The following is a 55395-nucleotide window of genomic DNA, read 5'->3' on the forward strand; positions in this document are numbered from 1 at the left end:
GTCCACGACGAAATGTTCCCGCTCGAAGAGGTCGCGAAGCTGGGCTATAACGTTTTCTATCATGGACAAAAGGGCCATTACGGCGTCGCGCTGCTAACAAAAGCCACGCCCATTTCCGTCAGACGCGGTTTCCCGGATGATGGCGAAGAGGCGCAACGCCGCATTATCATGGCGGAAATCCCCTCGCCGCTGGGTAATATCACCGTCATTAACGGCTATTTCCCGCAGGGGGAAAGCCGGGATCATCCGTTGAAGTTCCCCGCGAAAGCGCAGTTTTACCAGAACTTGCAAAACTATCTTGAAACGGAACTCAAGTGTGATAATCCGGTATTAATTATGGGCGACATGAATATCAGCCCGACCGATCTGGATATTGGCATCGGCGAAGAGAACCGCAAACGCTGGCTGCGTACCGGTAAATGCTCCTTCCTGCCGGAGGAGCGTGAATGGATGTCACGGTTACTGAAGTGGGGATTAGTGGACACGTTCCGTCAGGCGAATCCGCAAACGATGGATAAATTTTCGTGGTTTGATTACCGCTCAAAAGGTTTCGTGGATAATCGCGGACTGCGCATTGACCTCTTGCTGGCAAGCGCTCCGCTGGCGGAACGTTGCGCAGAAACCGGTATAGACTACGACATTCGCAGTATGGAAAAACCCTCCGACCATGCGCCGGTCTGGGCGACGTTTCGTGTTTGATTCCGCTTTCTGATTAACCGTAAGGCCGGGATAGCGCGACGCTTCCCGGCAGGAATAACGACCTTAACGACAATGATAAAAAAACTCGATGTTGTTGCCGCCATCATTGAACGCGACGGCAAAATACTGCTGGCCCAGCGCCCAGCTCATGCGGATCAAGCCGGTTTATGGGAGTTTGCCGGCGGTAAAGTCGAACCCGGCGAAACCCAGCCGCAGGCGCTTATCCGCGAGCTACGCGAAGAGTTAGGGATTGACGCCACGCCCGGCGTCTATATCGCCAGCCATCAACGCGACGTGTCTGGCCGACGAATTCATTTGCACGCCTGGCATGTGCCTGCGTTTAACGGTCTGATACGTGCGCTGGAACATCAGGCATTAGCCTGGTGTACGCCGGAAGAGGCGCTGGAGTACCCCCTCGCCCCGGCGGATATTCCGCTATTGCAGGCGTTTATGGCTTTACGCGACGCCAGACTAACGGATTCGTGCTGATGGTTTTTTCGTCACGCTGGCACTGGAGCAAGACGCCTTCCACTTTTATTACCGCGCCTTCGGAGTAATTCTGATCCTGGTAAACGCAGCACTGAATGCAGGGCTGGGACGACTGACCGCGCGTGCTGAAAACTTCCGGCGGGACATTCACCTGAATATCAGGACGACTGTTCTGGTTTGCCAGCCCGACCATTGGCATTATCGCCATCACGGCGACCACGAGGCTTCGGCGCATAGGATTTCCTTATTTTTCTAAGTATATTCTCAGTATAACGGTAAGCCGCCGTGAAAACTTTAATCCTCTTTTGTCATCGCTTTTAGTTATGACCCTCGCCCCGTTATGAATTTACTTAGCAGCGTCATTTTTTTCTTGCTTACCGTCACATTGCTGATGGTATAGTCGAAAACTGCAAATACATATTCTGATAAAACGCAAATACAACCACATTAATATATAAGAGGTTTTTATATCTATGGATCAGACATGTTCTCTGGAATCGTTCCTCAACCATGTACAAAAGCGCGACCCGCATCAAACCGAGTTCGCGCAAGCCGTCCGTGAAGTCATGACCACCCTGTGGCCGTTTCTTGAACAAAACCCTCGTTACCGCCACATGTCTTTACTGGAACGTTTGGTTGAACCAGAGCGCGTAATTCAGTTTCGCGTAGTGTGGCTGGACGACAAAAACCAGGTGCAGGTAAATCGCGCCTGGCGCGTGCAGTTCAACTCTGCTATCGGCCCCTATAAAGGCGGTATGCGCTTCCATCCTTCGGTAAACCTTTCCATCCTTAAGTTCCTCGGCTTTGAGCAAACCTTTAAAAATGCCCTCACCACGTTGCCGATGGGCGGCGGTAAAGGCGGCAGCGATTTCGATCCGAAAGGGAAAAGCGAAGGCGAAGTGATGCGTTTCTGCCAGGCGCTGATGACTGAACTGTATCGCCATTTAGGGCCGGATACCGATGTGCCTGCCGGGGATATCGGCGTGGGCGGGCGCGAAGTGGGCTTTATGGCGGGAATGATGCGCAAGCTTTCCAATAACAGCGCCTGCGTCTTCACCGGCAAAGGGCTTTCCTTCGGCGGCAGCCTGATTCGTCCGGAGGCGACGGGCTATGGCCTGGTCTACTTCACCGAAGCGATGCTTAAACGTCATGGTCTCGGTTTTGAAGGGATGCGCGTCGCCGTGTCCGGCTCCGGCAACGTAGCGCAATACGCCATTGAGAAAGCGATGGCCTTTGGCGCGCGCGTGGTTACCGCGTCGGATTCGAGCGGGACGGTGGTCGATGAAAGTGGCTTCACGCCAGAGAAGCTGGCGCGTCTGTGTGAAATTAAAGCCAGCCGTGACGGTCGCGTCGCTGACTACGCCCGTGAGTTTGGCTTAACCTATCTGGAAGGCCAGCAGCCCTGGAGCGTACCGGTGGATATCGCCCTGCCATGCGCGACGCAGAACGAACTGGACGTTGACGCCGCGCGCGTACTGATTGCCAATGGCGTAAAAGCCGTGGCGGAAGGGGCAAATATGCCAACCACGATTGAAGCGACCGATCTCTTCCTTGAAGCGGGCGTACTGTTTGCGCCGGGTAAAGCCGCCAACGCGGGCGGCGTGGCGACATCGGGGCTGGAAATGGCGCAGAACGCCGCGCGGTTGAGCTGGAAAGCCGAGAAAGTGGACGCCCGTCTGCATCACATTATGCTGGATATCCACCACGCCTGTGTCGAGTACGGCGGCGACAATAAGCATACCAACTACGTTCAGGGCGCCAACATCGCCGGTTTCGTGAAAGTCGCCGACGCCATGCTGGCGCAGGGCGTCATTTAATCCCGTCGTCAGGCCAGATGGCTTTGCGCTTATTCGGTCTGACGGCCTGTCTCCTCAGCAGGCGGGCTTTTTTTGCCCGCTCGCTTACGCGGCGCACTCTTTTTCTTTTCTCCACCGCCTGGCGCGACTATCCCTCTGAAACGCTTCACCGGCGTGCGCTTAGCCTGATCGATCAGCTGATATAACGTGCCGACCAGCGGTTGCATAAAATCCTGGTAACGGCACTGCTTTTCGCTGATTTGCGTCAAAACAGACTCCCAGTGCGCGGTCATATCTGGACGGGCCGCCATTTCCGGCAGCGAATGTATTAACGCTTTGCCAGCATCGGTAGAATGAATGTAGCGACCTTTTTTGGTCAGAAAGCTACGTTTGAACAGCAGCTCGATAATCCCCGCGCGCGTGGCTTCCGTCCCCAGCCCATCGGTCGCGCGCAGGATCTTTTTCAGATCTTTATCCTGCACGAAGCGGGCAATTCCGGTCATCGCGGAAAGCAATGTCGCATCAGTGAAATGACGCGGCGGCTGGGTTTGGCGTTCGACCACTTCCCCCTTTTCACACAGCAACTCATCACCTTTGGCGACAACCGGCAGCGGCGTACCGTCGTTTTCCTCGTCGCGCTCTTTACTGCCCAGTAACGTCCGCCAACCGGCCTCCGCCAGAAAACGCGCTTTGGCGACAAATTTCCCTTTGGCGATTTCCAGTTCAATAACGCATTTACGAAACACCGCGTCCGGGCAGAACTGCATCAGATACTGACGCGCAATCAGGGTGTACACTTTCGCTTCGTTTTCCGTCAGATGGACAGAAGAACTGCGCGCCGTCGGGATAATCGCGTGGTGCGCATCCACTTTTTTGTCATCCCAGCAGCGATTGCGCGTATCAGGGTTAACCACAGGCTGCGGCAGTAAATCCGGGGCGTGGACGCTAATCGCGTTCATGACCGCCTGCCGTCCGGCAAAGTGCTCTTCCGGCAGATAACGGCAGTCGGAACGCGGATAGGTAATCAGTTTGTGGGTTTCATATAGCTTCTGACAAATATCAAGCACGTTTTGCGCGCTCAGGCCAAAGCGTTTAGCGGCTTCAATCTGTAGCGTCGAGAGCGAAAACGGCAGCGGCGCGGATTCTGATTCCCGTTTATCATTATAACTGGTTACCAGCGCGGGCTGACCGTTGATTCGGTTCACTACATGCTCCGCCAGCGGACGATGCAGCAAGCGCCCCTCTTCATCCTGATAAGGTTCGCACGCCTCGCTCGGCTGCCAGATAGCGGTAAAACGCTCGTCGGCAGGCGTAACGATGTGCGCCTTTACTTCAAAGAAGTCTTTGGCGACGAAGTTCTCAATCTCTTCGTCTCTCCGCACCACCAGCCCCAGTACCGGCGTCTGCACGCGTCCCACGGATAACACGCCCTGATAGCCGGCATTACGGCCCAGGATCGTGTAAGCACGGGTCATATTAATGCCATACAGCCAGTCCGCTCGCGCTCGCGCCAGCGCCGAGACGCACAGCGGCACGAAGTCGCTGTTCGCCCGCAGCCTGTCAATAGCACGCTCGACCGCCTGCGGGTTAAGGTCGTTTATCAGACAACGCCGCACCTGCTGGCGCTTTTCGGCAGGAAGTTGGAGATAATCCAGCACTTCATCAACCAGAAGCTGTCCTTCGCGATCCGGGTCGCCGGCGTGAATAATTTCACCGGCTTGATGCAAAAAGCGCTTAATCACATTGAGCTGTTTGGTGACGGAAGGACGAGGCTGAAGCTGCCATTTTTCCGGCACGATAGGCAAGTCAGCCAGATTCCAGCGCGCATAACGGCTGTCATACGCATCCGGCTGCGCCTGTTCCAGCAAATGACCAATACACCAGGTGACGACCTGCCCGTTTCCGCACTCAATAAAACCATCGCCTTTACGGTGCGGTTTTGGCAGCACATCCGCAATGGCGCGCCCCAGACTCGGTTTTTCGGCAATAAACAACCGCATCAGGTTAACGAATCTCAACCATAGCGCGACCGCCGCGGGCCTCGACCAGTTCGCCAATCGCGGTCAGATCGATACCAAATTCCGCCGCGGTGGCTTTAACATCGTCTTCGGCGTCCGGCGTTACCGCCAACAACAGACCGCCTGACGTTTGCGGATCGCACAGCAGGCTACGAACTTCACGCGACATGTCGCCCATCAGATGACCATAGCTGGCGAAGTTGCGCTCTGTGCCGCCCGGTACGGCGCCCAGAGCAATATACTCTTCCACGCCCGGCAGTTTAGGGATGTCCTGATAGCAAAGCAGCGCCTGCACGCCTGCGCCCTGGCACATCTCGCTCAGGTGCCCCAGCAGGCCAAAACCGGTAACGTCAGTCATGGCTTTTACGCCATCGATATTGGCAAACGCCGCGCCAGCAACGTTCATCCGACACATGACTTCCGTCGCCAGCCCCTGATGTTCAGGTTTAAGCAGCGATTTTTTCTCGGCGGTGGTCAACACGCCAATCCCCAACGGTTTGGTCAGAAAGAGTTTGCATCCCGCCTGCGCGGTACTGTTTTTCTTCACCCGTTCGGTCGGCACTACGCCTGTGACCGCGAGACCAAAGATCGGCTCCGGGGCGTCAATAGAGTGTCCACCCGCCAGCGCGATACCGGCCTGACGGCAGGCAAAGCGCCCCCCCTCGGTCACTTCACGCGCAATATCGGGCGACAGGGTATTAATCGGCCAGCCAAGGATCGCGATCGCCATAATCGGTTTGCCGCCCATCGCAAAAATATCGCTGATGGCGTTTGTTGCCGCAATGCGGCCAAAATCAAACGGGTTATCGACTATCGGCATAAAGAAGTCGGTGGTGCTGATGATACTGGTGCCATTACCCAGATCGTAAACCGCTGCATCATCGCGGGTTTCATTACCCACCAACAGATTCGGGTCGACGAACTTCGCCTGCTCGCTATGCAGGATAGTCTCCAGCACTTTAGGGGAAATTTTACAACCGCAACCAGCGCCGTGGCTGTATTGCGTTAAACGAATGGCTTGCTCGCTCATGGACATCTCCTGTCATTGCATTCGCGCTATGGTAGCGCTCATTCCCTGATGTGGTAAGTATCACTGTCTGAATTACCGCGCCTTTGCTCAGAATCCAGACAGTTTTATCCCTCAGCGTCAGAAATAACGCACAAACGGCGTGGGGTCGGGGGTACTGATCGTCGTTGACGCTTTGAGCTGCGGCGTGCCGAGATAGAGAAAACCAACAATTTTATCCTGAGGACGGCACTCAAAGGCTTCCCGCACGATAGCGCTCTCCGTTAATGCGCCGCTACGCCAGATACCATTAAACCCTTGCGCAATCGCCGCCATTTGCATCGCCATCACCGCGCATCCGGCAGACATCTCCTGTTCCCACACCGGAACCTTATGGTTTTCTTCGCATTTCGCCACCACGGTAATGATCAGCGGTGCGCGAAACGGCGCATTACGCGCTTTTTCGATCGCTTTCTCATCGCCCCCGGCAGCGACAGCGCCTTGTTCAAGCACGGCGCTGAAGCGGTCGCGCCCCTCTCCTTCAATCACAAAAAAACGCCACGGCTGTAGAGATTTATGATCGGGAACACGCATTCCCGCCCGCAGAATGTTCTGTAATTGCTCTCCGACAGGCGCCGGTTCTGCGAGACGAGAGGCGCTACGACGGTTGACCAGCAGTTCTAGTGCATCCATTTGATTAACTCCAGCAATGATATTTATTCACAAAATTAACACGGGAGCGGATTTTGTTACAGCGCAGGCAGTGATTCCTGCTGACAACTGCCTGATGGGTCATTACGATAGCCACATCTTAATGCTTTATCCTCACCAAGGTACAAGCGTTGTTACTCAGATAGGGAGAATACATGCGAACCCTGTGGCGATTTATTGCCGGATTTTTTAAATGGACGTGGCGAGTGTTGAACTTCGTCCGTGAAATGGTACTCAACCTGTTCTTTATTTTTCTGGTCCTGGTGGGCGTTGGGATCTGGATGCAGATCGGTAACGGCAGCAACAGTGAGCAAACCGCGCGCGGCGCTCTGCTGCTGGATATTTCCGGCGTCATTGTGGATAAACCCTCCACCAATCACCGTCTGGGCGCGCTGGGTCGCCAGTTATTTGGCGCCAGCTCCGACCGTCTGCAGGAAAACTCCCTGTTTGACATCGTCAACGCTATTCGTCAGGCGAAAGATGACCGTAACATCACGGGTATCGTTCTGGATCTGAAAAACTTCACCGGCGCCGATCAGCCATCAATGCGCTATATCGGTAAAGCGCTGCGCGAATTCCGCGACAGCGGCAAACCGGTTTTCGCCGTGGGTGAAAACTACAGCCAGGGTCAGTATTACCTCGCCAGTTTCGCCAATAAAATTTGGCTTTCCCCACAGGGTCAGGTAGATCTTCACGGCTTCGCTACGAATGGCCTGTACTACAAAACGCTGCTGGATAAACTGAAAGTCTCTACCCACGTTTTCCGGGTCGGCACCTATAAATCCGCCGTCGAGCCGTTTATCCGCGACGATATGTCGCCCGCCGCCCGCGAGGCCGACAGCCGCTGGATAGGCGAACTGTGGCAGAACTACCTGCATACCGTTTCTGCCAATCGCCAGATTTCGCCGCAACAACTGTTCCCCGGCGCGCAGGCTATTATCGACGGGTTAACCAGCGTGGGCGGCGACACCGCCAAATATGCGCTCGACCATAAACTGGTGGACGCCCTCGCCTCCAGCGCAGATGTTGAAAAAGCGCTGACGAAGCAGTTTGGCTGGAGCAAAACCGAAAATAACTATCGCGCGATCAGCTATTACGATTATTCGCTGAAAACGCCTGCGGATACCGGCGGTACTATTGCGGTTATTTTCGCCAATGGCGCGATTATGGATGGCGAAGAAACGCCAGGGAATGTCGGCGGCGACACTACGGCATCGCAGATCCGCGACGCACGCCTTGATCCTAAAGTGAAAGCGATTGTGCTGCGCGTCAATAGTCCAGGCGGTAGCGTCAACGCCTCCGAAGTTATCCGCGCCGAACTGGCGGCGGCAAGAGCGGCTGGCAAACCGGTGGTGGTCTCAATGGGCGGTATGGCGGCCTCCGGCGGTTACTGGATCTCTACGCCGGCAAACTATATCGTGGCCAGCCCCAGCACGCTGACGGGTTCAATTGGCATCTTCGGCGTCATCAATACGGTAGAAAACAGCCTGTCGTCGATTGGCGTACACAGCGACGGCGTTTCCACCTCGCCGCTGGCGGATATTTCGATGACCAAAGCGCTGTCACCGGAAGTGCAGCAGATGATGCAACTCAGTATTGAGTACGGCTACAAACGCTTTATCACACTGGTGGCAGACGCGCGTAAGCGTACGCCGGAGCAGATTGATAAAATCGCACAAGGCCATGTCTGGACCGGAGAAGACGCGAAAGCCAATGGTCTGGTGGACAGTCTCGGCGACTTTGACGACGCCGTCGCCAAAGCGGCGGAGCTGGCGAAACTGAAACAGTGGCATCTTGATTACTATCAGGACGAACCGACGGTCCTTGATATGGTTATGGACAGTATGACCGGATCAGTACGCGCCATGCTGCCGGAGGCCATTCAGGCGATGCTCCCGGCGCCGCTCGTTTCCGCCGCCAACACGGTGAAGGCCGAGGGGGATAAACTGGCGGCATTTAACGATCCGCAAAACCGTTATGCGTTCTGTTTGACTTGCGCGAACGTTCGCTAATGCTTCATCAATAGCCATACCGGATGGCGGCGTCTGCTCATAGCCGCCATCCGATAATCATTAATACGTCCTTCGCGACACGACTGAACATTATCATGCAAAAGAAATCAATTTACGTTGCCTATACCGGCGGTACTATCGGTATGCAGCGCTCAGATAAAGGGTATATCCCGGTGTCCGGGCACCTTCAGCGCCAGCTGGCGCTGATGCCGGAATTCCACCGCCCGGAGATGCCGGATTTTACCATCCATGAATATGCCCCGCTGATGGATTCATCAGATATGACGCCGGAAGACTGGCAGCATATCGCTGCAGATATCAAAGCGCACTACGATGAGTATGACGGTTTTGTTATTCTGCACGGCACCGACACGATGGCGTATACCGCATCGGCGCTCTCTTTCATGCTGGAAAATCTGGGTAAACCGGTTATTGTGACAGGGTCACAAATTCCGCTGGCTGAGCTGCGCTCCGACGGGCAAATTAATTTGCTGAATGCGCTTTATGTCGCCGCCAACTATCCTGTTAATGAAGTAACGCTGTTTTTTAATAATCGTCTGTTCCGCGGCAATCGCACGACCAAAGCCCATGCGGATGGTTTTGACGCTTTTGCCTCTCCTAATCTGCCGCCCTTGCTGGAAGCAGGAATTCACATTCGCCGTTTAAATACGCCACCCGCACCCTACGGTTCTGGTGAATTAATCGTTCACCCTATTACGCCGCAGCCGATAGGCGTAGTGACGATTTATCCGGGGATTTCCGCCGAGGTAGTACGTAACTTTCTGCGTCAGCCGGTAAAAGCGCTGATTCTACGCTCTTATGGCGTAGGCAACGCGCCGCAAAATAAAGCGTTTTTACAGGAGCTGAAAGAGGCCAGTTCGCGCGGCATCGTGGTGGTTAACCTGACGCAATGCATGTCAGGGCGAGTCAATATGGGCGGGTACGCTACCGGTAATGCGCTGGCGCACGCTGGCGTGATTGGCGGTGCCGATATGACCGTCGAAGCTACCTTAACCAAACTGCATTATTTGTTAAGCCAGGGTCTGGACACTCAGGCGATTCGTAGCGCGATGGCGCAAAACTTGCGTGGTGAATTGACGCCGGATGATTAAAAAATCCCGACGACAAGGAGAAGATAATGACAAACCGGGCCTTATTACTGGTCGACTTGCAAAATGATTTTTGCGCCGGCGGCGCGCTGGCTGTAGCGGAAGGCGACAGCACCATCGACATCGCCAACGCTCTTATTGACTGGTGCCAGCCCCGGCAGATTCCGGTGCTGGCCAGCCAGGACTGGCATCCCGCGCAGCATGGCAGCTTCGCCAGCCAGCATCAGGCGGAACCCTATAGTCAGGGAAAGCTGGACGGGCTGCCGCAAACGCTCTGGCCGGATCACTGCGTTCAACATACCGACGGCGCGGCGTTACATCCCCTGCTTAACCAACATGCGATTGACGCCTGCATCTATAAGGGTGAAAACCCGCTGATTGATAGCTACAGTGCGTTTTTTGACAACGAACATCGGCAGAAAACTACCCTTGATACCTGGCTTCGCGAGCATGACGTTACCGAGCTTATCGTGATGGGGTTGGCGACCGATTACTGCGTAAAATTTACGGTGCTGGATGCGCTAGAGTTGGGCTATGCCGTTAACGTTATCACCGATGGCTGTCGCGGCGTGAATATTCACCCGCAGGATAGCGCACACGCGTTTATGGAGATGGCGGCGGCAGGCGCGACGCTGTATACGCTGGCAGACTGGGAAGAGACGCAGGGCCAGGCTGTCGCCAGGTAGCGGAGCAGGTATCGTATCCGGTCACTACATCACGCAACGGTGAGACCATTGCATAGATCTTTGGGCCGGATACGTCACGTCAGCGTCGCTACCAGGCAAAGCTCAACGCAGGCTGGAGAGCGCTTCTAACGAAACAGATTAAAAAGCGCGGGCTGGCTGGCGCAATGTTCTGGGAATAGGCCGCCGATGACAATAATCTGTTAGCGAAACAGCTGGCGGACTCGCTGAACATTAAGCGTTAATGGGTAAAAATATGGCGGGCCTGTGCCTGACAGCAATGAGCAGGCCCGGTAAGCACAACGCATTGGCAATGAAACCGCCGGATGGCGACTACCTCTTATCTGGCTGCCGTTACTGCATTTTCAATGTCGCAATCGGCTTTGACGTAATACCGAAATCCGCTTTAAGCTGCTGCTTGCTTTTCATCACCATCTGACCGTGAGTATCGATCGTCATATGTTGCGCTTCGGTATTGTGCCGCGCCTGCCATAGCATCACCAGCTGCAGGCTGTTTTCTTTCTGTTCCGGCGTCAACGCCACGCCATCCGGCCATTTACCCAGCTCAACGGCGGTGGATAAACGTTGATACACTTCCGGCGTCATGCTGTTAATGATCTCATCAAGATTCATGATGTGTCCGCTCCTGTGGAATAATTTGCTGAATCGTTTTTTTCAGCCTTTCAGTTGATCGCCGTTTTTCTCGTCAGAAAAGGCCAGCGAGGCCGAATTAACGCAATAGCGCTCACCGGTTGGCTGCGGCCCGTCCGGGAAAACGTGTCCGAGATGCGCATCGCAGTTTCCGCAACGAATTTCGACACGCTGCATGCCATGAGAAAAATCGTCTATGTAACGAATCGCCTCTTCGCTGACAGGCTGGTAAAAGCTAGGCCAGCCGCAGCCTGAATCGTATTTGGTGTGGGAGTGAAAAAGCGGCGTATCACAGACCAGGCAGTGATAAACCCCATCGCGTTTATTATGTAGCAGGCGTCCGGTAAATGGCGGTTCTGTGCCACGATCCTGCGTCACATAGAATTGCATTTCGGACAATTTTTTCTTGAGTTCTTCTGCTGAAGGTTGGTTAGCCATTTGCTCACATCTCACTTTAAACGTGCTCACATTGCCTGACCGATTCTAACAAAACATTAACACCTCAGTACCAACTTTTGTTCTAAACTTGATCATTGCGAAATGGCGGCTCACGAATCGTGACTGATGTCACATTATTATCTCGGTTGCCCTTTAAAATTCGGGGCGGCGCCCCCATGTGGTTTCAAGCCGAAAGGAAGAGTGAGGCGAATCAGCCGCGCAAAGGTTGTGCAGAGGATTGATTTGTCGCAATGATTGACACGATTCCGCTTGACGCTGCGTAAGGTTTTTGTAATTTTACAGGCAACCTTTTATTCACTAACAAATAGCTGGTGGAATATATGACTATCAAAGTAGGTATCAACGGTTTTGGCCGTATCGGTCGCATTGTTTTCCGTGCTGCTCAGAAACGTTCTGACATCGAGATCGTTGCAATCAACGACCTGTTAGACGCAGAGTACATGGCATACATGCTGAAATATGACTCCACTCACGGCCGTTTCGACGGTACTGTTGAAGTGAAAGACGGTCATCTGATCGTTAACGGTAAAAAAATCCGTGTTACCGCTGAACGCGATCCGGCTAACCTGAAATGGGACGAAGTTGGTGTTGACGTAGTGGCTGAAGCTACCGGTATCTTCCTGACTGACGAAACCGCGCGTAAACACATCACCGCTGGCGCGAAAAAAGTGGTTCTGACGGGTCCGTCTAAAGACAACACCCCAATGTTTGTTAAAGGCGCTAACTTTGACAAATACGAAGGCCAGGACATCGTTTCCAACGCTTCCTGCACCACCAACTGCCTGGCGCCGCTGGCTAAAGTTATCAACGACAACTTCGGCATCATCGAAGGTCTGATGACTACTGTTCACGCGACTACCGCAACCCAGAAAACCGTTGACGGCCCGTCTCACAAAGACTGGCGCGGCGGCCGCGGCGCATCTCAGAACATCATCCCGTCCTCTACTGGCGCTGCTAAAGCGGTAGGTAAAGTACTGCCAGAACTGAATGGCAAACTGACCGGTATGGCGTTCCGCGTTCCTACTCCGAACGTATCCGTTGTTGACCTGACCGTTCGTCTGGAAAAAGCGGCTACCTACGAGCAGATCAAAGCTGCTGTTAAAGCTGCTGCCGAAGGCGAAATGAAAGGCGTTCTGGGTTACACCGAAGACGACGTTGTATCTACCGATTTCAACGGCGAAGTATGCACTTCCGTGTTCGATGCTAAAGCAGGCATCGCGCTGAACGACAACTTCGTGAAACTGGTCTCCTGGTACGATAACGAAACCGGTTACTCCAACAAAGTACTGGACCTGATTGCTCACATCTCCAAATAAGTTGAGATGACACAGTCATTGGTAAGAGCGACTCAGGTCGCTCTTTTTTTTGCTTAAAGATATACCCGTCATACTTCAAGTTGCAGGTGTGTTGGCTATGCTTTCTCACCCGAATCACTGACGGAAGTCGAACTTATCGGGATGAATCAGGGATGTCCATGTCCCTGGCCGGAGATTACCTACGGTTGTTCAAATTCGTTCCCGATGAATTTGTCGTTCACTTGCCGCGTTACTCGGCCTGCGGCCTCGCCTCTACGGGCCAGCGCAAGCACTGGTCAAGGCACAAGCGCCTTGTCATGCAACTCGAATTATTTAGGGTTAAGAGGATTGCGTAATGATTAATAAAATTTTTGCCCTCCCGGTTATCGAACAGCTTACCCCTGTCCTTTCCCGTCGTCAGCTTGATGACCTGGATCTGATCGTCGTTGACCATCCGCAGGTTAAAGCCTCTTTTGCATTACAGGGCGCGCACCTTCTCTCCTGGAAACCCGTTGGCGAGGAAGAGGTATTGTGGCTCAGTAATAATACGCCTTTCAAAACCGGCGTGGCGCTACGCGGCGGCGTACCGATCTGCTGGCCCTGGTTTGGACCTGCGGCTCAACAGGGTCTGCCGTCACACGGCTTTGCGCGTAATTTACCGTGGGCGCTAAAAGCGCATAATGAAGATGATAATGGCGTAATGCTGACATTTGAGCTGCAAAGCAGTGAGGCCACCCGGAAATACTGGCCGCACGATTTCACGCTGCTGGCACGTTTTAAAGTGGGCAAAACCTGTGAAATTGAACTGGAAGCGCATGGCGAGTTTGCAACCACATCCGCGCTCCACAGCTATTTTAACGTTGGCGACATCGCCAACGTTAAGGTCAGCGGACTCGGCGATCGGTTTATTGATAAAGTTAACGACGCTAAAGAAGGTGTCCTGACCGACGGTATACAAACCTTTCCGGACCGTACCGATCGCGTTTACCTCAATCCTGAAGCATGTAGCGTGATCCACGATGCGACATTAAACCGCACGATTGATGTGGTCCACCACCATCATCTTAACGTCGTAGGCTGGAACCCTGGCCCGGCGTTGTCCGTCAGCATGGGCGACATGCCGGATGACGGCTATAAAACGTTTGTCTGCGTTGAAACGGTTTACGCTACTGCGCCGCAACAAGCCACAGAAGAAAAGCCCTCTCGTCTGGCGCAGACTATCTGCGTCGCTAAACGCTAAAAGTGAATGGATAACGGCGTTGCTATAGGATCTGAAAGGCGTCAGCCGCCATCAGGCATGACCTGCCGGATGGCGGCGCTTACACATTTTATCCGGCGTCACACCATATCCAACGCGGTTTTCCCTTTTGGCGCAGGCCAGGCGTTGTCCAGTAAGGCAAGTTCGTTTGCTGACAAGGTAATCTCAAGCGCCGCCGCATTTTGCTTCACGTGTTCTGTACTTCCGGCTTTCGGGATCGCCATCACGCCCGGATGCGCAATCACCCACGTCAGTAAGATTTGCGCCGCCGTTGCGTTATGCGCTTGCGCAATTTCATTCACCACCGGATGATTCAGTAAACCGCTACGTAATCGGCCAGCCTGCGCCAGCGGGCTATAGGCCATCACTGGCATTCGCTGTTGTTGACACCACGGCAATAAATCATACTCAATACCGCGTGACGCCAGATGATAGAGCACCTGATTTGTCGCGCATTGCTGTCCCCCAGGGATGCGCCACAGCGCCTGCATATCGTCATAATCAAGATTAGAGACTCCCCAACGGCGAATTTTCCCCTGCGCGATTAGCCGCTCCATACCTTCTACGGTCTCTTCGAATGAAAAGTTTCCGGCCCAGTGCAATAGATAGAGATCGAGATAATCTGTTTTCAGACGACGCAGGCTTTCCTCACAGGCGGCAACTATCTTCTGGCCGCCAGCGTTCCACGGGTACACTTTTGACACCAGAAATGCCTCATCGCGTCGCCCTGCTAATGCCTCGCCCACGACCTTTTCCGCCCCGCCGTCGGCATACATTTCCGCCGTATCAATAAGGCGTAACCCCAAATCCAGCCCCGCGCGCAACGCCGAAACCTCGCGCTGACGTTGATCCGCGCGCATCACGTACGGCTGCGCCATCCCCGGTCAACAGCGCATTTATGCAAGCCGCCATGTTCGCGTTTCAGTTAGCACAAAGCCTGCATAACGCAGGCTTTGTCATGGTTTTTCCGGCAAATTCAATCAATCAGAATCTATAGGTCACGCCAGTAGAAAGGATACCGGTCCAGGATTTATCCACCATCGGGCTGTCGGTAATTTCATCCGACAGGCGGGTGTAGCGCGCAGTACCATATACGCTCCAGTTACCGGCGAAATTATAGTTAGCGCTAAGTTCAAGATACGGGTTCCAGCTATCGTTCGGGTTATAGCCGCGCAGGCCGCTACGCGAAGATTCTTTACGTGATACGCCGTAATAGTAATCGTTCTGGTTCTCGCTATTCCATTCAACCCCGATACCTGGCGTTAAGGTCAGCCCGCCATTGGTATACCGATACAGCCAGGCCAGATCCCAGACAATACCGTTACTGTTATCCAACGTATCCCCTGCCAGTGAGGTACGCAGGAATCCATACTGGGTGTGATGCGCGTAAGAAACGCCCGCCATCATAGTACTTTTACGCCTGTCCAGACGACGCAACTGATGGTCATCGCTGTCGCCCGGTTTGAAGTACATCGGGGACCAGTATGCCATGATTGACAACTTATCGGCATTGTCATTCCACAAGTAGTACCCGCCGCCCAGACCACGGAACCAGAAGTTTTCGCTTTCATAAGCGATGACCGGTATCGGATAAACATCGCTATCGTAATCTTTATAAGGGTGTTCAACCACACCAACGCCTGCGCCCAACGTCAGGTTGCTTTCAGCGTGCGCGACGCTGGCGGATGTTGCAATAAACACGCCAAGAGCCAGAAGTTTAAGTTTGGTCACAATCCATAATTCCTTATTCAAATGTTCTGCGGCAAAAGTGTAACCGCCAATACCTGTAAGCCCAACTATTTTACACAATGTAACCGTTTAATATCACCACCACCGATTATTTTCAGATGATCGGCTGATGATCGTTATGTGACCGGGAACGCTTTTTCTGATATCCACCAGCCTTTTCTACCTGATGAGTTATTGATATGTCATCGAAATCCACTGACGCGTACAGGCAAGTTTTGCAAATGCCATCTACGCTTAATGTTAAGAAGGTGTATCACCGGACACGTTGATCTTCTGACCAATAAAATGGCATGAGAGTTGCTTTTTTTTCCTTAGCAGAGACGGCGTTCAGTCTACCTCTTCCGGGAGCCTCTACTATTCATATGAACGGCTCTTAACATGTGCGAAAAAACGAAAGGATGGCATATCATGAATATATTCGATCACTATCGCCAGCGTTACGAAGCTGCCAAGGACGAAGAGTTCACACTGCAGGATTTTCTTACCATTTGTCGGCAAGATCGCAGTGCTTATGCCAACGCGGCAGAGCGGCTATTAATGGCTATCGGCGAGCCTAATATGGTCGACACTGCCCAGGAACCCCGACTTTCCCGACTCTTCTCCAACCGGGTTATTGCTCGCTATCCTGCGTTTGAAGAGTTTTACGGCATGGAAGACGCGATTGAACAGATTGTCTCTTATCTGAAACATGCGGCGCAAGGGCTGGAAGAGAAGAAGCAAATTCTCTATTTGCTGGGACCTGTGGGGGGTGGCAAATCATCGCTCGCTGAACGGCTGAAATCGCTAATGCAGCGCGTGCCAATTTATGTTTTAAGCGCCAACGGCGAGCGTAGTCCGGTCAACGATCATCCATTATGCCTGTTTAATCCGCAGGAAGACGCGCAGATTCTGGAAAAAGAGTACGGTATTCCGCGCCGCTATCTCGGTACGATTATGTCCCCGTGGGCGGCCAAACGCCTGCATGAGTTTGGCGGCGATATTACTAAATTCCGCGTGGTGAAAGTCTGGCCCTCCATTCTGGAGCAGATTGCCATCGCCAAAACGGAACCCGGCGATGAAAACAACCAGGATATTTCGGCGCTGGTCGGCAAGGTGGATATTCGTAAACTCGAACATCACGCCCAGAACGATCCGGATGCGTATGGTTACTCTGGCGCGCTGTGCCGCGCTAACCAGGGGATCATGGAGTTCGTCGAGATGTTTAAAGCGCCTATTAAGGTGCTGCACCCCTTGCTGACCGCAACTCAGGAAGGTAACTACAATGGCACGGAAGGTATTTCCGCCCTGCCCTTTAATGGCATCATACTTGCCCACTCAAACGAATCTGAATGGGTGACTTTCCGTAACAATAAAAATAACGAAGCGTTCCTCGACCGTGTCTATATTGTGAAGGTGCCTTATTGCCTGCGAATCTCCGAAGAGATCAAAATCTACGAGAAACTACTTAATCATAGCGAGCTGGCTCATGCGCCCTGCGCGCCGGGCACGTTGGAAACGCTTTCGCGCTTCTCGATTCTTTCCCGCCTGAAAGAGCCGGAAAATTCCAGTATTTACTCGAAAATGCGCGTTTATGACGGTGAAAGCCTGAAAGATACCGACCCCAAAGCTAAATCGTACCAGGAGTATCGCGACTATGCGGGTGTGGACGAAGGGATGAACGGTCTCTCCACCCGATTCGCCTTTAAGATCCTCTCCCGCGTATTCAACTTCGACCATGCGGAAGTGGCGGCAAACCCGGTACATCTGTTCTACGTTCTGGAACAACAAATCGAGCGCGAGCAGTTCCCGCAGGAGCAAGCTGAGCGTTATCTGGAGTTCCTGAAAGGCTACCTGATCCCGAAATACGCCGAATTTATCGGCAAGGAGATCCAGACGGCCTATCTCGAATCTTATTCTGAGTACGGGCAGAACATTTTTGATCGTTACGTGACTTATGCGGATTTCTGGATTCAGGATCAGGAGTATCGCGACCCAGATACCGGTCAACTGTTCGATCGCGAGTCGCTGAACGCCGAACTGGAAAAAATTGAAAAACCAGCGGGTATCAGTAACCCGAAAGATTTCCGTAATGAGATAGTAAACTTTGTCCTGCGCGCCAGAGCCAACAATAGCGGCCGTAATCCAAACTGGACCAGTTACGAGAAGCTGCGCACGGTGATTGAGAAAAAAATGTTCTCTAATACTGAAGAGCTGTTGCCGGTCATTTCTTTTAACGCCAAAACGTCGACTGACGAGCAGAAAAAGCATGACGACTTTGTCGATCGGATGATGGAGAAAGGGTATACCCGTAAGCAGGTTCGTTTGTTGTGCGAGTGGTACCTGCGCGTGCGTAAATCGTCGTGATGTTAATGCCCGGTGGCGCTTGCGCTTACCGGGCCTACAAAGTAATGTTCTGTAGACTGGATAAGCGTTAGCGCTATCCGGCCCTGACAGAACAGGCGCTCAGTTGGCAGTACGGGGGGCATATGACCTGGTTCATAGACCGACGTCTTAACGGCAAAAATAAAAGCACGGTGAATCGCCAGCGCTTTTTGCGCCGTTATAAAGCACAAATTAAGCAGTCAATTTCCGAAGCGATTAATAAACGCTCTGTGACCGATGTCGACAGCGGAGAGTCCGTCTCTATTCCAACCGATGATATTAGCGAACCGATGTTTCATCAGGGGCGCGGCGGTCTGCGCCATCGCGTCCATCCGGGTAACGATCACTTTATCCAGAATGATCGCATTGAGCGTCCGCAAGGCGGTGGCGGCGGCGGTTCCGGCAGCGGTCAAGGTCAGGCCAGCCAGGACGGCGAAGGCCAGGATGAGTTTGTTTTTCAGATTTCAAAAGATGAGTATCTGGATCTGCTCTTTGAAGATTTAGCGCTGCCTAATCTGAAGAAAAACCAGCATCGCCAGCTTAACGAGTATAAAACTCACCGCGCCGGTTTCACCTCAAACGGCGTGCCGGCCAATATCAGCGTGGTACGTTCGCTACAAAACTCTCTGGCGCGCCGTACAGCAATGACGGCAGGAAAACGCCGCGAACTGCACGCGCTGGAAACGGAACTGGAGACCATCAGCCACAGCGAACCAGCGCAACTGCTTGAAGAGGAACGGTTACGTCGGGAGATTGCCGAACTGCGGGCTAAAATCGAGCGAGTGCCGTTTATCGACACTTTTGATTTACGCTATAAAAATTATGAAAAACGGCCTGAGCCCTCCAGCCAGGCGGTGATGTTCTGTCTGATGGACGTCTCGGGTTCGATGGACCAGGCAACCAAAGATATGGCCAAGCGTTTTTACATTCTGCTCTATCTGTTTTTGAGCCGAACATATAAGAACGTAGAAGTGGTTTATATCCGCCACCATACCCAGGCGAAGGAAGTGGACGAACATGAGTTCTTTTATTCGCAAGAGACCGGGGGGACGATTGTCTCCAGCGCGCTTAAACTCATGGATGAAGTGGTTAAAGAGCGCTACGACCCGGGGCAGTGGAACATCTATGCGGCGCAAGCGTCAGACGGTGATAACTGGGCCGACGATTCACCGCTGTGTCATGAGATTCTGGCGAAAAAGCTGCTGCCGGTAGTGCGCTATTACAGCTATATCGAGATTACCCGCCGCGCCCACCAGACCTTATGGCGCGAGTATGAACATCTGCAGGCGACGTTCGATAACTTCGCCATGCAGCATATTCGCGATCAGGAGGATATTTATCCGGTATTCCGCGAATTGTTTCAGAAACAGAGCGCCAATCAAAGCGCATAACCATAAATCAGCCCGTAATGAGTCACGGGCTGATTTATCACTAACAAGGCAATTATACATACTACCACTACAATAGCCGTAAACCTGTATATCTCCTGACTGGATTAACCTTACATGCGCCGACTTATCACTGAAATACTATGGATTTATTAATGCCAGCAATACTCACCAAAAGGTGGCGGTAATTGCAGAGAATCAGGTTTTTGCAGCTTACAAAAAAGCCATGGACCCGAAAAATCAAAATCCCACGGGCTATCACTACCCGACGCTGCCATAGCAGACGACGTGAACCCCGCAGCCAGCAATGCAAAAAGAAAAATTGTTGCCATTTCTTTAAATCGTTTCATAGTGCCTCCGAACGGAAGTACATTATTATCCTTACCACTTCACACTCCTTTCAGGTAATAATAAAGGCTATTTTATTTTCGTTAGTGTTAAATCGATGCCGTTAATTAACAATTTACTTTTTGCGACAATAGTCACGACTGAAAATATCAACATCATATATTATTGAATTTATTAAATCGAGAATGATTTTTATTTCATAACATCAACACGTTTTATTTTTAAACAGTCTATTAGAGGAATTCTCATCGCTATGGTAAACTAACGCATCCGACTTTCAGGGCTGTAGTTCATCATGAATTTGCATCATAAAGCGCTCAGGCACTTTATCTCGGCAAGCGTCATCGTTTTGACATCGTCCTTCCTGATTTACGAACTTATTGCCAGCGACAGGGCAATGAATGCCTATATGCGTTATATCATGGAGAGAGCCGATTCGTCGTTTTTGTACGATAAGTACCAGAATCAGAGCATCGCCGCACATTTGATGCGAACTTTTGAAGCGCCGGGAGACCCCGTCACCGCAGAAAAACGCCGCGCGTTTTGCGGCGCCTTTGAGGCTATTAACGGTACGCACGGTGTCAACCTGACCCGGCATAATTATCCGGCGCTACATGGTACCCTGCAAACCGCCGCTACACAGTGTACCGATAATCTTGATGACGCCCTTTTACTGCCTGCATTTGATCAGGCGGTAAGCATCAACCGTTCGCAGGACGACCACAGTCACGGGCTGGGCACACTGGAGCTTAAATTCCGTTATTACGTTGATTTAAATAAACATTATGTCTATTTCTATGATTTAATCAACTCACGGCGCTTCGCCATGCATCGTTGGACTTTTTTACAAAAAGGCACAATGGGTATTAACAGAAAAGATATAGATAAACTTTTTACCGGCCGTACGGTTATTTCAAGTATTTACATGGATGATATTACCCAGGAAAACGTCATGAGCTTTTTAACGCCAGTCTATCTGGCGGGAACGTTAAAAGGTATCGTGATGGTGGATGTTAACCAGGATAATTTAAAAAATATTTTTTATACCCAGGACCGTCCGCTGGTTTGGCGTTATCTTAACGTAACACTAAAGGATATGGACTCCGGAAAAGAAATTATTATTAATCAAAGCAAAAATAATCTGTTTCAATATGTGAATTATAGCCATGATATCCCTGGTGGACTGCGCGTTTCGTTGTCCCTTGATTTAACCTATTTCCTTGTCTCCTCCTGGAAAGCGCTGGCCTTTTACTTACTGGCAACGGCGCTCCTGCTTAATATGGTACGGATGCACTTTCGGCTTTATCGCAACGTCACACGCGAAAATATTAGCGATGCCATGACCGGGCTTTACAACCGTAAAATATTAACACCGGAGCTGGAACAGCGACTGCAACGCCTGGTCAATGCCGGAACGCCGGTGACATTTGTCGCTATTGATTGCGATAGGTTAAAACTGATCAACGATACCCAGGGGCACCAGGAAGGCGACCGAATTATTACCCTGTTGGCGAAAGCGATTAAAACATCGATTCGTAAAAGCGATTACGCCATTCGCCTCGGCGGCGATGAGTTCTGTATTATTCTTGTTGATTACGCGGCGGATTTGGCTATCCATCTGCCGGAGCGTATTATTCGTAACCTGCAAATTATCGCACCGGATAAGACAGTCCATTTTTCTGCCGGGATTTATAATATGCAGCCCAATGATACGATTAATGATGCCTACCAGGCTTCCGATGCGCAGCTCTATCTGAACAAACAACAAAAACAACATCGTTCATCATAGTGCTTCGCAGTAAATGTTCATATTGCACCAGGAGTAAGAAATGGCCGAAATGACTGAAGTCGCAAAGGGTGTCGCTACACACCAACGTTTAGTGGCTTTATTAACCCAGGAGAACGCGCGCTATCGTGTGGTGAACCATGAAGCGGTAGGGAAATGCGAAGCGGTATCTGAAATACGCGGTACTGCGCTGGGCCAGGGCGCAAAAGCGCTGGTCTGTAAAGTCAAAGGCAACGGCGTCAACCAGCACGTTCTTGCTATTCTGGCGGCCGATCAGCAAGCCGACCTCTCTCAGCTTGCTTCACATCTGGGCGGCTTACGCGCTTCCCTTGCCAGCCCGGCGGAAGTCGATATGCTGACCGGCTGCGTTTTTGGCGCGATCCCGCCTTTCAGTTTTCACCCCGATCTGAAACTGGTCGCCGATCCGCTCCTGTTTGAGCGTTTCGATGAAATTGCCTTTAATGCCGGTCTGCTGGAAAAATCAGTCATTATGAATACACAGGACTATCTGCGCATCGCCCGACCAGAACTGGCAGTCTTCCGCCGCTTTCAGTCATCGCCAACGGCTTAGTCCTCTTCAAGGAGCAATATAGACACAACAATAATGATAAAAATGGCGAAAAACGACGCCGTTATCATCAGCGCTTCAAGAAACGGTGGATCGTACATAATTGTATCCTCAGGAAGACAACAATGACGGTTCACCGGTTAGCAATACGCGGCGTTGATGGCAATTTAATGACAACGCTGTTTTTCACGTAGAAATTGTCTTTCAGGCAGTTGCCTGAAATCCGCATCAATCGTTAAAAAGGCCTGTGCGCTTTGCCGTTTGGGCGTAAAGTAGTCAGGCTTACTTTTTGGCAAGGAAACCATAATGTTTGATGTCACTCTGCTGATCCTGCTCGGACTGGCAGCTCTGGGATTTATCAGCCACAACACCACTGTCGCCGTCTCAATTCTGGTGCTGATTATTGTCCGCGTAACCCCGTTGAATACCTTTTTTCCCTGGATTGAAAAACAGGGGCTCACCGTCGGGATTATCATTCTGACCATCGGCGTAATGGCCCCCATCGCCAGCGGAACCCTACCGCCCTCCACATTGATCCACTCTTTTGTGAACTGGAAATCGCTGGTCGCGATTGCCGTTGGCGTTTTCGTCTCCTGGCTGGGCGGTCGCGGCATTACGCTGATGGGAAACCAACCGCAGCTCGTCGCCGGGCTGCTGGTCGGTACGGTACTTGGCGTCGCGCTGTTTCGCGGCGTGCCGGTCGGCCCACTGATTGCGGCGGGGCTGGTCTCTTTAATTGTGGGGAAGCAGTAACTCGCCCGTCAGATACTGGCCTGGGGTCTGCCCCAGGCCTTTTTTAAACATCGTAATGAATGCCGTGGTGGAATCATAACCCAGCATTTGCGCCGTCTGTTGTACATTACGTCCCGCGATCAGCGCCTGTAGCGCCAGAATTAATTGTAATTGATGACGCCAGCGACGAAAGCTTAGTCCCGTCTCTTTGACGACCAGCCGGGCAAGGTTACGCTCGCTCATCGCGAATACGCTGGCCCACTGCCCTAACGTATTCCATCGCGCGGGCTCCTGCGCCATTGTCTCAACCATTTGGCGAATTTTCGGATGCCCCGATACCGGTAATTGCAATTGTTCCTGCGGCTGCTGCGGCAGTTCATCAAACAACACTTGAATAAGGCGCTGCGTTGGCATTTGCGCTCTTTCGGGATCGGTTCTGCGCGCCAGCGACAAAATCAACTCCCGGCATAACGGCGAAATTTTCAGCGTGCAGCAACGCTCCGGCATGACGACCGCCGCAGGTTCAATAAATAAAAAGCACAGCTCCGCCCCTGCGGTCACATGATTACTGTGCGGCAGCGAGCCGGGGAGCCAGACGGCATACTGGGGCGGCACCATCCACATCGCATTTTCCACCTCGCAGGTGATCGCGCCGTGCAGAGCGAGAATCAACTGTCCCTTGCGATGCTGATGGCGAGGGCTAAACAGTTCATCATCCCTGGCGCGAATACAAAAGGCCACAGCGGCATCGTGGTGAAGGTCGGGATCGTAACCGTCCAGTCTCAGGCCAATCATTATATTGTCCGATTTTAGCGATAAATTGTCATTTTAGCTTGATTCATCCAAACAGTAAAAACTGTTAAGGTATCGCCTCGCCTGACGAGATGAGAAAACGATGACGACAACCCTTTCTCCACGCGGCAAACAGGGCGCTTTACTGATTGCCGGTATTTTGATGATAGCCACTACGCTGCGCGTAACATTTACCGGCGCTGCGCCGTTGCTGGAGACAATCCGTTCGGATTACGGTCTTTCCACCGCCCAGACGGGCCTGCTAACAACCTTGCCGCTTCTGGCGTTTGCACTGGTTTCGCCGCTGGCGGCCGGTATTGCCCGCCGGTTTGGGATGGAACGCAGTCTGTTTGCCGCAATGCTGCTGATTTGCGCGGGTATTGCTCTCCGCTCCCTGCCCTCCGCTGCATTGTTGTTTGCCGGAACTGCCATTATTGGGTGCGGGATAGCGCTGGGTAATGTGCTGCTACCAGGATTGATTAAGCGCGATTTTTCACAACATGTCGCCAGGCTGACGGGCGCGTACTCATTGACGATGGGCGCCGCCGCTGCGTTGGGGTCTGCGCTGGTGGTTCCGCTGGCGTTGCACGGTTTTGGCTGGCGCGGCGCGCTGTTAATGCTGATGCTGTTTCCGCTGTTGGCGTTTCTTATCTGGTTGCCGCAGTGGCGCACTACTCGCACAGCTAACCTGAGTAGCTCCCGGGCATTACATGAACGCGGTATCTGGCGTTCGCCTTTAGCCTGGCAAGTTACGTTGTTTCTTGGACTTAACTCACTGATTTATTATGTGATTATCGGCTGGTTACCAACAATACTCATCAGCCACGGTTACAGCGAAGCACAGGCAGGATCGCTACATGGCCTGCTGCAACTGGCGACCGCGGCGCCTGGGTTAGCTATTCCGCTTATTTTGCATCGCTTTAACGATCAACGCTGGATTGCCGCGCTGGTCTCACTATTGTGCGCAGTGGGCGCGGCGGGGCTTTGGTTTGTGCCGGGCCAGGCGATCATCTGGACGCTACTGTTCGGCTTCGGTTCAGGCGCGACGATGATCCTCGGCCTGACGTTTATCGGCCTGCGCGCCAGTTCGGCGCATCAGGCGGCGGCGCTTTCCGGCATGGCGCAGTCGGTCGGGTATTTACTGGCGGCATGTGGGCCGCCCGTCATGGGAAAACTTCATGATGCCAGCGGTAGCTGGTATCTACCGCTATCAGGCGTGACGGTTCTGGCTATCATCATGGCGATTTTCGGCCTATACGCCGGACGCGATCGAGAGATAGCGTCATAAATAAACCTGATACCCACTTGAATGCCTGATGACGCTTCGTTTATCAGGCCTGATCCATTAAAATCATTACCGCTATCCGACAAAAGTACCGTAAGCGACACCATCACAGGAGGGAAAAATGCGAATCCAGTGTAAGCGCGTCTATTTCCCGGCGGAAAAAGACGATGGTTATCGGGTATTGGTTGACAGGCTATGGCCGCGAGGCATTAAAAAAACGGCGCTGGTCTATGATGAATGGAATAAGGCCATTACGCCCTCAACCGAATTGCGCAAAGCCTTTCATAGCGAACTGATTGATTTTAACCACTTCGCGCAGCAATACCGGGCAGAACTTGCGCAACAGCATCAAGAAGGCAAACGGCTGGCGGATATTGCCCGACACCAGCCGCTAACGTTGCTATACGCCGCTAAAGATACTCGCCAGAACCATGCCATTGTGCTGGCAGAGTGGCTACGAGAGCTGTGATTGTCGTGCCGCCGCCTGGCCTGGTTGTCTGTCCGGGGACAACGGCATCAAATGTTCTGCCCGCACCCAGGCAAAACCGTGCTGGCCATCGGCGGAGGCTACATCGCCCGTGACCAGCCACAGCGCCCGAGGCGCTTCTTTCGGCAGTAAGGTGACGTGTCCATTTACCGGGTTAATGAATTCATCTCCGGGTTGGCACAGGCAAAATAGCTCAACCGACTTACCAATATTCCGCCGTCCGGCGGTTGTCTTAGCGCCAATAACTATTGCCAACGCGCCCGGCTTTAACTGAAACATATTTTCTTGCGCCGCATGAAACTCATTATCAGATTGTTCTTAATCATATCCCGTCGGACCGCAGGTTGTCACTTTTTCGTATCAGGGTGCTCTCTGCGCCATAATGTCCACTCATCAATGATTTCGCCATTGGGCAATTTGCAATCGGAACGCACGCCTTGTGGGGTCTGCACCGGCATCAGCGTACCGCCTTGTTGCTCACAATAGACGGCTGCCGGATTAGGCATCCCAATGCGCGGCGGCCTGGGGGCGTTGGGTTGCGACGATGAACAAGCGCTCAGCAGCAATACGCCTGGCAACGCAATCCACGTAAATTTCATAACGACTCCTTAAAGCGATATTTTGTCCAGGATAACCTAGCGGGTACGCTATTTCCATACTTTCTGTCAGCGCTTTAGCGGGTGTTTATCCCGGGTTAAGTCAGTAATAGCCACGCCCTGTCACAAAGCAACCGACCTTTTGTCGCTGAGAAAACCCTGCTATTCTGGCGCCCCCTGAACAGTGAAGGTAATAGCATGAGAGTGGGTATCCTCTTCCCTGTCGTCATTTTCATTACGGCAATATTATTTTTGGCATGGTTTTTTATTGGCGGTTACGCCGCGCCGGGAGCATAACCATGAGGAAAACAACGATGGTGTTGATGGGCATCGCGCTAATTGCGGTGGCGGGTACCGAACTGGGCTGGTGGTAAATTCATTTTGAATAATAAAGGCTACCTGTCGTAGCCTTTATTATCTCTGAAAGTTCTGCGTTTAGCTTTTGATTTTTCTGTAGATTAACAGCACGACAATCGCGCCGATCACCGCGACTGCAAAGCTGCCGAAGTTGAAACCATCCACTTTGCCAAAGCCAAAGAACGTACTGATCCATCCTCCGACTACCGCACCAACGATCCCCAGAATGATCGTCATAAAGAATCCGCCGCCATCTTTACCTGGCATGATCCACTTAGCCAAAATACCCGCAATAAGTCCAAAAATAATCCATGAAAGAATGCCCATTTTTTCCTCACTTATGTCTTAACGTTAGCGGTTTATTTGCCGTTAAAAAGAATAGCACATCGTCAGGAAAGTGAAGTTTGTGATATCCATCACCTTTTAGCGCCGTGGATAAAAGCGCATAAATATCAGGGTTGCAATCATTAATGATAACGATTATCTTTATCAACGCCGAGTAGTTGAGTTTATAACCCACCTGTTCGGTACGACATTGCTCACATTGCTTCCAGTATTATTTGCCCGCCTCACCGAGTGCGGGCTTTTTTTGCTAACCGCTATCTACCCCATGTCGAATTCATGGTCTTTTTTTAGCCGCGCTATTTTGCGTGATACGGGGTCATCTCCAGCGCAGTACATTCATCCTGCTTGTCCTGCTGCATAAAACCCACGGTCACCATAAACAAACCGATCATAAATGGCACTTCATAAAGCTCTTCAATCAAATCCGTGTAACGAGCGTTATGCAGGAATATCGGCGACAACCACCGATGATGCTCGACAGTGTCGGAAATCAGATATGAACATGCCGTCACGGCAAACAGCCACAATGGCAGAGGAACGTCCCGCAGACGACGAACAATCTCCTTACGGAGCCCGGCAGAAAACAGGACTGGCAAGACTAACGCAGCAATTAATATCACTGAAATCGTTCTGAACAGCATACGCGGCTCGTCAGGGAAATAGTCACGCCCCCAACTGGTGCTTCTACCCAACAGCACCACCCACCAGACAACAGCCCATAGCCAAAACTGCTTTGCCCCTTCGGGACGGGAAAGTGGCCGTATATACCAGGCGGTAAATAGCGCCCCAAACAGTAACCATAACGCTTGTCCGTTTTCAATCCATCGGACCACCACGCCGTTAAGCAAAGGCAATTGCCAGTCCGCCGTAAACGGGATGACCACAGCGGCAAGCGCAAGAGTAAGTGCTGACGAAGTTAATCGGGTATCGAGTTTCATGATTATAAGACTCTTCTGGTTTTTAATACCCAATCATAAGTTTTATGAATACGCTCTCATTAGCAAACAATGCGATATTCTTAATGTTTTCTTAATGTTTCTTTTCAACCCATGTCTGATGTAAATAAACAGCGCTTTTCAATACGCAAAAACCGCATCACGCTGGCGACGCGCGATGCGGCTTCTGATTTAAAAAATCACTTTATATCAAATAGATACTACAAGATCCTTACCAACCGCAAACGTCGTGTTCGTTTTCGGTATCGTAGGAACGCACGGTATTGACCAAATCCTTCACAACTTCTGCTGCAACTTCAGGTACCAGCAACGTCATCGGTGCTTCCGTTTCATAGTCCACAGAGACGCCGTTGCTATTATTCGTGACCGTGACGGTATAAGTAGCTTTTCCCATTATTATTCTCTCCCGGCATGAATGACTTTTCGTGAGGTCGCCCCTTCCATCAGTACTTCCGGCGCGACAAAAAAGTCGATGTTAAAATAGGTATCATCCGTCATGACCTCAATATTGTGCCACTTTTCCGGAGGAAACACGCCAAACTCGCCGGCATTGATCACCATGATCTCTTCCGGCTCAGAGCAATGTTCATCAGCGTATCCGAGATATTTGACCGCCCCCTGCATCACCGAGAGGCGAGGATAAACGCCGGGTCGCGTTCCCTTATCAAGGTGGCGTTCGAAAATTCCGGCAGGCGCCGTCTCTTTGTTCCAGAAGGGCGTGGAACGTGTATGGATATGATTTTGTGGAATTTGCCGCATTTGCTTCCCTCTTCACGCAGGTTACTCAACGATAATCTCATCGCTGTCGTAAAAAGGTTACGCTCCAAAAACAGCATTTTAAATACCATTTATTGGTTACTATTTTGCTGTTTTCCACGCGATAAAACCGAAAGGAGAGCAATGACCCGCCGTTGTCGACGGGTCCGGGAGGGTTAAGACTGGAGCGTTGCCAGGCGAGCGGCAAACCCGACGAAAAGAAGGCCAATCAAAGAATTGCCCACTTTTGCCAGTTTCTTTTTGGTACCAATATAGTGGGTTACAAAAGCGCCAGAAAGAATTAAAAAGCTCAGATAGCAAAAACTGACGATTTCAAGGGTGGTGGCCAAAATAAAAAATGACACCCCAGTATGCGGCGCAGTAACGTCAATAAATTGCACAAAAAAGGAAACATAAAAAAGTATGGCTTTAGGATTCGTCAGGCTAAGAATTAAAGCACGCTTAAAAATAGCGCCAAAAGGAACTACCGTTTCCGTCGCCGCACGCCCTTTTGAGGTCAGAGTGGCGTAAAGGATTTTTGCGCCAAGGTAGAGCAGATAAAACGCGCCGAGATAGCGAACAATGTTAAACAGAACCGGCGTTGTTTTGATCAGCGTCGCCACGCCCGCATACGCCAGAAACATTAATATCGCATCGCCGATAAACACGCCGCATGCGGCAAGATATCCTCCTTTAACCCCGCGTCCCACGCTGTTTTTAAGCACAAAAAGCGTATTCGGCCCCGGCACCAGAACGATAAAAATCGCCCCAACCAGGTACGTCCAATAATTCAGAACACCATACTCCGCGAACACATTAACCTCTTCCTGAAAACATTTACGCTTAGCTGCGAAACAGTATGCTAACGAATGCACCGGAAGATGGGAAGCGAAACCACGTCTCTCCAGCCGCTATTCCGCCACGCTTATATCCCCATCACCCAAAAACGTTCTTGTATCGCAACCCCCGCAGGCAATCACCAGGTAGTGGCCCACGTTTCCTCATGGGGAATTAACGCGCGCGTCGCACCAAAGACAGGGCTGCCAACACATCACTGATATCGCTCTCATTCAGATTCGGCGCATTAAAGTGCGTTCTCAGCCACACCATATCCTCATGGCTGAAAGCGCCGACCATCAGGCGCTGGCTGATAATGATCAACATTTGATTATCAAGTTGTCGAATACGTTGCCGGGTGACCGACAAGGTTTGTATCGGAAAGGAGGGTTCTGAGCCGGTTCGCCACTGCGCTAAATAGCGGTACTGTATCGCTTTACTGGCATCCATTAGCGAACGAATAAAAGGAGTTATCGAATGCGGGTCCAGACCGTTATATTTCGCTTCTTCTTCAGCCTCGGCGAAAACATTTTGTTCACGCGTGAAATCCTCTATCGGCAGATGGTGCTTCATTTTATAAGCAGCCACATCTTTCATTAATAACATGCGTTCATTGAGCGCGGTTAAGAGCGCGCCAAGCGATACCGACGTTACCGAATCGGCAAAAGTGGTGCTGCACATCAATAAAGAACAAAGAAAAATGGCGATATGACGAATCATTAATCAACCTCCTTTTACGGAGGCCTGACAGTAATTTACCTTTATTAAGATAACATTAAGTAATTATTACAGATGGGTATTAATGCTTATTCGTTTAAACTGGAGTGATAAAAAGAACAGGCCGTTGATTCTGCGGAATCTTCACCTTCATTTAAAGTGTATAAAATATACAACAAATCACACAAATGTGATGTGTATCACGTTTTTATGATTTTTTATTACGGTTTTATGATATAGGTCTAATTTTAATAGGTCACTAATTTCTCTCCCCCGCTCAGGGAGATCGGCTTCAATTTACATCGAATATGGTGAAATATGACTACCATTACACTAGTCAACGAACAAAATAGTACTGGCAATCCTTTTTCTGCACATATGTTATGTGAACAGCGAGCTATTCAGGAAATTACTTACGAACTATTGCAATCGCAGCAGCATGTCTCAAATAAGGATATCATCGCCAAACTTATTGAAAAACTGGAAACAGAAAAAGACGTAGTGCAGCTTGATATTTACCGTAATGCCTTAGAAGCCGTTTTGTTTCAGACACCTGACGACATCTAATATATACCCAAAATAATTCGAGTTGCTTAAAGGCGGCAAGGGAGTGAGTCCCCAGGAGCATAGATAACTATATGACTGGGGTGAACGACAAATCTGCCGGGAGCAGATTTGAACGTCGCTTGCGACGGCCCGTCAGGGCGAGGCCTATGGATGGGCCGAGTAATCCGTAGCCAACACATAAGCAACTTGAAGTATGAAGGGTATAAACAAGGGAGGGGGTTACTCCTCCCCTGTTCGTTAATAATGCAGATGCCTCAACGTGCGGTGCCTGATTTTTCGTAGCCGTTTGCATGGATTTGCGGTGCAACATGCTGCATGCTTTCTGGCATCTCATGCTGCCGATATACGGCTGGCAGTAATGTTAAGCCTGAGCCATTTTTCACATGAAGACTAAATTTACCCGATTCTTTTAAAGCCTGAATAAGATTTTCCTGCGCGGGAGTTAATGTCTCATCATGCCACAGAACAATATGCTCGAAAGACGTTGATAAAAGATCGGGCATCGGCGCCTGCCAGGGGATGACTTCAACTCGCATACCTTCACTACAATATTTAATCGTTTCCAGCCATAGCTCAATGGGGTCGTTCAGCGAAAACGCAGCAATAAGCATTGTGCCTGCTGGCGCCTTTCGTACGCTACTTAGCTGGAACGTGGCGTATTCAATAATCGCAGTATCCAGTAATGCCTTTTCAAATCGGCGTGCATCATCATCGCCTGCGGACAACCACAGCCGTAAAGGACGCAGTATTGACTCAATGACGATACACGGCGGAATTTCCCGACCATAACGCCAGAGTAATTTTCGCAATTTGGCGGGTTCGAATTTTCTACACTGCGCTAAAATCTCTTCCTGGTAGAATAACCATCCCGAGCGGCAATGCGTTTCTTCACCATAGAGGGCAGGTTTAATCTCTTTTAATGAAAAGCCTTTGCTTAACGCGTCGATAATATGCTGTATTCTGATAGCATCTTCTATGCAATAAAAACGATTGCCAGCTTCATCTTTGGTAGGTTGAAGCAGGCCATAGCGTTCCCAGGACCTGATATTTGCTGTTGTGACACCACACTGCGCCGCCATTGCGCTAATACTAAAAGTAGCCATGCCTGTCTGGCCTCATGATGATGTAAGAAAGCATAGTGAACCTAAACGCCATCAGAAGCAAATCATTATTAAGCAATGACCTTACTATTTACATGGGAAATTACATTATCAACATTATTTATTGTAAGCCAGTGCGTAAAGGCTTTAGAAACGGACAGTATTTGATAGTCCAGAACTGTTCTACAACCTAATTTAGTCAGAACATGGTAGCGTACTGAGTAAATAGTTTTTAAATGTACATTCAGCTCACAGCTTATTTGTCGGATATCCATTCCTTTAACAAGCATCGCCAAAACATTTCTTTCATTCGCCGTTAATCTGACTTTCTCTGACCTGGGAAAAAATTGACCAGCAGCGGCCAAAATTAGTAATTCGCGCCACTCAGCAATAGAGGCATCGACCTTTATTCGATATATAGCATGATGTTCATCAATAAAGTTATATTCATTATGGGTAACAATTCCAATGAGTACCGCTTTAAATGTGGAAGTAATATACTGCTGTACGGTGTAGTAATCGTCGATATCAAAAATAATATAATTTACGTTGCCAGCTATTATTGCGACGTCCTTAAATAAGGACTCCAGACCATAATTAAGAAACAGGTTTTCGCTCAATAGTCTTGTATCTGTCTTTAAAACAGATGATGCGGAACCAGTCATATCCACCTCAACAAAACGAGAGCCATGTGGGAATATCCATTCGATGGCCCGCATAAGATCATCTGCTTACTTCAGCGATGAGAACCTATTAAGTAGTAGTTGAGGAACGCCGTTTGCGCAACCTGACAGACGTCCTGGGGCATCTTATGTGAACTGCGTGGGGATGTGCGCTTTGGCAAAATCCACAAAGCGTACGACCGCAGGCAGCAAAATATGCCAGTCCTGCTGCTCCAGACCTAAATATTCACGCTGCGCCGCACGCAACGTAGCAGCATAATCTTCCGGCAACTGAGGTAACAGCCAGTCAGCCGCCGCATCCTTAGAGGTAAATCTCCCGGTAGAAAGGGTGTACCAGATACGCGCCAGGGTTAAAACAATATGATACTCATCTCCCTGCACATCTGCAGTGGATTGCCAAAGGTCGAGGGGATAACGCAAGGCCTTCAGCAACTGCGCCACAGGGGCTGGCGTGAACAGCCGTTCCGCGCGTTCGCCCTTTAGCGGTATACTGGTTTCCAGAATTTGGGTTATCAGTAACACCATGTCCCAGTCCTGCTGCGCTGGTTCATAAATCCCCTGACAAATGTCCTCTCTTAGCCACTCGCCAAATTGCATTTCCCGGGCAGGTGGAAAACACCAGGGAACCAGCTGCGAATAAAGCACGACAGTGACCTCCAGAGCGCGTTTTTCTGCCGACGCCCCCGGCGGCGATGAAAGCGCCAGCAATTCCTGCATCAGCGTTGCGCGTTGGGTCTCCGTCAGCGGCTGGCATGTTGTCACCAGCAGATCAATGTCGCTGTTTGGCTTCAGACCGCCTGCGACAGCGGAACCATATAAATGAATAGCACGCAACGTATCGCCTGTGACACGAGTAATCAGGCGACACGCCGCTTCCGTTTGGCATTGAATCGAGGGCGGTATGGACAGCGTCATCGTTGCTCCGGGGGCGCAGGTATTTTTTATATTGATTGCCAGAAATATGGCATAACGGCAGAAAAAAAGCTCGCTATTCATAGCGAGCTTTTAACATTGCAATCAGACTTAATGATGTAGCATTTCGTCAACGACCTCATTCGCCTTTAACTGATAAGGATAATAGGTAGGCCAGTTTTCCATCTCTTGCAACAATGCCTGCTGCGAGATATTTCCCATAAAGATATGGAAGTGCGCCGATTTGCGCGGGGCAATGATATGATCGCTAAACTGAACATATTTAGGCGCTTTGCTATTCGCATCTTTACATTCGAACAGATAGCGCACCCCTTTTTTACCCGATGCGTAAGTCAGAATTTTATAGCCGGCATAATTGTATTTACAGGATGCAACGTTATTGTCGCGATGGAATTCTATAACGCCATTTTCAATACCGATCGTCTCAACATTCGTCGCGTATCCTTTGCGATAATACGCTTTAATATCCTCAAACGTTTTCTCCGGGTCTTTCTTCGCCTTTTGTCTGAAGACAGGGTCCAGCTCGCCGCTGACCAGATAAGGATAGACGGATTGCCACATACCATCCCAGTCGGTGAGCGCGCGATCGCGTACATTAGCGTCATCAAACACGCCCGCTGCCGCTTTTTGCTCAACCTCCGTCATCGGCGCGCCATGAGCATGATGACCATGCGCGAAGGCAGGACTATTGACCAACAGCATTCCCAGAAGCATTGTCAGTTTTTTTATATGAATCACCAAAACGTTACCCTCATCTTTCTTTGAAAGATGATTGTTATATTATAACATTACATTTATTTCAACAGAAACTCAGCGGCCACCGCGCAGGTGGCCTTTTTTGATATCAACTGGTCCGCCATCGAGGAATTGAACCCCGAACCTTAGAGGTAGAAGCTCTATGCTCTATCCGGTTGAGCTAATGGCGGAAGAAAAATTACGCGGCCATTTTAAGGCAGGCGTCCGCGCATTGGCTGCATGCCCGCGCGCAATTCTGGCAATGATCGTGATCGTGCCTTGCACACTCTTCGGCGCAGGCTTTGCAGATATCCGCGCACAGGCGGCATAATTTTTGTGAGTACTCGCTTTCCAACGCCATAAATTGCGCCGCCAGGCGACAAATGGCCGCACATTGCATATCTAACTGGATGCAGTGCTTCATCATTTCGACGTTATCTTCACGCAGACAAGAAGAGGCGCAGATATCACACGCCGCCGCGCATTCATAACACTGCTCAATACACTCTCGATGTTCTTGTTGCATAAATGACTCCTTATTTTATTAAGAGGAGTAGATAAGTCTGCACAGAAACGCCGGGATAGCCAAACGGCTACCCCTCTTTTTCATACTTTTTGAACAAAAATGCTGAATAAAACAGCAATAGTAAAGCCGGAAATCGGCCTCCGTGATGTGACGTCTATACTGTAATGTTCATCTGCTTTTCATCGGAGGTAAAATGGAGTATTTAGCACGACTAAATATCGTTGCGATGCTGATGTCAACGACGTTCTGGATCAATCTGGCGGTCGTTTTTTTCGTCACCCTCATTACTTACTGGCTCATCAACTGGCTACTTAATGTGGTCTATAAAGCGCTACAACGCCCGGATAAAAAGGATGATGCTCATGGGCGGCTGCGGCCTATTGTTTTCGAGATGCTGAAAAAGACCAGTAAGATGCTCATCTTTTTTGCCGCATTTCTCTTTAGCCTGCGCTTTGTCGCCCTGCCCGACCGGTTATTCTCTACCCTCTCTCACGCCTGGTTTTTAGTGGTTGCGATTCAAATGGCGATTTGGCTTGATCAGGGCGTACAGTCATGGATGCGTCATTTACTGTATGCCCCAGGCTCCAATAAAAACCCGGTGACGTTAGTCATTCTTGGTATGATTTTGCGCGTGCTCGTCTGGTCTATGATGTTGCTCTCCATCCTGGCGAACGTCGGCGTGGATATTACCGCACTGGTAGCCAGCCTCGGCGTGGGCGGTATTGCTATTGCCCTGGCGGTACAAACCGTTCTGAGCGATGTCTTCGCTTCGCTGTCGATTGGTTTCGATAAGCCCTTCGAGATCGGCGATTTCGTCGTCTTTAATGATGTAGCCGGTACGATTGAACATATCGGTTTGAAAACCACTCGCATCCGTAGCCTCAGCGGCGAACAGATCGTTTGTGCGAACGCGCAGTTGTTGCAGCAAACCATACACAACTATAAGCGGATGCAAACGCGTCGTATCGTGTTTACTTTTGGCGTCGCCACTGCGACACCGCCGGAAAAGTTACGCCTCATCGGCGATATGGTGAAAAAGATTATTACCGATGTCGGCGAAACACAATTCGACCGCGCCCATCTACTGGCCTTTGGTCAGGATCGGCTGACCTATGAGGTGGTGCATATCGTCAATACCGCGGATTACAATAAATACATGGATATTCAGCAAGAGATAAATATCCGTATTATTGAAAAACTCATTGAGAATGATATCGAACTGGCGCTGCCAAGTCTGGTCGTCAGAGCCCCTGTACAGGTTGAAGAGACCAGGGACTACAGTAATACCGCTGATGCAAAAAACGCAGATAAACGCGTCATGCAGTAAAATCTCTGCCGACAATACCGGGAACCCATGGGCTCCCGGTGCGTTAACGGCGACACGGCAATGCGGAGAAACGACTTGCGGCTATTCCACCTGTAAATGGCGGGTACAGACTTGATCAAGTAGCGCAGACTGATGACTAATCACCAACATCCCTAATGAACGGCTGCGGCACACCTCAAGCACGTATCCCCATATCGCTTTTTGAATAGACGGATCGAGTTGCGCCGTCATTTCGTCGGCAATCAGAAAACGCGTTCGCGGGTCAAGCGCGCGCAGTATCGCAATACGCGCCAACTCCCCGCCTGAGAGCTGCATTGGCCGACGCGTCAGCCACTCGGGCTGCACATGCAAACGCCTCATCGTTTCCGGGTCAGGCTGCCAGGCATCACGCACAGCGTCTCCGGCGCTTCGCCAGGGATTAAACGTCAGTTCAGGATGCTGGGGGACCAGCTGTACCGGACAATACTGATGCAGGGGTAACGGGCTGCCGTCCAGCAGAACGTCGCCCGCCGTCGGCTTTTGCCATCCGGCCAGGACGCGCCCCAACGTTGTTTTCCCCGTTCCGCTTGGCGCATGAATTCCTACCCGTTCACCGGCAGAAATCGTAAACGTCAGGTTCTGCCATAAGACTTTCCCGCCCTGACGAATAACGAGATCGCGGCAGCTCAGCATTCTATTCCCTCTCCGGTCGGCATAAATAACGGGTTTAGTTCAGGCAATGCTTGCCATTGCCGTTTTAACGGCTCACTCATCTCTTCCGGCTGTAACTGCTCGCAGCGAATATTGTCCGTGATATAACCCTGATGCAGCGCCACAATGCGATCGGCATACCGCGCCGCCAGCAGCAGGTCATGAGTCACCCACAGCACGCCGCATCCCCGCTCGCAGAGACCTCGCAAGTGCTCAAGCAACTGGTTTGCCAGTGCGGTATCAAGCCAGGCGGTGATCTCATCCGCGAGGATATAACGAGCCTGGCTGAGCGAGGCGTGGCACGCCAGAATTCGTTTAGCCATCCCGCCAGAGAGCTGGCGGGGAAAGCGTTCCAGGACTGTCGGTTCAAGATCGCTTTGCTGTAATAGCTGTACCATCTGCGTCTCATCCCAGGCGCGTCCGGTCAGATGACATGCTCTGTTCAAATGTTTTCTGATATTCAGCATGGGATTAAGCGCCTGTACCCCCTGCGGCACGTAGCTAAACGTATTGCCCCTAAGCTGCCTGATGGTATGTCTGTCCAGCCGGTTGCCATCAAGCGTAATCTCCCCCCGAAAGCGTAAGTTTTCCGGCAGCAGATCGAGCAGGCATTGCAGCAGCAGACTTTTTCCCTCCCCGCTGCCGCCAACCAATGCCACCATTTCGCCGGGTGCGATATCAAAAGAGACATTCTGTAATAACGGCGACCAGCGTCTCGTGCCATACCAGCGATAACGCGCGCTTTCCAGCGTAACCTGTTGTAAACTTAGCATACGTCACTCCTTAGCCACAGCCGCTGAATGGCGCGCGCAAACTGATCGAAGAGCATCACCAGCGTGAATAACATTAGGCCGGGAAACAGCACCAGCCACCAGTTTCCATGGCTAATAAACCGTAACGCATCCGCCAGCAACAGCCCCAGCGAAGGCTCATGCGGCGCCAGCCCAAACCCCAGAAAACTTAACGCCGCGCTGTGCAATACCGCATGAGGAAACATCAATAACGTTCCCGTCAACCATTGCGGCAATAGCGCCGGAAAATAGTGATATCGCCAGCAATAAAGGTGTCCATGCCCCAGACGATAGGTCAATGTCAGGTAGTCACTCTGCGCTACCCGCTCCGCGTCGGCGCGCAGAATCAGCGCCAGACGGGGCCAGTGCGTTAACGCCACGGCCGCAATGACGCCACTTTTACCGCCGCCGAGCGTAAAACAGATAAGGATCAGCAAAAGTAAATGCGGCATGGCGAGCATAGCATCGGTTATCAGCCGCACCAGGAGGTCCAGCCGGGGATGAATGCGCGCCGCTGCCGCCATCACTAACGCGATAACGCCGCTGCACAGCGCGGCGCCAACGCCAATTTGTAAACTGGTGAAGGCCCCCTGAAAGCAACGAAGCCATACATCGCGCCCCAGATTATCGGTGCCAAACCAGTGCTGGATATCAGGCGACAGATGCCGGGCAAGTAGATTAACCTCTGGCGGCTGGCTCAACGTGGCATAACCGTATCCGGCAATAAACAGCAGACAGGTAACGGAGAGGATCAGACGAAACAACGTCGGGGCAGGATTATAGAGCATCGGGACGCTCCAGCGATCGATTAAGCCCCACCACAAGCCAGGCTGAAATCGTATTTCCGGCAAACACTAATAGCGTACAGAATAAAACGATCCCCATGAGCAGCGGAACATCGCCACGCAGGCCGGCATCGATAGTGGCCTGTCCCAGCCCCGGATACGCAAAGACTTTTTCTGCCAGTAACGCCCCCCCCATCAGTTCGCCCAGAGAAGCAAACTGTAAGCAGAGCGCTGGGGTAATCGCATGACGTAACACCTGGTGACATAACAGCGACCATCCTTTATCCCCCTGAGCGCGCGCAAAACGAATAAATTCGCTCTTCATTACGCTGGCTATTTTTTCTCGCGTATGCAGCGCAATTTGCCCCATGCCCAACAGACTTAACGCACATACCGGCAACACAAGATGGCGTAAACGTTCCGATAAAAGAGCTGTTCCTGCATTATTTCCGGGGTCCCAGGCGCAACAAACAGGTAATACCGGCCAGCGGACGGCAAACAGCGCCAGCAACAGCATTGCTATCCAGAAAGTGGGCAACGATGACAATAAGTAGCTGATACGGCAAATCATCTTATCCGGCCAACGGTGGAGAAAACGTCCGGCCAGAAAACCCAATGTCACGCCCAGCACACCAGACAATAGCCAGGCGCCTGCCAACAGCGCGAATGACGTCGCAAAACGTTCCCGGATCACGCTGGCGACAGGCATGTTGAACAGCATGGAATACCCCATGTCACCCTGGAGCAGACGCCAAAACCAGTGACCGAAACGCTCCCACAGCGGCTGGTCAAGCCCCCAGCGCGCCGCAATCCGCGCATATTGTTCTGGCGGAACATGGAGCAGATCGTTGCCAATATAAGCACGGATAGGATCAACGGGCGAAAAGCTAAGCAAAATGAAGGTGCCGGCAGCCACCAGCACCAACAGAATAATCAGCCGCAAAAAATGACTGAAGAACAATTTCATCACCGACAGGTCCAGGTCCAGTCATCAAGATTGTTTAACACCGACCAGCTACCGTGGATTTCTGGCGCGCCTTTTCCCAGATCAATACAGGGGTTGGCCAGATAGGTATGCTGAATATTAAGCAGCCATGCCCATGCCGCATCGCCCTGGACGCCCGCGCCCTGCTTTCCATCCCACTCAACCTGCTGCCAGAAAGGAATCGCCTTTTGCCAGTCAGGCGCATCTATAGCCTGTTTCAGATGTGCTTCTACCGCAGGGTTGCTGTAATAGCCCGGGTTATAATATTCCACACCAGCGGCTTTCCCACTGTAGTGATGGAAGAGTTCCATCGGGTCCAGACTTCCCCAGCCAAACAGCGTAGGGTTAGCGTGCATATGGCGCTCTACAGTTTCCCAGCTTCCCGATTGCAACGAGACGACAATGCCTAAAGGCTGCAACATGGCGCGCACCGCCTCGGCCAGATCCCGTCGGGTGCTGTCGCCACTGGCATACCATAAGGTCAGACGCGCTTCTTTACCTGCTTTTTCACGCACGCCCGCACTGTTTATCTTCCAGCCAGCCTCTTCCAGGATGGCGCGCGCTTTTGCAATATCGCCATCGCTGAATATCACTGAAGGATTTTGCCACGGCAATCCCTGCACCGCGCTATAGGCGGGTATCGCATGGCCTTCCATCACCTGTTCCGCCAGTTGGTTACGATTAATGGCATAGTTAATTGCGCGTCTGATAGCGACATCAGCGGTCACATCGTTGCCGACAGGATAACCGTTAGCATCCTTTTTACCGGCAGGTACCATCGGGAAGACAATGCCCCGGTTTTCAACGCTATCGCGTACCCAGAGTTTAAGATTATCCTGCTGCGGAGCCACCGCCATAGAAGGGGCAATGCGCACCAGTCCCAACTGTCCGCTGCGCGCGGCGGCATAAGCATTATCTTCATCCAGAAAGACAAAAACCAGCCGGTTAAAGTCATTCTTTTTACCCGCATACCAGGGATTAGCTTCAACGATCAGTTGCTGACCCGGCTGAAAGCTGACCAGTCGGTACGGACCGGCGCCTATCGGTTCGCGGGCGAACGTTTTTTCATCATAACGGCTGGCCGGAACAATCCCTAACGACCCGAGTACATTCACAAAGGTGCTCTGCGGATGGCTCAGCGTCATCTCAATTCGGCGCGCATCCAGCGCTCGCGCATGGCTAAAATTGCCCATGTCAATTTTACCGCCGCTCTTCGCCGCTTTATTGTATGTAAAAACGACATCTTCGGCAGTTAATGGCGAGCCATCGGAGAATTTCAGCCCGGGCTTTAAGGTTAGCGTCCAGATTTTACCGTCGGGGCTGGTATCCACTTTTTCCGTCAGTAAATTACCCCAACTCATGTCGGCGTTTTGCTTAAGCAACGGCGCATGAAGCAATAAGTAGCTGCCGTGGCTCCAGCCCAGCATAGGATCAAAGCCTTCCGTTGGCTCAGGGCCAATGGCCAGCTTCAGGGTACGACCGTCTGCCGTGTCCGACGCGGCGAAAAGCGACGAAGTGAATACCAGAGTCAGCGCGCACGTCACGAGCGCCAGTTTGCCTTTAATCATCAATTTGTCCCAGATTATGCGTTGTTTTTGTTTCTCCCGGCGCAGCATAAACGTCGGGAGACCTCCTGAGGACGGCATTATGGCGAGCATTTGTAATGAAAAAATTGACGCAGAACAGAAAGTATGACGATCTTTTAAAAACATCATACGCACACTATGGACACTCACTGGTTGCCAACGTCGGGAGCGCCAACGTGGGCTAAAGGCCGCTTTTGACGGGGATAAAACGCAAGGGAAATGACGCCAGGAATACCGGGTTAATTAACGCCATCTTATTCTCTTATTTCCTTTCTATTCTGTATTGCGTCTTCCCACCCGACGCTGTTCATTTTCTCAACGTTATTAGTCAGTGCTGAAACGTAAGAAGGTATCGTAATTAGCGCCTCCTGGCTTTAAACCTAAACCAATATTAAACGAACCAGGCGTTAATGAAACTTACCAGCAGAACGCCGGTCATATGGCAACCCGATGAAATAACATGCTATGGAGTCCAATCGAAAAATGTTAACGCCGCCAGGGCTCGTGATGATTTTTTTAGCCGTAGTGTTCTCATTGCTGACAGGATGCGCAAGTTATAAAAACACGGCATGGGGAATATATCCGGCTTCAACGGATATTTGTCCATCAGGTACGACATCAACAGGAGGGTGCAAAGAGTAATATCGCATATTTAATATACACAACTTTTTAAATGACTGTCCGGACATTTTCGGACGGTAAGTTTTCTATTAATTTATAATGGACTAATCCCATGACAAATAAAAAACACATTTTTTCAATTATCTTTATTGGTTCTCTTTTAACGGGGTGTGCTACAGGACCATCACCGACAGGGATTGGCTTATATACGGATGTTAAAGGGCCAATTACTGCCACGAGTCTCCCGGCAACCAAAACCGGTAAAGCATGTGCGCAAACGGTATTGGGTATTGTAAATACCGGCGACGCATCTATTGATTCAGCGAAAAAAGCGGGCGATATTTCTTTAGTGTCGAGTGTTGATTATGAAACTACAGGCTCATATCCGTTTTATGGTAAAACCTGTGTTGTCGTAAGAGGACAATAACAACAGTAAGCCGGCGATGCCGCCGGCTTTTTATCCCATTTTACGTGCCGCTATCTCTGTCTGTTCCTTGCGACTCAGCCCCCGCTTTAAGGTTCTGTTAAGATTTTACGCATACTCTACAAGCAGTTGTTAATAAAGGATAATAATAATGGCACATTTCTCAAGACTGCAAATAACGCTTCACTGGTTAACACTGCTCCTGACAGGCATCGCATATGCTGCTATTGAGTTACGAGGGTGGACGCCAAAAGGCTCCAGCGTTTACCTGTTTATGAAAGACACGCACTATGATATGGGCGTTCTGGTCTGGGCGCTGATGTTTTTACGGTTATATCTTAAACACAAATATCCGGATCCGGTCATTACGCCTCCCCCTCCTCACTGGCAGCACGTAGCCGCTAAATTAATGCATATCGCGCTTTATCTCACTTTTCTCGCCTTACCGCTGCTGGGCGTCGCGATGATGGCATCAGGCGGGAAAAGCTGGAGCTTTTTTGGTTTTACTGTACCGGTATTTTTGACGCCAGATAGCACCCTAAAATCGGATATAAAGCGTATTCATGAAATGCTGGCCAATATCGGCTATTTCCTGATTGCCATGCATGCAGCAGCGGCGTTGTTTCACCATTACATACAAAAAGACGATACATTTTCAAGGATGTTACCCGGTAAATCATGACTATTTCGGCCATCCCGACGTGAGAGAGCACGCCGGGCAAGGCATTATTATTCCAGCGCTATCGGTTTCGACTGATAGCGCCTTATACCGTTTGTAATCGACAATATACGATATTTTTCCGGTTCCACGTGTAGGTGATATGTACGACGCCGCCCTCGCTAATAATAGCGGGATAAGAATACTCACCGTGGTCACTTTCCAGGTCCAGTAGCGGTAGCCATGATTCGCCATTATCCTGGGAAGCAATCAGTGAAAGCGGATAGCGCTTTCCCCAGTTGCCGTTGACCGGATTTAACGCAAGAATCAGCGTACCGTCCTGCATACTAACCAGATCGATACCACTATTATTATTCGGTAAAGATGTCGCGCGGGCAACAGACCAGGTAGCGCCATAGTCGATTGAATCACTGCGAAAAATTGCCCCGCGTGTGCTTCGTAACAACATATGGATATGCCCCGGAGAAGACTCCCACAGCGTAGGCTGAATAACGCCATCCCAGCGCAGGAGGTTTTCCAGACAACATTCCCACAACATCCCCTTTTTTACACCATCCCACAACGCTACGTTTGTCCCGGAAATAGCGTTATCAGGCTCCAGCGGAACAAAAGAGATATTCCAGTGTTTTCCTTCGTCAGAGGATCGATCCACAAATGCCCTCCACCGTTCAGGACTTTCAATCGACCCTGGCGCAATCCAGGCGCCATTTGATGCCAGCAGGAGTTTATTTTTCACGGGACCACGCGGCAAAATATCACCGTTGACCAACGGAGCTGGCGTACTCCAGGTAAATCCTCGATCGCTGGAGGTGATAAACCAGGTTTTCCACACGTGTACGTCGCTGCCTACTTTATAAAATAACCACAATTTATCCGACGGGTAAAATAACACCGGATTCCAGTGCGCTTCCCCCTCGCGTGCCGCCACTCGCTGCGGTGTTGTCCAGATATTATGTTCATAGCGAGATAGCCAGATGGCTGTATCTTCGCTTCCTTCGCGCAACCCCGCGAACCATGCGGCCACGAGCGTACCGCACGGTAAGCGAACAAGCGTAGAGGCATGGCACTGGAAGGACTCGGTTCTGCTTTCCGGTAAAATGACCTGCCGATTGACGAGCGCTAATTTCATACCTGCCTCTATTAAATAAGGTAAAAAGCATCAGCTTTTTTATGTATGAAAGTAGTGTTAGCAGAAATAGCATCAACGCGATGAAAACGATGAACTGCTATACGAATTTATGTTCAGATATCGCGCCCATAACAGGCAGAATGTCGAGAGTGGACAAAAATTGGACTGACCTCGCGGATAATTCCAACTTACCGCCGTCCAATGGCGACGAGGTCAGTGGCACGGGATAATATAGAGGTCAGGGCTATAATATTTAGCGATCTGTGCCTACAAGCATGACGGGATACTTTTCGCTACAGGCAATGAAGGCCCGTCTAAACGGGCCTCTATTAACGCGATTATGATTTGTGTTCAATCGCCTTTGGTTTGCATTCTATGGCAATTTTTTTCGGTTTCTCGCTTTCAGGGATCTCCTGGTAAATCTCGACCAACAAGAGGCCCTGTTCCAGTTTCGCATTATTCACCTTAGCATGTTCAGGCAAAGAAAAACTCAACTGGAAATCCGCCTTACGAATACCACGATAAATCCAGTGCGTCTGATCCTCTACCGTCTCTTCAGTGTGTTTACCCGTAATATTCAGGTTGCCGCCAACCGTTTCAATTTCAAGCTCTTCCTCTTTCCAGCCAGGAACGCTCACGGTAAGCAGATAGTTATTCGCATCGCGCTTTTGCAGATCGTAAGCTGGCGTCGCAGCGACTGGCGTATCTCCTGTTAATTGACTGAAAAGTCTATCAATACGGTTGAAACGGTCAGAGAAAAGAGAATCAGCAAACACGGGAAGTGCTGACAAGGTTCTGAGTGCCATCATTAACCTCCTGAATCACTATTCAAAAGTTCAACATCAAGGCAAGCATTGCTTGTCCACTGACTACATAGGGACGGAAAAAACATTTTCAAGTCTATAAAAGCCTTTTTTTAGTCACGAATTTAAGTAGTTAACGAAAAGTCTCATCCCGTTCATTGCCATTTCCGCTGTCCCTTCATCTTTACAATTTTTCTTCATCAGCAGAATTGATAATGATTATCAATTGCATTAGTGTATACAGGTTGGTTATGGCAGTGACCAACGCCCTTCTCCATTATCAAACCCAGCGCCGCCTTCGGGCGGCCTTTTGGGAGGAAATATGGTCGCCAAAAATAAAATTCACGGTCGTCGTATTCGTCAGTCTCTGCAACAGTTACATCATCGTTGTCTTTTTCAGCAACTGGCGGTAAGCCCACCAGGAACAAAATATGTTTCAGTCACCGCTGAAACAAAAAACTGGCTTATTCATCTTGTGACTTCAGAGGGCCGCTAGCACGCGGTAGTGACTGTCCATGTTGTCGCTAAAATTTTAATGAAATGACTTTTATACACCTACAATTTGCGCCCGGCTACTCCGGGCGCCATACCTGAAGATATGACACCCGTTGCCAACTGACAGGAGTTTTAGTTATCGTCTCCGGCGTAGAAAACTTCGATATCTTTATTAAACCATTTATCAATGTTGTGCCACATCAGACAACCGGTCAGAAAACTTGCGATCAATATCCCTCCTATAAGCCACTTTTTCACATATACTCCTGAATAACCCCTGTTGATGCCATTATCTGATCGATAATAAAAAGACCATCATTTGAAGAAATAGTTTCACTGACAGATACCGTATGAAACGAGACAGTGAACAGTACCGTTTTCTTCGGTTTTTATGCCATAGTATTGAGCAGTGGTGACAATCATTTTCTATCGCGCCATAATGATTTGCAGCCTATAGTTTATGATTTTAAGATTTGTCTACTCATCACATATATCAGTGATGGATAAATTATAATACGCTTTTCTGGCGCACTTTTCGTCAGTAAACAGGAATACTACAGCATTCATCGTATTGATGCCGCTTTATCTCCCGTTCTTCAGGGAATTAACGACAATTTTATGCACAAAGGATACTAATGATGAAACGTAAATTGATCCCATGTACCCTCTTTCTCGCTGCGCTTAGCGCCAGTACCACCTCTATAGCAGCTTCGCAGGAGATTTCTAAATCTATATACACCTGTAATGATAACCAGGTTATGGAGGTGATTTACGTCAACACCGAGGCTGGAAACGCCTATGCGATTATCAGTCAGGTAAACGAGATGATCCCGATGCGGTTAATGAAAATGGCCTCCGGAGCAAATTACGAAGCCATAGACAAAAATTATACTTATAAACTTTATACCAAAGGCAAAACGGCTGAACTGGTGGAAGGTGATGATAAACCTGTTCTCAGTAACTGTTCCTTAGCTAACTAACCTTCAGAAATGCCTGAAGGCTCATCAGGCATTTCCACTTCAACCTTCCTGTAACGTAACGTTAAAGAATATGTGAATCACTACCGTAGGATAATGGCTAATTAGTAACCACTTTTAAACATGGTTAATCCTATTTTTAAAGAAAAGTTCGAACTGTCTGAATTGTCGTTGTTGAGTGTTTAAATGTTTTGCTTTATTAAGTGACCCAGGTAGAATTCGCAGCGGCTGGTAACCATTCATATTCGCATTATTGAACGATCACCGGCCAACCGCGCCAGGGTCTTGCATACGCTCTGGCGCGGTTAAATCCCCAGGCCATAAACGAAATCACTGGTTTCTGTTATTGCTCGTATCTTTCAAGTTAACCTGCATTATGCTTGCCCACCTGATGTAAAAAAACAGCTCTGAACCATAGGGTGTGAATTTCATTTTATAAAAAATTGCGGTGCCGGGTGCCTCCCGGTGAACCATACCACAGTCAATATGGTTCGCGAGGAACATTAACTATTTGACTGGACGCCCCGCCGCAAAGGGGGATTCACCGCATAAGAAAAATCTACAACTCACAAGTAATAAAAGACAATAACATTTTTGTGCATTTTTTATAAATGACTATCTTGTCACGTAATAAATGAAATTATTCTGTAACAGGATTGCAAGACAATACTTATTCAAAACTGAAGTGGTCAGTGGGAGTCGAACCCACATCATCAGCCTGACACTGAGGTAATAACATTATACGATAACCACATTGGACCGCCACCGAGGCCTCGAACCTCGCACCATCAACTTAGGAGGTTGATGCTCTATCCAGCTGAGCTAGTGGCGGCTGGGGACTTCTGCCAGGCGCAAAAAAGGTGCTCTCCTGGATAAAATACATACCTTGCTACTTTTCAGTAGTCGTTCAACGGCAGGTACAATATGCGAAGGCGATCACAAAATCTTGATGACATTGTGATTAATTCCAGGAAAATTTTTCAGAGTGAATCCTGTGAGATCTGGCGTTATTTACACCAGATTTTCCTTCCTGCTTATCACCTACCTGAGCAACCTTGATTGCTTACCACAATCCTTTATCTGTGCTTATGCTGGTGAGATATTATGTACAGCGTCACTATGACGAAGAGAGTATGACGAAGAGAGAAAAGACAGGCAGGTACGTGTTACTGGTAAAGAAGCCCTGTTTTGTGACTGGCGGTGCGGAAGGCGAACCTTCCGCATAGCTTATGCTTTTCAGAAACGGTATCCAACTCCGACGTTGAAGCCGTTTATTTTTGTAGAGGAGATGTTGCTTCCTTCATACCCAACATCGACGACGATATTCTCCAGCGGATTCATCTGTACACCCGCGCCCCAGGCAAATCCCGTTTTCCTTGAGGAAATTTTGTTAGAAAAAGAATCGCCATCCTGAGTGGCATGTTCTTTAAATGTCGCCTTTACCGTGCCGACACCTGCCAGCGCGTATAACGAAAAATTGTCAGACAATCGATAGGCTGGCCCAACCATTAAAGAACCATATTTCACCTCAAACTTGTCATGGTAATGGATACCTTCAGACTCAATAGACCCGGAATCCTGGCTGTCTCCATATAAGTAACTTAGCGAGGAAATAAAACTTACCGGAGAGTCATCCTCATAACGGTATTTCACATTTACCCCTCGGATATTTTTGAAATCCTGAACTTTACTTTGTGCATACCCCACGGAAAAGGCGTTAGTATCGGCCTGTGCAACATTTACAACCAAAACGCTTGTAGTAATAACTAAAGTGGATAAAATAATATTTTTCATAACAACTCCTTAATACTACTTATTATTTACGGTGTGTTTAAACACCTGCAGTACCGATCCGGCATTCAGTTATCGCCACTATGCCGAATCGACAAAACCACGAATAATTCACCGCTATCGCTCCTGATGCGTTTACTTCCTGAAAGATATTTTTACTACCGAAGCGCTCTATCGCTCATTTAGGTAACCGGTTCTACAATGTCATCTAACTTTTATAGATTTGAATGCTAATTTTTCTCACGCATATATATTTAACAGAAACCATAAAGTGTTTAGCCACTACAGGACAACAAATAATCCATACAACCTTTTGATATTTAAAGCAAAAACCTCACAACCACATTAAGAAACCTGACGCCGATCGGCTAAAAACATGTCATTAAGCAAACTCACCATATAACCAGAACATATCGCATTGTGCTTCACAGTCCTCACGTGAAGCTTCAGCCACAATACCGTTATATGCCATCGCAGGCGCTGTAATCATATTCACGATGATGCTTAGCACGATTTATTCCCGCTCCGATTTAATCTTTTAATATGTCTATCAGTTACAACATTTCTTGTTATAAGAATAGAATCAACACCACAATACCAACATAAATATCACCTGTGTTGAGAGAGAATTTACATTCCAGAAAAATAATAACGGACGCAAATATTAAATGCTCGATAAAAAAGTCTATTTCGCTATAAAACCCATTATTATTAAGAGTGGTTAACTCTTCGTTGAATAAAAAATGCCAGTGACGTTCCATAATTCAGGAGATGAACTTCACAAGTTATTACATATAACAGGAGGTGCTATGAAATATCATGCTTTTATGCTTTGGTCATTACTTATTTTTTCATTCCATGTTTTGGCCAGTTCAGACCATTGTTCTGGTTTACAACAGGCATCATGGGAAATTTTTATCTACGATTTTGGTAGTAAAACCCCGCAACCACCTACAAATACCGATAAAAAGCAAGCCAGGCAGATTAGTTCACCATCCTGCCCGACGGCAAAACCCATGATGTCCGCACCAACCAACGACGCCAGGAAAGGGAATACTTTCTCCAGAACATAATGTTATTTATCTACAATGGTGCCGAACGACTACTTTTAGCCGTCCGGAAATCTTGATTGCCATCAAATATAGCTGGCATTATTTTTCCTGACGTGTATAGTGCGCCTCGTTATCCCCATTAAGGAATTTGTTTGTCTCGTAAAATGACAGGAATTGTCAAAACCTTTGATTGTAAGAGCGGTAAAGGTCTCATCACCCCCTCCGATGGACGCAAAGATGTTCAGGTCCACATTTCAGCATGTCGCCAACACGAAACAGAAGCGCTTATCCCCGGTATACGCGTTGAGTTTTGTCGTATTAATGGCCTCCGCGGACCTACCGCCGCCAACGTTTATCTTTCATAATTCGTCACTCTGCATTTTTTCAGAAAAATTTAGCGAGCCCGTATACCTCCGCAGTCTGCTATGAGGCTTTGCCTGAAAGGCTGCAGAATGTTTTCAGTGGCGAAAATCTAAAGGATTTATTTTGCTAATGACTCCTGTGACCTCTTTTATCATATATCGGGTGTCCCTCCCCTTTTCACTTTGTTTAACGTGAAGAAATGTACAGCCGTTTTTCACTGTGATAGCATCTAATATTGCAAAAGTATTTAACGCTATATACCCATCGTCACAGGAGTGGCAGACTGCGCGCGTTTAACCGAAGTATTTATGTGATTCTATCGGAATTATCTCTATTGCCGCTCAATGCTACGTCATATTCAGTGGGTATAAATCGCCAATATAGTTGTAACGCTATTTATTTTTAGGGTAATAATTGAATGACTTTGCTTTCAGGAAAAACCACACTGGTTCTTTGCCTCTCCTCTATTTTATGTGGATGTACGACGAACGGCTTACCCGCACCTTATAGTATTAATTTGTCGTTCCCGGTCATTACACAAAACCAAATCAATTCCGGTGGTTATTACATAAATGACGCGGAACAAATTCGGACAACTGATGGTCTGTGCCTTGATACAGGCTCAGATCAACAGAATCGTTTGACGCTGCGGGAGTGTAAACATGTGCAATCTCAGCTTTTCTCATTTCACCGAGATAGAATCACGCAGGGTGAGAAATGTCTGGATGCTGCAGGACAGGGGACGAAAGAAGGCACGCCAATCATTCTTTATTCATGCACGGGTAATGATAACCAGCGCTGGCTCACTGATGATAACAAAATTAAGGGGAAACAGAGCCGAAAATGCCTGGGCACAAATAGCATTATTGTCAGAAAAGGCGACCCTGTTGTGTTGGCCGATTGCGATTTTAGTCGCGCCCTGGAATTTACCATCAGGTAGCAGGACACCGCTGTGAAGAGAGAGCCGCTAACCTCATGACACGACAACAGGTTAGCGACCTTTACTTCCATATACGGTCAATTTCATTTACGTCCGCAACGTCAGGATGACAAAACGGCGGCTAAACCTTGACACCGGTTATATACCCAGCTTAAATACTGGTTATCCAACCAGTAAAAAGGAAATGGCGATGTTCGTCGAACTCGTTTATGACAAACGAAATGTTGAAGGTTTGCCAGGCGCACGCGAAATCATCCTCAATGAACTCACAAAACGCGTACATCAACTTTTTCCCGATGCGCAAGTGAAAGTTAAGCCAATGCAGGCGAACGCATTAAACAGTGACTGTACAAAAACCGAGAAAGAACGGCTGCACCGTATGCTGGAAGAGATGTTTGAAGAGGCTGATATGTGGCTGGTCGCCGAATAACGTCCCCTCCTGCGAAAGCGACATGTCCGATCGAAAACAGCGCCCTGAGGCGCTGTCTGTGACGATATAACGCAAACGCCACCACTCAGAACATGTCGTTGTTGATACCTCAGAGCGGTATGTGGAACCGACATTCATCGCTTCACTGGCCTGTCTGTATGAGTAGCCCTTATCAACAATCAGCTATGCGCATTCCAGCCTGAACTCTGAAAGTACGTTTGGTTTTTTTGTTTATTAAGAGCCTATCTCATTAGACTCTTTTATCCGCCAAACTGGCTTTAACGATTACGCCTACTGGGATAGGTTCTAAACTTATCATCAATACGTAAAATACCTATTTACAAACAAAAAGTAACAGGTGAAAATCCGAAATAAAACCAGCATAACTAAAACTTACTGCAGATATGCACACGCATTATTACTATGTTTCCAGGATAGTCTCGACCAGTCAAGGCATCTATTTTATATAAAAAAGGGAAATACTTCACATGAATAAGATACATGTTACATATAAAAATCTCTTACTTCCGATTACCTTCATCGCGGCAACTCTAATTAGCGCCTGTGATAACGATAAAGATGCCATGGCGGAAGCTGAAAAAAATCAAGAGAAATACATGCAAGAAATCCAGCAAAAAGAGCACCAGCAATCAATGTTCTTTTACGACAAAGCCGAAATGCAAAAAGCTATTGCCAATATCAACGCAAAAGGTGGAGCCAATCTTGCGATTATTGAAGTCCGTTTCTTCAAGAGCGGGTATTCATTCATTCGACAGAGCGTTAACACCCCTGCTAAAGTAGAGATGTTTAAATTTAACAACGGCTACTGGGGGGGGCCTTCGCCTGTCAACTTAACCATCTTTGGCACTATAACAGAGGAGCAAAAACAAGAAGCACTAAAAGAGGCTTTATTCAAATTCGACTCGATCAATTTCAGCATTATACCAGAGCGTATTCAGGAAACAATTAAACGCGCTAACGCCAGTGGCATCATTTCCGTTACGGAAGATAGCGATATCGTTGTACGAGCAGAGATAGCTCATAATGGCGAATTCGTCTATGACATTACCATCACTGCTAAAAATACAGCACGTGCGGTAATGACCTTAAATAAGGATGGTTCTATTGCCGGATATGAGATCAAAGAACCTTTCGACCCAAAAAAAGAAGCCGAAAAAGCACAGCAACTTGTTGAACAATCGAGAAAAGACATTGAAAGTCAGCGTAAAAAAGCAGCTGAAAAGATGAACGAAATACAGCAGACGTTTAAAAAATAGCAGGCGATACAAACATTGATAAAAATTTTACTAAGGAATAGCCTTCATGTTGATAAAAAAGTTTCGCCCATTTATTGCACTTATCCTTTTTTTGTTCATTCAATGGCAATTTAACGTTATTGAAAGTCAGATAACCATCTATGCAATAGTGGGAATTTTGGCATTATACTCTTTATTTGAGCTTGCCAAATATCTTATTATACTACACGGTAGAAAAGAAATTCCCGTATTTAATATCAGTAAATTATACAATTCAAATCCTATCTACCCATTAAATTCAGACAATGAAAAACGAGCGGCCTGCTCTGAATCACTATATTTAATCACTGAAACATCAAGTAAAAAAGAGGGGGTGACTTATACGAACTCGCTCGAACAACTTGATATGAGTAATGCTGAAATCATTAAAGATGAAAAACTATTTGTTGAAGCTTCATGGGAAATTAATGACGATAAATCACTGCGCAAGGTATTGCGAAAATTAATTGCCAATGCAAATTCTTGTTCAACCATTTACCTGGATGCAATTGAAAACAAAGATCAATACATCAAATATATACAAAGCTATGATTTATCATTCTCTGATATTGATAGCTGCCCGATAACCGGGTTCGATCTTGTCAGAGCATCCTGGCTAACGCGCATTAGTTTTTCGCTTGGATACATCGATGAGAACGAAACAAGAGAATATTTAAATACTATCGGCGGACTCATTCAGCAACAATTCTCATCATGGGAGCAACTCAGCGCTTCTTATCTTATCATGTATTTAGAGTGGAATGGCCGACTGGACGGTATTCTTGGCTCAGTAATAAAAGAATATAGCGCGAAAGAACGCGTGCAAGGTACTAAAGCACTGCTTGAAGACAGCGAATCGCCATTTCATTCTCTGACACTGTAATTTTTCGTGCTCAAAATGTTTATTTATTGAGCCTTTTGTGGATAAACAGGTGACGTTATGTGACGCCAGGAACCTGGTCCAGTGGGCGTACTTGTTGGAGCCAGTGTGAAGCCGGGCAGCGCGCAGAAACCGGAGCGTATACGTTGTACGTGAGAATTTCGAGCACTGCCCGACCTAAAAATGATGAATAAAATAGATATTTTAAAGAAATAATATGAAGAATTTTTTCAAAATAATTACTGATTTCATCGCGGATATTTCCCTTGACCTATTTGCTATATTTTTATGCATGTTATTCGTATACAAAACAGGACCATCAATTGGTGTGATATCATTTTTTATTGCATTAATTATTTATATCATTCTTCATTTTGTTTTTTACTCATTTCGTGAAAAAATCATAAAAAAAATATTCAAATAAGTATTTAAAATTATTGTTTTGAGGTACAAATTCAGCGCAATAAAACAGAGCAACTAAAAAACAAAAAATTAGGCGTAGCGAAGAGCAAGAGGACTGTCATGTACTGAACCGTGCGCTGGTCGGGAGAGCAATGTACGGGAAAGAGCGCAATACTGTCATTGATGGCAACAGATGATGAGCGACGAATGGAAAAATACAGGGTGTTGGTAAACCGTGTGGACATATCAAAACCTGACTGGCCTGATGTGCCTGTAAGCCAGTAATATGATGCTATGAAAAATCAGGCTGGCGTTAATAAAACACACCAGCCTGAAGTAATATTCAGTTCAGGATGAGCTGATGAAACATAATAGCTAGATGTACCCTCAATCCTGATATAGTTGATATAGTTTTCTGTAAAAATTAACAACCACAAACCAGACACCACCCCGGTGGCGTCACCTCACCTGCTGGATAATGGTCACACCAGCCTGGGCGAATAAATGCTTCGGGGCCTGACGGCCGGCCATCGAAGACGTGTTTTGTATTATCTGGTGGGGGTTTTGAATCACTGGCAGCCATCGCCGATGCCGAAAAGGCTGTAGCCGACAGCACCAGAAGCAATGGGAAAAATACACAATGTCTCATAATATCACCCGTAAATATTAAGATTATCCTTGCTGTTAACTTTCCTCATTTTCAGCATAACTCATGCTTCATCAGCATTGAATAAAAAATTAAGTTTGTTGAACGAAAATTTACTTAAATAAAAAATAATAAGCCTTAATATTTTTTGCAGTATTTCAACTTATAGCAGAATAAATATGCGTAGATGGCGTAAAAACCTGATGAGCAGGAATATCGATAGCCAGTAAATCACTCCTGTGGTAATACAGGACACCTGATGACTGTGAAGGTCGCTTCATCTGAAGCGCCGGTGAAGTCCAGCGATTTAAGTGAAAAGTAGCCAGCAGGCGCTTCTGCTGGTCCATATTCCTCTATTTTGCCAGGCCATACTGGAGCGCCACCCAGGTATCTGCCAGATTGATCCTAAGCTAATAAATATAAAAATATAGCAGCTACTGCCTACCTCAAGAAGTATGCGCTCATGCTCATTTAATGCTCTTTTAAAGAGCCTGATAACAAGCTTGTCAATATAATATTATGCAGTCTCTATTAAGCGCCAGGTTTATTTGTTTTGCATAATCATATAGTTGACTTTCCGAGTAAGAGTTTTCTTGCAAAGACAAATAAACGTGTTTGATATCTCTGAATAAACATACATCACCATGAATATGAGCTTCTATATAATTCCCTTCATAGCCTTTACCATAATTAGAATGAGCTAAAAATTTTTCGCCCTTAGCCATTTTAACCAAACTCTTAAAGCAATTATAACCAAAAAAATCATTTTGACAGGATGCAATCAGGTTCTCCATATGCCAAAATGTAGATAATTTACTCGTATCCAGACCAAATCTGTGGCCGTAGATATCAAAAGGTGAGAATGTACAGTTTGTTTTTACATTATCATTTAATTCAAAAAATGATTTCCCATAGGCGCTGGCACCTCCATTTTCACCGTTCAGAAAGTCCAGTGCAGCATAAATTGGTCTGCTTGTAGGGCTAAAAGTTCTACTGTTGGGAGTATATGCTACGGAAAAACCGCCTGTCTGACCATATGGGGCATAAGGTGAATCGGCAAGCTTCTCCAGTTCAAATGCTTTAGTTTCAACTGAATCACGTCCGACATTATAAGCGGGTAAATCGCCTGGTCTGCAACCTAATGCATAAGAGTTCAGATATTCTTTATTTTTTAAGAGAGAGACAAAGTCAATTTTTGCTGCATTAAAATTTATTGTCAGCCGGGCATTTTGTAAAATATCCACTATCTTATTTAGCAAGAGAGCGCAATCTATTTCGGCACCACACTCACGGCTTATCCGCCTGAGCGCTTTTTCTCTTATTATGTCAGCGTCGCGCTGACACCTGGAATGAATATGCGCAAGTACTTGTTTTCCAAAAAGGCGACCATACACCTTTTTACGCTCTTCATTGCTGAGACCGCAAAACACTTCGTCAAAAGAAAGCCTGTACGCTGCGCTTACAGAACCGCTCACCGCTCTGCTTTCTGGAAATGGCGGAACATCTTCAACAAA

Annotated in this window: 63 protein-coding genes, 2 tRNA genes and 4 pseudogenes (2 of these 69 only partly in view); 31 read left to right on the plus strand and 38 right to left on the minus strand. The window is 48.9% G+C overall.

Annotated features, from left to right (window positions below):
* Together xthA and NA197_RS02315 are read left to right on the plus strand one after the other, a co-directional pair.
* A protein-coding gene (xthA, locus tag NA197_RS02310; protein ID WP_000673954.1) for an exodeoxyribonuclease III crosses the window boundary here: on the plus strand, positions 1-699 show its 3' portion. The gene continues 108 nt to the left of window position 1, outside the view; 699 of the gene's 807 nt are visible here — the last part of the coding sequence; its start codon lies off the left edge, out of view; its stop codon occupies positions 697-699.
* A 72-nt stretch (positions 700-771) separates the two neighbouring features.
* Positions 772-1188, plus strand: coding sequence for a pyrimidine (deoxy)nucleoside triphosphate diphosphatase (locus NA197_RS02315; RefSeq protein WP_000592136.1), 417 nt, complete (start codon positions 772-774; stop codon positions 1186-1188).
* Here NA197_RS02315 and NA197_RS02320 read toward each other — a convergent pair.
* Entirely contained in the window at positions 1148-1423 is a 276-nt protein-coding gene (locus NA197_RS02320) for a YnjH family protein (protein ID WP_001254682.1), read from the minus strand. The two genes, NA197_RS02315 and NA197_RS02320, sit on opposite strands and share 41 nt — an antisense overlap.
* Before the next feature lie 238 nt (positions 1424-1661).
* Between NA197_RS02320 and gdhA the strand changes: the two genes are divergently transcribed.
* On the plus strand, positions 1662-3005 hold the full coding sequence (gene gdhA / locus NA197_RS02325) for an NADP-specific glutamate dehydrogenase (RefSeq protein WP_000372865.1): 1344 nt from the start codon (positions 1662-1664) through the stop codon (positions 3003-3005).
* Between the two features lie 29 nt (positions 3006-3034).
* Here the strand turns inward: gdhA and topB are convergent, their stop codons facing one another.
* The 3 genes from topB to NA197_RS02340 form a co-directional block, all read right to left on the minus strand.
* Complete coding sequence (topB, locus tag NA197_RS02330; RefSeq protein WP_001235863.1) at positions 3035-4984, minus strand: DNA topoisomerase III; 1950 nt, start codon at positions 4982-4984, stop codon at positions 3035-3037.
* A gap of 4 nt (positions 4985-4988) precedes the next feature.
* Entirely contained in the window at positions 4989-6032 is a 1044-nt protein-coding gene (gene selD / locus NA197_RS02335) for a selenide, water dikinase SelD (RefSeq protein WP_001294900.1), read from the minus strand.
* Between the two features lie 117 nt (positions 6033-6149).
* Complete coding sequence (locus tag NA197_RS02340; protein WP_000339313.1) at positions 6150-6701, minus strand: NAD(P)H nitroreductase; 552 nt, start codon at positions 6699-6701, stop codon at positions 6150-6152.
* A gap of 173 nt (positions 6702-6874) precedes the next feature.
* Between NA197_RS02340 and sppA the strand changes: the two genes are divergently transcribed.
* The 3 genes from sppA to pncA all read left to right on the plus strand — a co-directional run bounded on the left by sppA (position 6875) and on the right by pncA (position 10526).
* Positions 6875-8731: a signal peptide peptidase SppA gene (gene sppA / locus NA197_RS02345; RefSeq protein WP_001259874.1), complete on the plus strand. Its 1857-nt coding sequence runs from the start codon at positions 6875-6877 to the stop codon at positions 8729-8731.
* A 95-nt stretch (positions 8732-8826) separates the two neighbouring features.
* A complete protein-coding gene (ansA, locus tag NA197_RS02350) occupies positions 8827-9843 on the plus strand; it encodes an asparaginase (protein WP_001170138.1) in 1017 nt (338 codons plus the stop codon).
* Positions 9844-9869: 26 nt separating this feature from the next.
* Positions 9870-10526 (plus strand): bifunctional nicotinamidase/pyrazinamidase, encoded by a 657-nt coding sequence (pncA, locus tag NA197_RS02355; RefSeq protein ID WP_000184707.1) that lies wholly within the window; start codon positions 9870-9872, stop codon positions 10524-10526.
* A gap of 351 nt (positions 10527-10877) precedes the next feature.
* Here the strand turns inward: pncA and NA197_RS02360 are convergent, their stop codons facing one another.
* Both NA197_RS02360 and msrB read right to left on the minus strand, forming a co-directional pair.
* A complete protein-coding gene (locus NA197_RS02360) occupies positions 10878-11156 on the minus strand; it encodes a YeaC family protein (RefSeq protein ID WP_001046864.1) in 279 nt (92 codons plus the stop codon).
* Positions 11157-11198: 42 nt separating this feature from the next.
* Positions 11199-11612, minus strand: a complete 414-nt coding sequence (msrB, locus tag NA197_RS02365; protein WP_001519539.1) for a peptide-methionine (R)-S-oxide reductase MsrB — start codon at positions 11610-11612, stop codon at positions 11199-11201.
* Positions 11613-11953: 341 nt separating this feature from the next.
* On the opposite strand from msrB, the gene gapA reads away from it, so the two are divergent.
* A complete protein-coding gene (gene gapA, locus NA197_RS02370) occupies positions 11954-12949 on the plus strand; it encodes a glyceraldehyde-3-phosphate dehydrogenase (protein WP_000153505.1) in 996 nt (331 codons plus the stop codon).
* Positions 12950-13283: 334 nt separating this feature from the next.
* Positions 13284-14168 (plus strand): D-hexose-6-phosphate mutarotase, encoded by an 885-nt coding sequence (locus tag NA197_RS02375; protein WP_000608662.1) that lies wholly within the window; start codon positions 13284-13286, stop codon positions 14166-14168.
* A gap of 98 nt (positions 14169-14266) precedes the next feature.
* Here the strand turns inward: NA197_RS02375 and NA197_RS02380 are convergent.
* Both NA197_RS02380 and NA197_RS02385 read right to left on the minus strand, forming a co-directional pair.
* Positions 14267-15043 (minus strand): annotated as a pseudogene (locus NA197_RS02380) (aldo/keto reductase); the annotation flags it as partial.
* A gap of 127 nt (positions 15044-15170) precedes the next feature.
* Positions 15171-15917 (minus strand): MipA/OmpV family protein, encoded by a 747-nt coding sequence (locus NA197_RS02385; RefSeq protein WP_000163762.1) that lies wholly within the window; start codon positions 15915-15917, stop codon positions 15171-15173.
* Between the two features lie 426 nt (positions 15918-16343).
* Between NA197_RS02385 and yeaG the strand changes: the two genes are divergently transcribed.
* Positions 16344-18278 carry a protein kinase YeaG gene (yeaG, locus tag NA197_RS02390; RefSeq protein WP_001518010.1) on the plus strand — a complete coding sequence of 645 codons (1935 nt, stop codon included), beginning with the start codon at positions 16344-16346 and terminating at the stop codon, positions 18276-18278.
* Between the two features lie 122 nt (positions 18279-18400).
* A complete protein-coding gene (locus NA197_RS02395) occupies positions 18401-19687 on the plus strand; it encodes a YeaH/YhbH family protein (protein ID WP_000219714.1) in 1287 nt (428 codons plus the stop codon).
* A 149-nt stretch (positions 19688-19836) separates the two neighbouring features.
* On the opposite strand, the gene NA197_RS02400 is transcribed toward NA197_RS02395, so the two are convergent.
* Complete coding sequence (locus NA197_RS02400) at positions 19837-20034, minus strand: hypothetical protein (RefSeq protein ID WP_001805136.1); 198 nt, start codon at positions 20032-20034, stop codon at positions 19837-19839.
* Positions 20035-20327: 293 nt separating this feature from the next.
* On the opposite strand from NA197_RS02400, the gene dgcJ reads away from it, so the two are divergent.
* On the plus strand, positions 20328-21821 hold the full coding sequence (dgcJ, locus tag NA197_RS02405; RefSeq protein ID WP_064043580.1) for a diguanylate cyclase DgcJ: 1494 nt from the start codon (positions 20328-20330) through the stop codon (positions 21819-21821).
* Positions 21822-21870: 49 nt separating this feature from the next.
* Positions 21871-22389 (plus strand): YbaK/prolyl-tRNA synthetase associated domain-containing protein, encoded by a 519-nt coding sequence (locus NA197_RS02410; RefSeq protein WP_165799199.1) that lies wholly within the window; start codon positions 21871-21873, stop codon positions 22387-22389.
* Here NA197_RS02410 and yoaI read toward each other — a convergent pair.
* Positions 22386-22487, minus strand: coding sequence for a small membrane protein YoaI (gene yoaI, locus NA197_RS02415; RefSeq protein ID WP_000272233.1), 102 nt, complete (start codon positions 22485-22487; stop codon positions 22386-22388). The genes NA197_RS02410 and yoaI overlap by 4 nt on opposite strands.
* A gap of 205 nt (positions 22488-22692) precedes the next feature.
* Between yoaI and NA197_RS02420 the strand changes: the two genes are divergently transcribed.
* Positions 22693-23139 carry a DUF441 domain-containing protein gene (locus tag NA197_RS02420; RefSeq protein WP_000460698.1) on the plus strand — a complete coding sequence of 149 codons (447 nt, stop codon included), beginning with the start codon at positions 22693-22695 and terminating at the stop codon, positions 23137-23139.
* Here the strand turns inward: NA197_RS02420 and NA197_RS02425 are convergent.
* Entirely contained in the window at positions 23119-23913 is a 795-nt protein-coding gene (locus NA197_RS02425) for an AraC family transcriptional regulator (RefSeq protein WP_000579793.1), read from the minus strand. The two genes, NA197_RS02420 and NA197_RS02425, sit on opposite strands and share 21 nt — an antisense overlap.
* Positions 23914-24013: 100 nt before the next feature.
* Here NA197_RS02425 and NA197_RS02430 point away from each other — a divergent pair, with 100 nt between their 5' ends.
* Positions 24014-25198, plus strand: coding sequence for a CynX/NimT family MFS transporter (locus NA197_RS02430; RefSeq protein WP_064043579.1), 1185 nt, complete (start codon positions 24014-24016; stop codon positions 25196-25198).
* Positions 25199-25316: 118 nt separating this feature from the next.
* Positions 25317-25664 carry a DUF488 domain-containing protein gene (locus NA197_RS02435; RefSeq protein WP_001222534.1) on the plus strand — a complete coding sequence of 116 codons (348 nt, stop codon included), beginning with the start codon at positions 25317-25319 and terminating at the stop codon, positions 25662-25664.
* On the opposite strand, the gene NA197_RS02440 is transcribed toward NA197_RS02435, so the two are convergent.
* Entirely contained in the window at positions 25650-25961 is a 312-nt protein-coding gene (locus tag NA197_RS02440; protein WP_000487135.1) for a hypothetical protein, read from the minus strand. The genes NA197_RS02435 and NA197_RS02440 overlap by 15 nt on opposite strands.
* Positions 25962-26029: 68 nt before the next feature.
* Positions 26030-26281 carry a putative hemolysin gene (locus NA197_RS02445; RefSeq protein WP_000673492.1) on the minus strand — a complete coding sequence of 84 codons (252 nt, stop codon included), beginning with the start codon at positions 26279-26281 and terminating at the stop codon, positions 26030-26032.
* Positions 26282-26476: 195 nt separating this feature from the next.
* On the opposite strand from NA197_RS02445, the gene NA197_RS02450 reads away from it, so the two are divergent.
* The gene (locus NA197_RS02450) at positions 26477-26575 is read left to right on the plus strand and encodes a YoaK family small membrane protein (protein WP_001589065.1); all 99 of its coding nucleotides are present in this window, start codon (positions 26477-26479) and stop codon (positions 26573-26575) included.
* A 138-nt stretch (positions 26576-26713) separates the two neighbouring features.
* On the opposite strand, the gene NA197_RS02455 is transcribed toward NA197_RS02450, so the two are convergent.
* The 6 genes from NA197_RS02455 to NA197_RS02480 all read right to left on the minus strand — a co-directional run bounded on the left by NA197_RS02455 (position 26714) and on the right by NA197_RS02480 (position 30249).
* On the minus strand, positions 26714-26962 hold the full coding sequence (locus NA197_RS02455; RefSeq protein ID WP_000512149.1) for a GlsB/YeaQ/YmgE family stress response membrane protein: 249 nt from the start codon (positions 26960-26962) through the stop codon (positions 26714-26716).
* 314 nt (positions 26963-27276) lie between these two features.
* Positions 27277-27918 carry a nitric oxide reductase gene (locus tag NA197_RS02460; protein ID WP_023202056.1) on the minus strand — a complete coding sequence of 214 codons (642 nt, stop codon included), beginning with the start codon at positions 27916-27918 and terminating at the stop codon, positions 27277-27279.
* A gap of 229 nt (positions 27919-28147) precedes the next feature.
* On the minus strand, positions 28148-28330 hold the full coding sequence (locus NA197_RS02465; RefSeq protein ID WP_000513733.1) for a DUF1869 domain-containing protein: 183 nt from the start codon (positions 28328-28330) through the stop codon (positions 28148-28150).
* Between the two features lie 2 nt (positions 28331-28332).
* Positions 28333-28695, minus strand: coding sequence for a DUF1971 domain-containing protein YeaR (gene yeaR / locus NA197_RS02470; protein ID WP_001248993.1), 363 nt, complete (start codon positions 28693-28695; stop codon positions 28333-28335).
* Between the two features lie 173 nt (positions 28696-28868).
* Positions 28869-29507 (minus strand): leucine efflux protein LeuE, encoded by a 639-nt coding sequence (gene leuE / locus NA197_RS02475; RefSeq protein WP_000457190.1) that lies wholly within the window; start codon positions 29505-29507, stop codon positions 28869-28871.
* Positions 29508-29703: 196 nt separating this feature from the next.
* Positions 29704-30249, minus strand: coding sequence for a chorismate mutase (locus tag NA197_RS02480; protein ID WP_064043577.1), 546 nt, complete (start codon positions 30247-30249; stop codon positions 29704-29706).
* 82 nt (positions 30250-30331) lie between these two features.
* Here NA197_RS02480 and NA197_RS02485 point away from each other — a divergent pair.
* A pseudogene (locus tag NA197_RS02485) lies at positions 30332-30486 on the plus strand (hypothetical protein).
* Between the two features lie 78 nt (positions 30487-30564).
* Positions 30565-30813, plus strand: coding sequence for a biofilm/acid-resistance regulator YmgB/AriR (locus NA197_RS02490; protein WP_000208086.1), 249 nt, complete (start codon positions 30565-30567; stop codon positions 30811-30813).
* A gap of 254 nt (positions 30814-31067) precedes the next feature.
* Here NA197_RS02490 and NA197_RS02495 read toward each other — a convergent pair whose 3' ends face one another.
* The 6 genes from NA197_RS02495 to NA197_RS02520 all read right to left on the minus strand — a co-directional run bounded on the left by NA197_RS02495 (position 31068) and on the right by NA197_RS02520 (position 34790).
* Positions 31068-31916 carry a MerR family transcriptional regulator gene (locus NA197_RS02495; RefSeq protein WP_000190263.1) on the minus strand — a complete coding sequence of 283 codons (849 nt, stop codon included), beginning with the start codon at positions 31914-31916 and terminating at the stop codon, positions 31068-31070.
* A gap of 68 nt (positions 31917-31984) precedes the next feature.
* Positions 31985-32578 carry a helix-turn-helix domain-containing protein gene (locus NA197_RS02500; RefSeq protein WP_072158853.1) on the minus strand — a complete coding sequence of 198 codons (594 nt, stop codon included), beginning with the start codon at positions 32576-32578 and terminating at the stop codon, positions 31985-31987.
* A 144-nt stretch (positions 32579-32722) separates the two neighbouring features.
* Positions 32723-33511, minus strand: a complete 789-nt coding sequence (gene aadA / locus NA197_RS02505) for a cryptic aminoglycoside nucleotidyltransferase ANT(3'')/ANT(9) (RefSeq protein ID WP_438796676.1) — start codon at positions 33509-33511, stop codon at positions 32723-32725.
* Positions 33512-33619: 108 nt separating this feature from the next.
* Positions 33620-34267 carry a metal-binding protein ZinT gene (zinT, locus tag NA197_RS02510; RefSeq protein ID WP_170872873.1) on the minus strand — a complete coding sequence of 216 codons (648 nt, stop codon included), beginning with the start codon at positions 34265-34267 and terminating at the stop codon, positions 33620-33622.
* Positions 34268-34378: 111 nt separating this feature from the next.
* Positions 34379-34455: transfer RNA gene (locus NA197_RS02515), tRNA-Arg, on the minus strand.
* 8 nt (positions 34456-34463) lie between these two features.
* A complete protein-coding gene (locus tag NA197_RS02520; RefSeq protein WP_001183699.1) occupies positions 34464-34790 on the minus strand; it encodes a four-helix bundle copper-binding protein in 327 nt (108 codons plus the stop codon).
* Positions 34791-34983: 193 nt separating this feature from the next.
* Between NA197_RS02520 and NA197_RS02525 the strand changes: the two genes are divergently transcribed.
* On the plus strand, positions 34984-36117 hold the full coding sequence (locus NA197_RS02525) for a mechanosensitive ion channel family protein (RefSeq protein WP_000456065.1): 1134 nt from the start codon (positions 34984-34986) through the stop codon (positions 36115-36117).
* 81 nt (positions 36118-36198) lie between these two features.
* On the opposite strand, the gene NA197_RS02530 is transcribed toward NA197_RS02525, so the two are convergent.
* From NA197_RS02530 to NA197_RS02550, 5 genes are read right to left on the minus strand one after another with little or no spacing between them, the layout of a single operon-like run.
* Positions 36199-36789 (minus strand): ATP-binding cassette domain-containing protein, encoded by a 591-nt coding sequence (locus NA197_RS02530; protein WP_000947459.1) that lies wholly within the window; start codon positions 36787-36789, stop codon positions 36199-36201.
* A complete protein-coding gene (locus NA197_RS02535; protein WP_000950212.1) occupies positions 36783-37580 on the minus strand; it encodes an ATP-binding cassette domain-containing protein in 798 nt (265 codons plus the stop codon). The genes NA197_RS02530 and NA197_RS02535 overlap by 7 nt, the downstream gene beginning before the upstream one ends.
* Positions 37574-38386: an ABC transporter permease gene (locus NA197_RS02540; RefSeq protein ID WP_023237049.1), complete on the minus strand. Its 813-nt coding sequence runs from the start codon at positions 38384-38386 to the stop codon at positions 37574-37576. Before NA197_RS02540 ends, NA197_RS02535 begins: the two co-directional genes overlap by 7 nt.
* On the minus strand, positions 38376-39350 hold the full coding sequence (locus NA197_RS02545; protein ID WP_016505386.1) for an ABC transporter permease: 975 nt from the start codon (positions 39348-39350) through the stop codon (positions 38376-38378). The genes NA197_RS02540 and NA197_RS02545 overlap by 11 nt, the downstream gene beginning before the upstream one ends.
* Positions 39350-40984, minus strand: coding sequence for an ABC transporter substrate-binding protein (locus NA197_RS02550; RefSeq protein ID WP_064043261.1), 1635 nt, complete (start codon positions 40982-40984; stop codon positions 39350-39352). Before NA197_RS02550 ends, NA197_RS02545 begins: the two co-directional genes overlap by 1 nt.
* A gap of 703 nt (positions 40985-41687) precedes the next feature.
* On the opposite strand from NA197_RS02550, the gene NA197_RS02555 reads away from it, so the two are divergent.
* Both NA197_RS02555 and NA197_RS02560 read left to right on the plus strand, forming a co-directional pair.
* Complete coding sequence (locus NA197_RS02555) at positions 41688-42002, plus strand: TRL-like family protein (protein WP_000182479.1); 315 nt, start codon at positions 41688-41690, stop codon at positions 42000-42002.
* Between the two features lie 148 nt (positions 42003-42150).
* Positions 42151-42681, plus strand: coding sequence for a cytochrome b (locus tag NA197_RS02560; RefSeq protein WP_064043262.1), 531 nt, complete (start codon positions 42151-42153; stop codon positions 42679-42681).
* 82 nt (positions 42682-42763) lie between these two features.
* On the opposite strand, the gene NA197_RS02565 is transcribed toward NA197_RS02560, so the two are convergent.
* The 4 genes from NA197_RS02565 to NA197_RS02580 form a co-directional block, all read right to left on the minus strand.
* On the minus strand, positions 42764-43807 hold the full coding sequence (locus NA197_RS02565) for a sialidase family protein (protein WP_064043263.1): 1044 nt from the start codon (positions 43805-43807) through the stop codon (positions 42764-42766).
* A gap of 338 nt (positions 43808-44145) precedes the next feature.
* Positions 44146-44613: an Hsp20 family protein gene (locus tag NA197_RS02570; RefSeq protein WP_064043264.1), complete on the minus strand. Its 468-nt coding sequence runs from the start codon at positions 44611-44613 to the stop codon at positions 44146-44148.
* A 197-nt stretch (positions 44614-44810) separates the two neighbouring features.
* On the minus strand, positions 44811-45038 hold the full coding sequence (locus tag NA197_RS02575) for a hypothetical protein (RefSeq protein WP_077909976.1): 228 nt from the start codon (positions 45036-45038) through the stop codon (positions 44811-44813).
* 199 nt (positions 45039-45237) lie between these two features.
* Positions 45238-45363 carry a lipoprotein gene (locus tag NA197_RS02580; protein ID WP_000758947.1) on the minus strand — a complete coding sequence of 42 codons (126 nt, stop codon included), beginning with the start codon at positions 45361-45363 and terminating at the stop codon, positions 45238-45240.
* Positions 45364-45740: 377 nt separating this feature from the next.
* Between NA197_RS02580 and NA197_RS02585 the strand changes: the two genes are divergently transcribed.
* Positions 45741-46085, plus strand: coding sequence for a c-type lysozyme inhibitor (locus tag NA197_RS02585; protein ID WP_064043265.1), 345 nt, complete (start codon positions 45741-45743; stop codon positions 46083-46085).
* Positions 46086-46837: 752 nt separating this feature from the next.
* Here the strand turns inward: NA197_RS02585 and NA197_RS02590 are convergent.
* Positions 46838-46914, minus strand: a tRNA-Arg gene (locus NA197_RS02590).
* Between the two features lie 404 nt (positions 46915-47318).
* Entirely contained in the window at positions 47319-47876 is a 558-nt protein-coding gene (pagC, locus tag NA197_RS02595) for a virulence membrane protein PagC (RefSeq protein WP_048590760.1), read from the minus strand.
* 806 nt (positions 47877-48682) lie between these two features.
* On the opposite strand from pagC, the gene pagD reads away from it, so the two are divergent.
* The 8 genes and pseudogenes from pagD to NA197_RS02635 form a co-directional block, all read left to right on the plus strand.
* Positions 48683-48946, plus strand: coding sequence for a virulence protein PagD (gene pagD, locus NA197_RS02600; protein WP_064043266.1), 264 nt, complete (start codon positions 48683-48685; stop codon positions 48944-48946).
* A gap of 131 nt (positions 48947-49077) precedes the next feature.
* Positions 49078-49290 carry a cold shock-like protein CspF gene (gene cspF / locus NA197_RS02605; protein ID WP_001537306.1) on the plus strand — a complete coding sequence of 71 codons (213 nt, stop codon included), beginning with the start codon at positions 49078-49080 and terminating at the stop codon, positions 49288-49290.
* A gap of 416 nt (positions 49291-49706) precedes the next feature.
* Positions 49707-50228 carry an RICIN domain-containing protein gene (locus tag NA197_RS02610; RefSeq protein ID WP_011233071.1) on the plus strand — a complete coding sequence of 174 codons (522 nt, stop codon included), beginning with the start codon at positions 49707-49709 and terminating at the stop codon, positions 50226-50228.
* 190 nt (positions 50229-50418) lie between these two features.
* The gene (gene msgA / locus NA197_RS02615) at positions 50419-50658 is read left to right on the plus strand and encodes a virulence protein MsgA (protein ID WP_000497451.1); all 240 of its coding nucleotides are present in this window, start codon (positions 50419-50421) and stop codon (positions 50656-50658) included.
* Positions 50659-51146: 488 nt separating this feature from the next.
* Positions 51147-51935 carry a putative envelope lipoprotein EnvF gene (gene envF, locus NA197_RS02620; RefSeq protein ID WP_064043267.1) on the plus strand — a complete coding sequence of 263 codons (789 nt, stop codon included), beginning with the start codon at positions 51147-51149 and terminating at the stop codon, positions 51933-51935.
* Positions 51936-51981: 46 nt separating this feature from the next.
* Complete coding sequence (locus NA197_RS02625) at positions 51982-52836, plus strand: DUF1266 domain-containing protein (RefSeq protein ID WP_064043268.1); 855 nt, start codon at positions 51982-51984, stop codon at positions 52834-52836.
* A gap of 214 nt (positions 52837-53050) precedes the next feature.
* On the plus strand, positions 53051-53257 hold the full coding sequence (locus NA197_RS02630; protein WP_000787625.1) for a hypothetical protein: 207 nt from the start codon (positions 53051-53053) through the stop codon (positions 53255-53257).
* A 161-nt stretch (positions 53258-53418) separates the two neighbouring features.
* Positions 53419-53520, plus strand: a pseudogene (locus tag NA197_RS02635) (tail fiber assembly protein); the annotation flags it as partial.
* 139 nt (positions 53521-53659) lie between these two features.
* Here NA197_RS02635 and NA197_RS02640 read toward each other — a convergent pair.
* Entirely contained in the window at positions 53660-53884 is a 225-nt protein-coding gene (locus tag NA197_RS02640; protein WP_367301558.1) for a PagK family vesicle-borne virulence factor, read from the minus strand.
* A 29-nt stretch (positions 53885-53913) separates the two neighbouring features.
* On the opposite strand from NA197_RS02640, the pseudogene NA197_RS02645 reads away from it, so the two are divergent.
* A pseudogene (locus NA197_RS02645) lies at positions 53914-54096 on the plus strand (hypothetical protein); the annotation flags it as partial.
* Between the two features lie 291 nt (positions 54097-54387).
* Here the strand turns inward: NA197_RS02645 and sopF are convergent.
* A protein-coding gene (gene sopF / locus NA197_RS02650; protein WP_058115935.1) for a type III secretion system effector SopF crosses the window boundary here: on the minus strand, positions 54388-55395 show its 3' portion. The gene runs 117 nt beyond the window's last position; 1008 of the gene's 1125 nt are visible here — the last part of the coding sequence; the start codon falls outside the window, past its right edge; the stop codon is at positions 54388-54390.

The organism is Salmonella sp. NW884, from assembly GCF_051700745.1.
GTDB classification, from domain to species: domain Bacteria; phylum Pseudomonadota; class Gammaproteobacteria; order Enterobacterales; family Enterobacteriaceae; genus Salmonella; species Salmonella enterica.

Excerpts from the sequence above, each read along its gene's own strand:
- NA197_RS02315 (WP_000592136.1), top strand. The coding sequence starts at position 772 with ATGATAAAAAAACTCGATGTTGTTGCCGCCATCATTGAACGCGACGGC.
- NA197_RS02320 (WP_001254682.1), bottom strand. The coding sequence starts at position 1,423 with ATGCGCCGAAGCCTCGTGGTCGCCGTGATGGCGATAATGCCAATGGTC.
- gdhA (WP_000372865.1), top strand. The coding sequence starts at position 1,662 with ATGGATCAGACATGTTCTCTGGAATCGTTCCTCAACCATGTACAAAAG.
- topB (WP_001235863.1), bottom strand. The coding sequence starts at position 4,984 with ATGCGGTTGTTTATTGCCGAAAAACCGAGTCTGGGGCGCGCCATTGCG.
- selD (WP_001294900.1), bottom strand. The coding sequence starts at position 6,032 with ATGAGCGAGCAAGCCATTCGTTTAACGCAATACAGCCACGGCGCTGGT.
- NA197_RS02340 (WP_000339313.1), bottom strand. The coding sequence starts at position 6,701 with ATGGATGCACTAGAACTGCTGGTCAACCGTCGTAGCGCCTCTCGTCTC.
- sppA (WP_001259874.1), top strand. The coding sequence starts at position 6,875 with ATGCGAACCCTGTGGCGATTTATTGCCGGATTTTTTAAATGGACGTGG.
- ansA (WP_001170138.1), top strand. The coding sequence starts at position 8,827 with ATGCAAAAGAAATCAATTTACGTTGCCTATACCGGCGGTACTATCGGT.
- pncA (WP_000184707.1), top strand. The coding sequence starts at position 9,870 with ATGACAAACCGGGCCTTATTACTGGTCGACTTGCAAAATGATTTTTGC.
- NA197_RS02360 (WP_001046864.1), bottom strand. The coding sequence starts at position 11,156 with ATGAATCTTGATGAGATCATTAACAGCATGACGCCGGAAGTGTATCAA.
- msrB (WP_001519539.1), bottom strand. The coding sequence starts at position 11,612 with ATGGCTAACCAACCTTCAGCAGAAGAACTCAAGAAAAAATTGTCCGAA.
- gapA (WP_000153505.1), top strand. The coding sequence starts at position 11,954 with ATGACTATCAAAGTAGGTATCAACGGTTTTGGCCGTATCGGTCGCATT.
- NA197_RS02375 (WP_000608662.1), top strand. The coding sequence starts at position 13,284 with ATGATTAATAAAATTTTTGCCCTCCCGGTTATCGAACAGCTTACCCCT.
- yeaG (WP_001518010.1), top strand. The coding sequence starts at position 16,344 with ATGAATATATTCGATCACTATCGCCAGCGTTACGAAGCTGCCAAGGAC.
- NA197_RS02395 (WP_000219714.1), top strand. The coding sequence starts at position 18,401 with ATGACCTGGTTCATAGACCGACGTCTTAACGGCAAAAATAAAAGCACG.
- NA197_RS02400 (WP_001805136.1), bottom strand. The coding sequence starts at position 20,034 with ATGAAACGATTTAAAGAAATGGCAACAATTTTTCTTTTTGCATTGCTG.
- dgcJ (WP_064043580.1), top strand. The coding sequence starts at position 20,328 with ATGAATTTGCATCATAAAGCGCTCAGGCACTTTATCTCGGCAAGCGTC.
- NA197_RS02410 (WP_165799199.1), top strand. The coding sequence starts at position 21,871 with ATGACTGAAGTCGCAAAGGGTGTCGCTACACACCAACGTTTAGTGGCT.
- yoaI (WP_000272233.1), bottom strand. The coding sequence starts at position 22,487 with ATGTACGATCCACCGTTTCTTGAAGCGCTGATGATAACGGCGTCGTTT.
- NA197_RS02420 (WP_000460698.1), top strand. The coding sequence starts at position 22,693 with ATGTTTGATGTCACTCTGCTGATCCTGCTCGGACTGGCAGCTCTGGGA.
- NA197_RS02425 (WP_000579793.1), bottom strand. The coding sequence starts at position 23,913 with ATGATTGGCCTGAGACTGGACGGTTACGATCCCGACCTTCACCACGAT.
- NA197_RS02430 (WP_064043579.1), top strand. The coding sequence starts at position 24,014 with ATGACGACAACCCTTTCTCCACGCGGCAAACAGGGCGCTTTACTGATT.
- NA197_RS02435 (WP_001222534.1), top strand. The coding sequence starts at position 25,317 with ATGCGAATCCAGTGTAAGCGCGTCTATTTCCCGGCGGAAAAAGACGAT.
- NA197_RS02440 (WP_000487135.1), bottom strand. The coding sequence starts at position 25,961 with ATGTTTCAGTTAAAGCCGGGCGCGTTGGCAATAGTTATTGGCGCTAAG.
- NA197_RS02445 (WP_000673492.1), bottom strand. The coding sequence starts at position 26,281 with ATGAAATTTACGTGGATTGCGTTGCCAGGCGTATTGCTGCTGAGCGCT.
- NA197_RS02450 (WP_001589065.1), top strand. The coding sequence starts at position 26,477 with ATGAGAGTGGGTATCCTCTTCCCTGTCGTCATTTTCATTACGGCAATA.
- NA197_RS02455 (WP_000512149.1), bottom strand. The coding sequence starts at position 26,962 with ATGGGCATTCTTTCATGGATTATTTTTGGACTTATTGCGGGTATTTTG.
- NA197_RS02460 (WP_023202056.1), bottom strand. The coding sequence starts at position 27,918 with ATGAAACTCGATACCCGATTAACTTCGTCAGCACTTACTCTTGCGCTT.
- NA197_RS02465 (WP_000513733.1), bottom strand. The coding sequence starts at position 28,330 with ATGGGAAAAGCTACTTATACCGTCACGGTCACGAATAATAGCAACGGC.
- yeaR (WP_001248993.1), bottom strand. The coding sequence starts at position 28,695 with ATGCGGCAAATTCCACAAAATCATATCCATACACGTTCCACGCCCTTC.
- NA197_RS02480 (WP_064043577.1), bottom strand. The coding sequence starts at position 30,249 with ATGATTCGTCATATCGCCATTTTTCTTTGTTCTTTATTGATGTGCAGC.
- NA197_RS02490 (WP_000208086.1), top strand. The coding sequence starts at position 30,565 with ATGACTACCATTACACTAGTCAACGAACAAAATAGTACTGGCAATCCT.
- NA197_RS02495 (WP_000190263.1), bottom strand. The coding sequence starts at position 31,916 with ATGGCTACTTTTAGTATTAGCGCAATGGCGGCGCAGTGTGGTGTCACA.
- NA197_RS02500 (WP_072158853.1), bottom strand. The coding sequence starts at position 32,578 with ATGACTGGTTCCGCATCATCTGTTTTAAAGACAGATACAAGACTATTG.
- aadA (WP_438796676.1), bottom strand. The coding sequence starts at position 33,511 with ATGACGCTGTCCATACCGCCCTCGATTCAATGCCAAACGGAAGCGGCG.
- NA197_RS02520 (WP_001183699.1), bottom strand. The coding sequence starts at position 34,790 with ATGCAACAAGAACATCGAGAGTGTATTGAGCAGTGTTATGAATGCGCG.
- NA197_RS02525 (WP_000456065.1), top strand. The coding sequence starts at position 34,984 with ATGGAGTATTTAGCACGACTAAATATCGTTGCGATGCTGATGTCAACG.
- NA197_RS02530 (WP_000947459.1), bottom strand. The coding sequence starts at position 36,789 with ATGCTGAGCTGCCGCGATCTCGTTATTCGTCAGGGCGGGAAAGTCTTA.
- NA197_RS02535 (WP_000950212.1), bottom strand. The coding sequence starts at position 37,580 with ATGCTAAGTTTACAACAGGTTACGCTGGAAAGCGCGCGTTATCGCTGG.
- NA197_RS02540 (WP_023237049.1), bottom strand. The coding sequence starts at position 38,386 with ATGCTCTATAATCCTGCCCCGACGTTGTTTCGTCTGATCCTCTCCGTT.
- NA197_RS02545 (WP_016505386.1), bottom strand. The coding sequence starts at position 39,350 with ATGAAATTGTTCTTCAGTCATTTTTTGCGGCTGATTATTCTGTTGGTG.
- NA197_RS02550 (WP_064043261.1), bottom strand. The coding sequence starts at position 40,984 with ATGCTGCGCCGGGAGAAACAAAAACAACGCATAATCTGGGACAAATTG.
- NA197_RS02555 (WP_000182479.1), top strand. The coding sequence starts at position 41,688 with ATGACAAATAAAAAACACATTTTTTCAATTATCTTTATTGGTTCTCTT.
- NA197_RS02560 (WP_064043262.1), top strand. The coding sequence starts at position 42,151 with ATGGCACATTTCTCAAGACTGCAAATAACGCTTCACTGGTTAACACTG.
- NA197_RS02565 (WP_064043263.1), bottom strand. The coding sequence starts at position 43,807 with ATGAAATTAGCGCTCGTCAATCGGCAGGTCATTTTACCGGAAAGCAGA.
- NA197_RS02570 (WP_064043264.1), bottom strand. The coding sequence starts at position 44,613 with ATGGCACTCAGAACCTTGTCAGCACTTCCCGTGTTTGCTGATTCTCTT.
- NA197_RS02585 (WP_064043265.1), top strand. The coding sequence starts at position 45,741 with ATGATGAAACGTAAATTGATCCCATGTACCCTCTTTCTCGCTGCGCTT.
- pagC (WP_048590760.1), bottom strand. The coding sequence starts at position 47,876 with ATGAAAAATATTATTTTATCCACTTTAGTTATTACTACAAGCGTTTTG.
- pagD (WP_064043266.1), top strand. The coding sequence starts at position 48,683 with ATGAAATATCATGCTTTTATGCTTTGGTCATTACTTATTTTTTCATTC.
- NA197_RS02610 (WP_011233071.1), top strand. The coding sequence starts at position 49,707 with ATGACTTTGCTTTCAGGAAAAACCACACTGGTTCTTTGCCTCTCCTCT.
- msgA (WP_000497451.1), top strand. The coding sequence starts at position 50,419 with ATGTTCGTCGAACTCGTTTATGACAAACGAAATGTTGAAGGTTTGCCA.
- envF (WP_064043267.1), top strand. The coding sequence starts at position 51,147 with ATGAATAAGATACATGTTACATATAAAAATCTCTTACTTCCGATTACC.
- NA197_RS02625 (WP_064043268.1), top strand. The coding sequence starts at position 51,982 with ATGTTGATAAAAAAGTTTCGCCCATTTATTGCACTTATCCTTTTTTTG.
- NA197_RS02630 (WP_000787625.1), top strand. The coding sequence starts at position 53,051 with ATGAAGAATTTTTTCAAAATAATTACTGATTTCATCGCGGATATTTCC.
- NA197_RS02640 (WP_367301558.1), bottom strand. The coding sequence starts at position 53,884 with ATGAGACATTGTGTATTTTTCCCATTGCTTCTGGTGCTGTCGGCTACA.